This window comes from [Mycobacterium] stephanolepidis (genome assembly GCF_002356335.1).
Classification (GTDB): Bacteria; Actinomycetota; Actinomycetes; order Mycobacteriales; family Mycobacteriaceae; genus Mycobacterium; species Mycobacterium stephanolepidis.
This window is the reverse complement of record NZ_AP018165.1, coordinates 2744667-2802337: the sequence shown is the minus strand read 5'-3', so window position 1 is coordinate 2802337 and position 57671 is coordinate 2744667. Positions and strand designations below refer to the sequence as shown.

Annotated in this window: 56 protein-coding genes (2 of these 56 cut by a window edge); 43 read left to right on the top strand and 13 right to left on the bottom strand. The window is 65.0% G+C overall.

The features are described from left to right. Positions 1-186 carry the 5' end (the start) of a permease gene (locus MSTE_RS13870; RefSeq protein ID WP_096502032.1) on the bottom strand. Its footprint begins 804 nt before the window's first position, so only the first 186 of its 990 coding nucleotides appear in the window; it begins with the start codon at positions 184-186; the stop codon falls past the left edge of the window. Positions 187-243: 57 nt separating this feature from the next. Between MSTE_RS13870 and MSTE_RS13865 the strand changes: the two genes are divergently transcribed. The 5 genes from MSTE_RS13865 to MSTE_RS13845 all read left to right on the top strand — a co-directional run bounded on the left by MSTE_RS13865 (position 244) and on the right by MSTE_RS13845 (position 8786). After that, on the top strand, positions 244-690 hold the full coding sequence (locus MSTE_RS13865) for a nitroreductase family deazaflavin-dependent oxidoreductase (protein WP_096505867.1): 447 nt from the start codon (positions 244-246) through the stop codon (positions 688-690). Between the two features lie 122 nt (positions 691-812). Then, positions 813-4145, top strand: coding sequence for a transglutaminase family protein (locus MSTE_RS13860; RefSeq protein WP_096502030.1), 3333 nt, complete (start codon positions 813-815; stop codon positions 4143-4145). Between the two features lie 90 nt (positions 4146-4235). Further along, complete coding sequence (locus MSTE_RS13855; RefSeq protein ID WP_162291645.1) at positions 4236-6839, top strand: circularly permuted type 2 ATP-grasp protein; 2604 nt, start codon at positions 4236-4238, stop codon at positions 6837-6839. Next, entirely contained in the window at positions 6836-7765 is a 930-nt protein-coding gene (locus MSTE_RS13850) for a transglutaminase family protein (protein ID WP_162291426.1), read from the top strand. The genes MSTE_RS13855 and MSTE_RS13850 overlap by 4 nt, the downstream gene beginning before the upstream one ends. Further along, positions 7758-8786 (top strand): zinc-binding metallopeptidase family protein, encoded by a 1029-nt coding sequence (locus MSTE_RS13845; protein ID WP_096502024.1) that lies wholly within the window; start codon positions 7758-7760, stop codon positions 8784-8786. Before MSTE_RS13850 ends, MSTE_RS13845 begins: the two co-directional genes overlap by 8 nt. Here the strand turns inward: MSTE_RS13845 and MSTE_RS13840 are convergent, their stop codons facing one another. Genes MSTE_RS13840 through MSTE_RS13830 form a run of 3 tightly spaced genes read right to left on the bottom strand, consistent with a single transcriptional unit; the run spans position 8787 to position 10928 of the window. Further along, positions 8787-9035 (bottom strand): F0F1 ATP synthase subunit C, encoded by a 249-nt coding sequence (locus MSTE_RS13840; RefSeq protein WP_046253928.1) that lies wholly within the window; start codon positions 9033-9035, stop codon positions 8787-8789. It abuts the gene before it with no gap. Then, on the bottom strand, positions 9025-10308 hold the full coding sequence (locus MSTE_RS13835) for a glycosyltransferase (RefSeq protein WP_096502022.1): 1284 nt from the start codon (positions 10306-10308) through the stop codon (positions 9025-9027). Before MSTE_RS13835 ends, MSTE_RS13840 begins: the two co-directional genes overlap by 11 nt. Next, positions 10305-10928 (bottom strand): TetR/AcrR family transcriptional regulator, encoded by a 624-nt coding sequence (locus MSTE_RS13830; protein ID WP_096502020.1) that lies wholly within the window; start codon positions 10926-10928, stop codon positions 10305-10307. Before MSTE_RS13830 ends, MSTE_RS13835 begins: the two co-directional genes overlap by 4 nt. Positions 10929-11066: 138 nt before the next feature. Here MSTE_RS13830 and MSTE_RS13825 point away from each other — a divergent pair, with 138 nt between their 5' ends. Both MSTE_RS13825 and MSTE_RS13820 read left to right on the top strand, forming a co-directional pair. Continuing rightward, positions 11067-12215 (top strand): kinase, encoded by a 1149-nt coding sequence (locus MSTE_RS13825; RefSeq protein WP_096502018.1) that lies wholly within the window; start codon positions 11067-11069, stop codon positions 12213-12215. Positions 12216-12391: 176 nt separating this feature from the next. Next, entirely contained in the window at positions 12392-12829 is a 438-nt protein-coding gene (locus MSTE_RS13820; RefSeq protein WP_231896880.1) for an ImmA/IrrE family metallo-endopeptidase, read from the top strand. A 17-nt stretch (positions 12830-12846) separates the two neighbouring features. Here MSTE_RS13820 and MSTE_RS13815 read toward each other — a convergent pair whose 3' ends face one another. Beyond that, positions 12847-13689: a hypothetical protein gene (locus MSTE_RS13815; protein ID WP_096502016.1), complete on the bottom strand. Its 843-nt coding sequence runs from the start codon at positions 13687-13689 to the stop codon at positions 12847-12849. 488 nt (positions 13690-14177) lie between these two features. Between MSTE_RS13815 and MSTE_RS13810 the strand changes: the two genes are divergently transcribed. From MSTE_RS13810 to MSTE_RS13775, 8 genes are all read left to right on the top strand, one after another. Next, entirely contained in the window at positions 14178-15020 is an 843-nt protein-coding gene (locus MSTE_RS13810) for a DUF3097 domain-containing protein (RefSeq protein WP_096505865.1), read from the top strand. A 31-nt stretch (positions 15021-15051) separates the two neighbouring features. Beyond that, a complete protein-coding gene (locus MSTE_RS13805; protein WP_096502014.1) occupies positions 15052-16404 on the top strand; it encodes a replication-associated recombination protein A in 1353 nt (450 codons plus the stop codon). 77 nt (positions 16405-16481) lie between these two features. Further along, positions 16482-16805 (top strand): hypothetical protein, encoded by a 324-nt coding sequence (locus MSTE_RS13800; RefSeq protein ID WP_096502012.1) that lies wholly within the window; start codon positions 16482-16484, stop codon positions 16803-16805. Between the two features lie 195 nt (positions 16806-17000). Next, complete coding sequence (gene alaS, locus MSTE_RS13795; protein ID WP_096502010.1) at positions 17001-19688, top strand: alanine--tRNA ligase; 2688 nt, start codon at positions 17001-17003, stop codon at positions 19686-19688. Positions 19689-19693: 5 nt separating this feature from the next. Next, positions 19694-20194: a Holliday junction resolvase RuvX gene (gene ruvX, locus MSTE_RS13790; RefSeq protein ID WP_096502008.1), complete on the top strand. Its 501-nt coding sequence runs from the start codon at positions 19694-19696 to the stop codon at positions 20192-20194. Beyond that, a complete protein-coding gene (mltG, locus tag MSTE_RS13785) occupies positions 20191-21477 on the top strand; it encodes an endolytic transglycosylase MltG (RefSeq protein ID WP_046253919.1) in 1287 nt (428 codons plus the stop codon). The genes ruvX and mltG overlap by 4 nt, the downstream gene beginning before the upstream one ends. An 18-nt stretch (positions 21478-21495) precedes the next feature. Next, on the top strand, positions 21496-22314 hold the full coding sequence (locus tag MSTE_RS13780; protein WP_096502006.1) for a shikimate dehydrogenase: 819 nt from the start codon (positions 21496-21498) through the stop codon (positions 22312-22314). A 153-nt stretch (positions 22315-22467) separates the two neighbouring features. Beyond that, positions 22468-23481 (top strand): AurF N-oxygenase family protein, encoded by a 1014-nt coding sequence (locus MSTE_RS13775; RefSeq protein WP_096502004.1) that lies wholly within the window; start codon positions 22468-22470, stop codon positions 23479-23481. On the opposite strand, the gene MSTE_RS13770 is transcribed toward MSTE_RS13775, so the two are convergent. Both MSTE_RS13770 and MSTE_RS13765 read right to left on the bottom strand, forming a co-directional pair. Continuing rightward, entirely contained in the window at positions 23464-24183 is a 720-nt protein-coding gene (locus tag MSTE_RS13770; protein WP_096502002.1) for a TetR/AcrR family transcriptional regulator, read from the bottom strand. The two genes, MSTE_RS13775 and MSTE_RS13770, sit on opposite strands and share 18 nt — an antisense overlap. 9 nt (positions 24184-24192) lie before the next feature. Next, complete coding sequence (locus tag MSTE_RS13765) at positions 24193-24981, bottom strand: methyltransferase domain-containing protein (protein ID WP_096502000.1); 789 nt, start codon at positions 24979-24981, stop codon at positions 24193-24195. A gap of 37 nt (positions 24982-25018) precedes the next feature. Here MSTE_RS13765 and MSTE_RS13760 point away from each other — a divergent pair, with 37 nt between their 5' ends. The 5 genes from MSTE_RS13760 to aroQ all read left to right on the top strand — a co-directional run bounded on the left by MSTE_RS13760 (position 25019) and on the right by aroQ (position 28935). Beyond that, positions 25019-25453, top strand: a complete 435-nt coding sequence (locus MSTE_RS13760; RefSeq protein WP_096501998.1) for a prepilin peptidase — start codon at positions 25019-25021, stop codon at positions 25451-25453. 66 nt (positions 25454-25519) lie between these two features. Continuing rightward, a complete protein-coding gene (aroC, locus tag MSTE_RS13755; protein ID WP_096505863.1) occupies positions 25520-26758 on the top strand; it encodes a chorismate synthase in 1239 nt (412 codons plus the stop codon). Next, positions 26755-27402 carry a shikimate kinase gene (locus MSTE_RS13750; RefSeq protein ID WP_096501996.1) on the top strand — a complete coding sequence of 216 codons (648 nt, stop codon included), beginning with the start codon at positions 26755-26757 and terminating at the stop codon, positions 27400-27402. Before aroC ends, MSTE_RS13750 begins: the two co-directional genes overlap by 4 nt. Further along, positions 27395-28504, top strand: coding sequence for a 3-dehydroquinate synthase (gene aroB, locus MSTE_RS13745; RefSeq protein ID WP_096501994.1), 1110 nt, complete (start codon positions 27395-27397; stop codon positions 28502-28504). Before MSTE_RS13750 ends, aroB begins: the two co-directional genes overlap by 8 nt. Next, the gene (aroQ, locus tag MSTE_RS13740) at positions 28501-28935 is read left to right on the top strand and encodes a type II 3-dehydroquinate dehydratase (RefSeq protein WP_096501992.1); all 435 of its coding nucleotides are present in this window, start codon (positions 28501-28503) and stop codon (positions 28933-28935) included. Before aroB ends, aroQ begins: the two co-directional genes overlap by 4 nt. Here aroQ and MSTE_RS13735 read toward each other — a convergent pair. Continuing rightward, complete coding sequence (locus MSTE_RS13735) at positions 28908-29432, bottom strand: B-4DMT family transporter (RefSeq protein ID WP_193442023.1); 525 nt, start codon at positions 29430-29432, stop codon at positions 28908-28910. The two genes, aroQ and MSTE_RS13735, sit on opposite strands and share 28 nt — an antisense overlap. Positions 29433-29464: 32 nt before the next feature. Here MSTE_RS13735 and MSTE_RS13730 point away from each other — a divergent pair, with 32 nt between their 5' ends. The 3 genes from MSTE_RS13730 to nusB are packed head-to-tail and all read left to right on the top strand — an operon-like array spanning position 29465 to position 31643. Next, positions 29465-30565: a M24 family metallopeptidase gene (locus tag MSTE_RS13730; protein ID WP_096501990.1), complete on the top strand. Its 1101-nt coding sequence runs from the start codon at positions 29465-29467 to the stop codon at positions 30563-30565. 36 nt (positions 30566-30601) lie between these two features. Then, complete coding sequence (gene efp / locus MSTE_RS13725; RefSeq protein ID WP_096501988.1) at positions 30602-31165, top strand: elongation factor P; 564 nt, start codon at positions 30602-30604, stop codon at positions 31163-31165. Further along, a complete protein-coding gene (gene nusB / locus MSTE_RS13720; protein ID WP_096501986.1) occupies positions 31158-31643 on the top strand; it encodes a transcription antitermination factor NusB in 486 nt (161 codons plus the stop codon). The genes efp and nusB overlap by 8 nt, the downstream gene beginning before the upstream one ends. 1 nt (position 31644) lies before the next feature. Here the strand turns inward: nusB and MSTE_RS13715 are convergent, their stop codons facing one another. Then, the gene (locus MSTE_RS13715; protein WP_096501984.1) at positions 31645-32073 is read right to left on the bottom strand and encodes a nitroreductase family deazaflavin-dependent oxidoreductase; all 429 of its coding nucleotides are present in this window, start codon (positions 32071-32073) and stop codon (positions 31645-31647) included. Positions 32074-32190: 117 nt separating this feature from the next. On the opposite strand from MSTE_RS13715, the gene MSTE_RS13710 reads away from it, so the two are divergent. Genes MSTE_RS13710 through MSTE_RS13700 form a run of 3 tightly spaced genes read left to right on the top strand, consistent with a single transcriptional unit; the run spans position 32191 to position 34420 of the window. Beyond that, the gene (locus MSTE_RS13710; RefSeq protein ID WP_096501982.1) at positions 32191-33144 is read left to right on the top strand and encodes a DUF4259 domain-containing protein; all 954 of its coding nucleotides are present in this window, start codon (positions 32191-32193) and stop codon (positions 33142-33144) included. After that, a complete protein-coding gene (locus MSTE_RS13705; protein ID WP_096501980.1) occupies positions 33137-33685 on the top strand; it encodes a hypothetical protein in 549 nt (182 codons plus the stop codon). Before MSTE_RS13710 ends, MSTE_RS13705 begins: the two co-directional genes overlap by 8 nt. Positions 33686-33736: 51 nt before the next feature. Beyond that, a complete protein-coding gene (locus tag MSTE_RS13700; RefSeq protein WP_096501978.1) occupies positions 33737-34420 on the top strand; it encodes a class I SAM-dependent methyltransferase in 684 nt (227 codons plus the stop codon). 8 nt (positions 34421-34428) lie between these two features. Here the strand turns inward: MSTE_RS13700 and MSTE_RS13695 are convergent, their stop codons facing one another. Further along, positions 34429-35649 carry a serine hydrolase domain-containing protein gene (locus MSTE_RS13695; RefSeq protein ID WP_096501976.1) on the bottom strand — a complete coding sequence of 407 codons (1221 nt, stop codon included), beginning with the start codon at positions 35647-35649 and terminating at the stop codon, positions 34429-34431. A 141-nt stretch (positions 35650-35790) separates the two neighbouring features. On the opposite strand from MSTE_RS13695, the gene pyrR reads away from it, so the two are divergent. From pyrR to pyrF, 7 genes are read left to right on the top strand one after another with little or no spacing between them, the layout of a single operon-like run. Continuing rightward, positions 35791-36339, top strand: a complete 549-nt coding sequence (gene pyrR / locus MSTE_RS13690) for a bifunctional pyr operon transcriptional regulator/uracil phosphoribosyltransferase PyrR (RefSeq protein ID WP_030093552.1) — start codon at positions 35791-35793, stop codon at positions 36337-36339. After that, positions 36336-37289: an aspartate carbamoyltransferase catalytic subunit gene (locus tag MSTE_RS13685; RefSeq protein WP_096501974.1), complete on the top strand. Its 954-nt coding sequence runs from the start codon at positions 36336-36338 to the stop codon at positions 37287-37289. The genes pyrR and MSTE_RS13685 overlap by 4 nt, the downstream gene beginning before the upstream one ends. After that, positions 37286-38587 (top strand): dihydroorotase, encoded by a 1302-nt coding sequence (locus MSTE_RS13680; protein ID WP_096501972.1) that lies wholly within the window; start codon positions 37286-37288, stop codon positions 38585-38587. Before MSTE_RS13685 ends, MSTE_RS13680 begins: the two co-directional genes overlap by 4 nt. Beyond that, positions 38584-39081, top strand: a complete 498-nt coding sequence (locus MSTE_RS13675; RefSeq protein WP_096501970.1) for a PH-like domain-containing protein — start codon at positions 38584-38586, stop codon at positions 39079-39081. Before MSTE_RS13680 ends, MSTE_RS13675 begins: the two co-directional genes overlap by 4 nt. After that, complete coding sequence (carA, locus tag MSTE_RS13670) at positions 39078-40208, top strand: glutamine-hydrolyzing carbamoyl-phosphate synthase small subunit (protein WP_096505859.1); 1131 nt, start codon at positions 39078-39080, stop codon at positions 40206-40208. The genes MSTE_RS13675 and carA overlap by 4 nt, the downstream gene beginning before the upstream one ends. Continuing rightward, complete coding sequence (carB, locus tag MSTE_RS13665; RefSeq protein WP_096501968.1) at positions 40208-43546, top strand: carbamoyl-phosphate synthase large subunit; 3339 nt, start codon at positions 40208-40210, stop codon at positions 43544-43546. The genes carA and carB overlap by 1 nt, the downstream gene beginning before the upstream one ends. 43 nt (positions 43547-43589) lie before the next feature. Beyond that, the gene (pyrF, locus tag MSTE_RS13660) at positions 43590-44417 is read left to right on the top strand and encodes an orotidine-5'-phosphate decarboxylase (RefSeq protein ID WP_096501966.1); all 828 of its coding nucleotides are present in this window, start codon (positions 43590-43592) and stop codon (positions 44415-44417) included. Here the strand turns inward: pyrF and MSTE_RS13655 are convergent. After that, positions 44399-45718 (bottom strand): acyltransferase family protein, encoded by a 1320-nt coding sequence (locus MSTE_RS13655; protein ID WP_096501964.1) that lies wholly within the window; start codon positions 45716-45718, stop codon positions 44399-44401. The two genes, pyrF and MSTE_RS13655, sit on opposite strands and share 19 nt — an antisense overlap. Positions 45719-46176: 458 nt before the next feature. Here MSTE_RS13655 and mihF point away from each other — a divergent pair, with 458 nt between their 5' ends. The 5 genes from mihF to metK all read left to right on the top strand — a co-directional run bounded on the left by mihF (position 46177) and on the right by metK (position 50050). Further along, positions 46177-46494, top strand: coding sequence for an integration host factor, actinobacterial type (gene mihF, locus MSTE_RS13650; protein WP_030093544.1), 318 nt, complete (start codon positions 46177-46179; stop codon positions 46492-46494). Between the two features lie 10 nt (positions 46495-46504). Then, complete coding sequence (gene gmk / locus MSTE_RS13645) at positions 46505-47074, top strand: guanylate kinase (RefSeq protein WP_096501962.1); 570 nt, start codon at positions 46505-46507, stop codon at positions 47072-47074. A 78-nt stretch (positions 47075-47152) separates the two neighbouring features. Beyond that, a complete protein-coding gene (gene rpoZ, locus MSTE_RS13640; protein ID WP_030093542.1) occupies positions 47153-47461 on the top strand; it encodes a DNA-directed RNA polymerase subunit omega in 309 nt (102 codons plus the stop codon). Positions 47462-47511: 50 nt separating this feature from the next. After that, the gene (coaBC, locus tag MSTE_RS13635; RefSeq protein WP_096501960.1) at positions 47512-48765 is read left to right on the top strand and encodes a bifunctional phosphopantothenoylcysteine decarboxylase/phosphopantothenate--cysteine ligase CoaBC; all 1254 of its coding nucleotides are present in this window, start codon (positions 47512-47514) and stop codon (positions 48763-48765) included. 82 nt (positions 48766-48847) lie between these two features. Beyond that, the gene (gene metK / locus MSTE_RS13630; protein ID WP_096501958.1) at positions 48848-50050 is read left to right on the top strand and encodes a methionine adenosyltransferase; all 1203 of its coding nucleotides are present in this window, start codon (positions 48848-48850) and stop codon (positions 50048-50050) included. Between the two features lie 66 nt (positions 50051-50116). Here metK and MSTE_RS13625 read toward each other — a convergent pair whose 3' ends face one another. Beyond that, positions 50117-50908 carry a phosphatidylethanolamine N-methyltransferase family domain-containing protein gene (locus MSTE_RS13625; protein ID WP_096505857.1) on the bottom strand — a complete coding sequence of 264 codons (792 nt, stop codon included), beginning with the start codon at positions 50906-50908 and terminating at the stop codon, positions 50117-50119. Positions 50909-51117: 209 nt separating this feature from the next. Here MSTE_RS13625 and MSTE_RS13620 point away from each other — a divergent pair, with 209 nt between their 5' ends. From MSTE_RS13620 to MSTE_RS13605, 4 genes are read left to right on the top strand one after another with little or no spacing between them, the layout of a single operon-like run. Beyond that, positions 51118-51960, top strand: coding sequence for a nitrilase-related carbon-nitrogen hydrolase (locus MSTE_RS13620; protein WP_096501956.1), 843 nt, complete (start codon positions 51118-51120; stop codon positions 51958-51960). 10 nt (positions 51961-51970) lie between these two features. Further along, the gene (gene hydA / locus MSTE_RS13615) at positions 51971-53392 is read left to right on the top strand and encodes a dihydropyrimidinase (protein WP_096501954.1); all 1422 of its coding nucleotides are present in this window, start codon (positions 51971-51973) and stop codon (positions 53390-53392) included. 25 nt (positions 53393-53417) lie between these two features. After that, positions 53418-54434, top strand: a complete 1017-nt coding sequence (locus tag MSTE_RS13610) for a TIGR03842 family LLM class F420-dependent oxidoreductase (RefSeq protein ID WP_096501952.1) — start codon at positions 53418-53420, stop codon at positions 54432-54434. Beyond that, positions 54434-55891 (top strand): NCS1 family nucleobase:cation symporter-1, encoded by a 1458-nt coding sequence (locus tag MSTE_RS13605; RefSeq protein ID WP_096501950.1) that lies wholly within the window; start codon positions 54434-54436, stop codon positions 55889-55891. The genes MSTE_RS13610 and MSTE_RS13605 overlap by 1 nt, the downstream gene beginning before the upstream one ends. Here the strand turns inward: MSTE_RS13605 and MSTE_RS13600 are convergent. Beyond that, positions 55869-56807 (bottom strand): alpha/beta hydrolase, encoded by a 939-nt coding sequence (locus tag MSTE_RS13600; RefSeq protein ID WP_096505855.1) that lies wholly within the window; start codon positions 56805-56807, stop codon positions 55869-55871. The two genes, MSTE_RS13605 and MSTE_RS13600, sit on opposite strands and share 23 nt — an antisense overlap. A gap of 57 nt (positions 56808-56864) precedes the next feature. Here MSTE_RS13600 and MSTE_RS13595 point away from each other — a divergent pair, with 57 nt between their 5' ends. Beyond that, on the top strand, positions 56865-57671 hold the start of the coding sequence (locus tag MSTE_RS13595; RefSeq protein WP_096501948.1) for a primosomal protein N'. The gene runs 1209 nt beyond the window's last position; 807 of the gene's 2016 nt are visible here — the first part of the coding sequence; its start codon is at positions 56865-56867; its stop codon lies off the right edge, out of view.

The following is a 57671-nucleotide window of genomic DNA, read 5'->3' as shown; positions in this document are numbered from 1 at the left end:
GAGTGCAAGGAATGGGACGGCCTGGACGAATACCCCACAGAACACCGTTCCGGCGGTCGCCAGCTTCTCGTTGGCGTCGACGATCCCGCGTAACCGGCTGGCAGCCAGGGTCATCAGGATCAGAGCCACCACCAAGACCTCGGTCGAGCCGAGCCAGCGTCGTTCCCGGGAGGCGGCCACCGTCATCCAGTCATCCTGACAGTGCAACCTGAGAACCCGGCGCAGCGGTGGCACTCTGGTGAGGTGACTGATGACACACCCTTCAACGAACAACCTGCCGCGGTGATCAACGAATTCAATGACGGAGTAACTCAGGAATTCCGCGCCAACGGAGGTGAGGTCGGTGGTCAATTCGCCGGCGTACCGATCCTGCTGCTGACCAACACCGGTGCCAAGAGCGGAAAGAAACGTCTGAATCCGTTGGCCTACTTCGACATCGACGGCAAGATTTATATCGTCGGTTCCTTCGGCGGTGCGGACAAGGACCCCGCATGGGTGCATAACCTGCGCGCACATCCGCATGCGCATATCGACATCGGAACCGATGGTTACGGCGTGGTAGCCCATGAGCTTTCACTCAGTGAGCGCGATGAGCTGTATCCGAAGGTTGTTGAGCAGGTTCCCGTGTTCGCGGACTATCAGGCGAAGACCGACCGGGCGATTCCGATCTTTGAACTGCAACGTCGCTAGCCGAGAGCGGTCGCCGATGAGCTATCGGTAGAGCGTTCGCGCGGCCTCTGGGGGCCTGTGGGTTGGTTGTGCGCCGATTCGCAGGCCATGCGGGTGAGGCCAGGTTATGGTGGGATCAGCCGATGGGCATCAAGGTGGCGCTGGAGCATCGGACCAGCTACGCATTCGACAGACTCGTGCAGGTGCATCCGCACGAGATTCGGTTGCGCCCTGCGCCGCACACCCGAACGCCGATCGAGGCGTACTCGTTGCGTATCGCCCCCGACGATCACTTCATCAACTGGCAACAGGACGCCTTCGGAAATTTCCTTGCCCGCGTGGTCTTTCCGAATAGGACCCGTCGACTGTCGATCACCGTGGGACTCATCGCCGACCTGAAGTCGGTCAATCCGTTCGACTTCTTCATCGAGGAGTGGGCCGAACACATCGGTTTCGCCTACCCGCCCGCGTTGGCCGCCGATCTGGAGCCCTATCTCAAGCCGGTGGACGAATCCAATCCGGGCTCGGGGCCCGGTGAGCTGGTCCGCGCGTGGGTGGCCAATTTCACGATGGCGCCCGGCACACGCATCATCGACTACCTCGTCACCATCAATCAGGCGTTGTGCTCGGATGTCGGCTACGCCGTGCGCTTGGAGCCCGGGGTGCAGAGCCCCGACACCACCCTGGCGGTGGGTATCGGTTCCTGCCGCGACACCGCCTGGTTACTGGTTTCGATTCTGCGGCAGAAGGGTCTTGCCGCTCGCTTCGTGTCCGGGTATTTGGTCCAGTTGACGTCGGATATCGTCGCAATCGACGGGCCTTCGGGCCCGGTTGCCGACTTCACCGATCTGCATGCCTGGGCTGAGGTCTACATCCCCGGCGCGGGGTGGGTGGGCCTGGACCCCACATCGGGACTGCTCGCGGGGGAAGGGCACATTCCGCTCTCGGCGACACCGCATCCGTCGACATCGGCCGCAATCTCCGGCGCTACCGACGTGTGCGAGTCCACCCTCGATTTCTCCAACACGGTCACCCGGGTGCATGAGGACCCTCGAGTCACGCTGCCCTATACGCCATCGGCGTGGCAGGCCGTCACCGCGCTGGGTGCGGAGATCGATGCCCGGCTTGATGCCGCTGGGGTGGGATTGACGATGGGCGGCGAGCCGACCTTCGTATCGGTCGATGACCAGGTCGCCGAGGAGTGGAACACCGCGGCCGATGGACCCCAGAAACGGGTCCGTGCCTCCGATCTGGCTGCCCGCTTGAAATCGCTTTGGGCGCCAACCGGTTTGGTGCAGCGCAGTCAGGGAAAGTGGTACCCGGGCGAGCCCTTGCCGCGATGGCAGATCGGCTTGTACTGGCGGCGCGACGGACGGCCGCTGTGGTCTGACCCCGATCTGCTGGCCGATCCGTGGGCCGAGGACCGGCAATGGTCCACGCCGGAAGGTGCCGACCGCGCGTTGTTGCTCGCGCTGGCCGGCGATCTCGGGCTGCCCGAGAGTCAGGTGCGCGCGGCGTACGAGGACCCGCTGACCCGACTGGCGGCGTCGGTTCGGCGCCCGGCGGGAGATCCGGTATCAACGGCCGATGACATAGCGCCGCAGGAAGATTCATCCGATCGGCGGTCGGAGCTGCTGGCAGGTCTGGACGAACAGGTGACCCAGCCGGCCGCCCATCTGCTGCCCCTGCACCGGGGGGAGGACGGCAGCGGTTGGGAAAGCGCCGACTGGCGACTGCGCCGCGGCCGGATCGTGCTGACGGAAGGACGGTCTCCGGCGGGTCTGCGGCTCCCACTGGCAGCCATCTCCTGGCAGCCGGCCCCACATCTGGCCGAGGCGGATCCGATCAGCGCTGCCGCCGAACTCGATGCACAACGATCCGGTACCGCCACCGTCGTGCCCGCGGACGGCGTACCCACCACAGCCATGGTCGCGGAGATACGTGACGGGCTGCTGTACCTGTTCCTGCCGCCCCTGGAGAGCCTCGACGATTTCGTAGATCTCATCGCCCGCGTCGAGGCGGCCGCCACCTGCCCACTGGTGCTCGAAGGGTATGGGCCGCCGCCGGACCCTCGGCTCGAGGTTATGAGCGTGACTCCCGACCCGGGCGTCATCGAGGTCAACGTGACCCCCACCGCGAGCTTCGCCGAGCAGTCCCGTCAGCTGGAAGTGTTGTACGAAGAGGCGCGGAAAGCTCGATTGACCACCGAATCGTTCGACACCGACGGCACCCACACCGGGACCGGAGGGGGTAACCACATCACATTGGGGGGCCGTACCCCGGCGACGTCGCCGTTGTTGCGGCGGCCCGATCTGCTGGTCTCGCTGCTGACTTACTGGCAGCATCACCCGGCGCTGTCGTACCTATTTTCGGGACGATTCGTCGGCACCACATCGCAGGCCCCGCGCGTTGACGAGGGGCGCGAAGAAGCGTTGTACGAGTTGGAGATCGCCTTCGCGGAGATCGAGAGACTGACGACGTCGCCCCACCCCGACCCCGACCGCCCTACGGAGGTCGCACCGTGGCACGTGGACAGGGCGCTGCGGCACCTGCTCACCGACATCACCGGGAACACCCATCGTGCGGAGTTCTGCATCGACAAGCTGTACAGCCCCGACAGTGCGCGGGGGCGTCTGGGCCTATTGGAGCTCCGGGGATTCGAGATGCCTCCGCATTTCCAGATGGCGATGGTCCAGTCCCTGTTGGTGCGCGCGCTGGTCGCCAAGTTCTGGGAACAGCCGCTACGGGCGCCGCTGATCCGACACGGCGCAAACCTTCATGGCCGTTACTTGTTGCCGCACTTCATCATTCACGATATTGCACAGGTTGCATCCGATCTGCGCGCACACGGCATCGCTTTCGAGACCAGCTGGCTCGATCCGTTCACCGAATTCCGGTTCCCACGGATCGGCACCGCGGTGTTCGACGGTATCGAGGTCGAGCTGCGCGGGGCCATCGAACCGTGGCGGGTGCTGGGGGAGGAAGCGACCGCCGGAGGTGCCGCGCGCTACGTGGATTCCTCCATCGAACGTGTGCAGGTCCGGGTCATCGGCGCCGACCGGTCCCGGTATGTCATCACCTGCAACGGTCAGCCCATCCCGCTGCTCTCGACGGAAAACCCGGATGTGCAGGTGGCCGGTGTCCGTTATCGAGCCTGGCAGCCGCCCAGCGCCTTGCACCCGAGTATCACCGTCGATGACCCGCTGCGATTTGAGCTCATCGACACCGCTAACGCCCTGTCTCGCGGCGGCTGTACGTACCACGTATCGCACCCGGGCGGCCGTGCGTACGACGATCCTCCCGTCAATGCGGTGGCGGCCGAAGCACGCCGCGGTCGGCGTTTCGATGCCACCGGTTACACCACCGGTCGTGTCGATTTGTCAGACTTGCGCGAGAAACAAGCCCGCATGTCCACCGATGCGGTCGCGCCCGGCATCCTGGATTTACGCCGTGCGAGGACGGTGGGGCGCAGGTGAGAGAGCTGAACAGGAAGGAAGGTAGCGACGGTGGCAGCACCTGCTTCGGGGGCTCCCGTCGGACCCGGCTTCCCTTTGACCGATAACCCGCTGATCGCGCAGTACCGCAGCGCTCGCGCCCAGGGAGCACTGTTCGAGGTCGGGCGGCGGGGCAGCCAGGCAGGGTACGACGAGTTCTTGGCGCCCGACGGGAACGTCCGCCCGGCCTGGACCGACTTGGCCGACGCCATCGCGCAACGCGGCCGTCCCGGTTTGGACCGTCTGTTGGATCGCGTCCGCACTCTCGTCGACAGCGACGGCATCACCTACATGGATCCCCGGCGCGTCCCGGGATCTGTGCCCGGACCCGATGCGCCCACCCATCCGGTGCCGTGGCGTCTGGATGGGCTTCCGCTCTTGCTCGACCCCGCTGACTGGAACGTGCTGGAGGTTGGCCTCACCCAGCGGGCCACGCTGCTGGACGCCGTTCTCAGCGACCTGTACGGGCCTCAGGAACTGATCAGTTCCGGCGCGTTGCCACCGCAGCTGCTCTTCGCCCATCCCGGTTATGTGCGGGCCGCCCACGGCATGGCCCTGCCCGGTAGGCATCAGCTCTTTCTGCTCGGATGCGATATCGGCCGCACGGGCGTCGGCGACTTCCGGGTGAACGCCGACTGGACACAGGCGCCCTCGGGTGCCGGGTATGCGATGGCGGATCGCCGCGTGGTCGCTCACGCCGCCCCGGATCTCTACGAGAAGGTTGCACCCAGGCCGACCTCGTCGTTCGCGCAGGCGCTGCGCCTGGCACTCATCGATGTCGCTCCCGAATCGGTCGAGGATCCGACGGTGGTGGTGCTCAGTCCGGGCATTCACTCCGAGACATCGTTCGACCAGGCCTACCTCGCGTCGGTGCTGGGTTTTCCGCTGGTCGAGTCCGCAGATCTGGTGGTACGCGACGGCAAGCTCTGGATGCGATCGCTGGGTACCCTGCGCCGCGTGGACGTGGTGCTGCGCCGCGTCGACGCCGGCTACTCCGATCCGCTGGACCTGCGGGCAGACTCGCGCCTGGGAGTCGTCGGCCTGGTCGAGGTGCTGCGTCGGGGCGCGGTCACCGTCGTCAACTCGCTGGGCAGCGGGATACTGGAAAACCCGGGTCTGGCCCGTTTCCTGCCGGAGTTGTCGTACCGCCTGCTTGACGAGCCGCTGGCGTTGTCGGGCGTCCAGACCTGGTGGGGCGGCATCGATGCGGAGCGCTCGCACCTGCTCGCGAACCTGAGCACGCTGTTGGTGAAATCAACGGTGGCGGAAGAGGTTTACACGGGACCGTTGCAGTCCTCGGAGACGCTGGAGACATTGCGGGCACGCATCGAAGCGGCACCCTGGCGCTGGGTCGGTCAGGAACTTCCCGAACTGTCGGTGGCGCCCACTTACCTGCGGTCCGGAGCTCTCACCGCGGCACCGATCGGCATGCGGCTGTTCACCGTCGCGCAGCGCGGCGGGTACGCGCCGATGATCGGTGGTCTCGGTTATGTCGCTGCTTCCGGATACTCGGGATCGACACTCAACAGCCTTGCCGCCAAAGATATCTGGGTTCAGCAGCCGGATCGTGATCAGACCGAGCGGGCACTGACCGTCGCGCCGCTGGATCTGCCCGCCGGACGATCGGTGGGGGCCGACGCGGTCAGCTCGCCGCGCGTGTTGTCCGATCTGTTCTGGCTGGGGCGGTACGGAGAGCGTGCCGAGAACCTGGTCCGGCTGTTGTCCGTCACCCGGGAACGGTTCCACGAGTATCGGTATCGGCAGTTCATGGAGGCCAGCGAATGCGTCCCGGTGCTGCTGAAGGCGCTCGGTGACATCACCGGCACCGACACCGGATCCGAAGACTTGGGAACCCAGTTGTGGTCGCTGACGGTGGACAAGGAGCGCGTCGGTTCCCTGGCCCAATCGGTGGAGCGGCTGGGCCTGGCCGCACGCGCGGTTCGCGATCAGATGTCCAACGACACCTGGATGGTGCTCGGGGGCATGGACCGGGCGATTGCCGCAGCTGCGGCCGAGTTCGACGACAGCACGCGGTCGGGAGGTAACTCCGCCCGCGCCGATGACACAGTGCTCGCCGCCACCCAAACACAGGTATTGGCAGGGTTACTCGCGCTGGCGGGCCTGGCAGCGGAGTCGACAGTGCACGACATCGGCTGGACGATCATGGATATCGGCAAGCGCATCGAGCGTGGCCTCGGACTGACGGCGCTCCTGCGTTCCACGCTGACGACGGTCCGCGGCCGCGCGGCCGAGCAGTCGGTCACTGAATCCACGCTGGTGGCCTGCGAGTCCTCGGTGATGTATCGCCGCCGCACCCGCGGCAAGATCAGCTTGGAGGCGGTCGCCGACCTGCTGCTGTTCGATGCCGTCAACCCGAGGTCGCTTCTGTATCAGGTGGAATCGCTGCGCACCGACCTCAAGTCACTGCCGAGCGCCTCGGGGACCTCGCGTCCCGAGCGGCTGGTGGAGGATCTGGTGACGCAGTTGCGGCGGATCGATCCGGCCGATCTGGATACCGCCGGTGAGGATGGACAGCGCGATACGCTCGCCGAAACCCTGGACAATGTGCATCAGGCACTGCGCGAGTTGTCCACCGTGGTGACGAGGACGCACTTGTCCATGCCGACGGGGATGCAGCCACTGTGGGGACCCGACACGACGCGGAGGTTGCCGTGACCGATGGTCTTCGCCCAAGTGGCTCAGCGGTGATCCGGTATCAGGTGACGCACCGCACCCTGTACCAATACTCCGACGACGTCACAAGCTCCTATGGCCGCGGCTATCTCACGCCACGTGACACCGATTGGCAGCGTTGCGAGTCGAACGAGCTGATCGTCGAACCGGAACCCTCCGACAGTTCCACCGGCAGAGACCTCTACGGGAATCTCAGTTCGTACTTCCACGTCACCACTCCACACCGCGAGCTCAGCGTGACTGCCCGCTCCATCGTCGATGTCAGTACCCCGGCACCGCCCAGCGCGGGGTGGGAGCAGGCATGGGAGCTGGCCCGCCCGGCGTATGCGGAATCGTCGGGGGCGGGTGCGCTTGCCACCGAGTTCGTGCTGGATTTGGTGCCCCCGGAGATCACCGATGACGTACGTGCTTATGCCGCAGTCAGTTTCACGGAGGGACGACCGCTCGGGGAGGCAGTCGTGGACCTGATGGGCCGGATCTATCGCGATTTCCAGTACCGGTCGGGATCGACCACCATTTCCACCAAGGTCAGCGAGGTGCTAGCCGCGGGGGAGGGCGTCTGTCAGGATTTCGCGCGTATGGCGGTCACGGCGCTGCGCACCCAGGGACTCGCCGCGCGTTACGTTTCGGGCTACCTGGCGACGAATCCGCCTCCGGGGCAACCCCGCCTCGTCGGCGCCGACGCCACCCATGCCTGGGCGGCGGTGTGGGTGCCGCCCGATGGATGGGTCGCGTTCGACCCGACGAATGACACCGTCGCCGACGAGCGGTACGTCACCGTGGCGTGGGGCCGCGATTACGCCGACGTGCCGCCCCTGCGCGGCATCATCTACACCGACTCCGAAAGCAGCACGATCAAGGTGTCGGTGGACGTCGCACCCTGTGAGGAGAGCCCCGCGCATGCGTGACTTCATCTGCCCACAGTGCGGTCAGCATCTGGCGTTCGAAAACTCGGTGTGCCTGTCCTGTGGCAGTCACGTCGGGTTTTCGCTTCAGGACAAGGCGCTGTTGGTGATCGCCAACGACGACGGGCCCGGGTTCGTCGACTCCGACGATCACCGCCTGTGTGCAAATCTTCATGTGGCCGAATGCAATTGGTTGGTGTACGGCACGGGAGCGGGCACGCTGTGCGCGTCTTGTGAGCTCACGCGCACCCGGCCCAACGACTCTGACAGCACGGCCCTGCCGGCGTTCGCGGAAGCGGAGAAGGCCAAGCGCCGGCTCATCGCCGAACTCGCAGAACTGCGGCTACCGGTGACGGGGCGTGATGTCGATACCGAGTTCGGGCTGGCCTTCGATCTGCTTTCCAGTGAGCAGGAACCGGTGATGACGGGACATCACAATGGGGTGATCACCCTGGATCTCGCCGAAGGCGATGACGTGCATCGGGAGCAGCTTCGGATTTCGATGGATGAGCCGTATCGCACCCTGCTAGGGCATTTCCGTCACGAGATCGGGCATTACTTCTACTACCGGCTCGTCGGGGTCTCTGTGGACTATGCCGAGAGATTCCGTGCACTGTTCGGCGATGCGGATGCCGACTACCAAGCCGCACTGGATCGTCACTATCAGCAAGGCGTGCCCGAGGGGTGGGAGGCGAATTTCGTCTCCTCCTATGCGACCATGCATCCCGCGGAAGACTGGGCGGAGACCTTCGCGCACTACCTGCATATCCGTGACACGTTGGACACTGCCGCGTCCTTCGCGTTGGCGCCGGCGGGCGGCACCTTCGATCGCCGGGTCTTGGGTCCCAGCGGATTCGACACCATCATCGAGATGTGGCTGCCGCTGGCGTGGTCGCTCAACATGGTCAATCGCTCCATGGGGCGCGATGATCTGTACCCGTTTGTGCTGCCCGGCCCGGTGCTGGAGAAGATGCGTCTGATCCACGAGGTCGTCATGGCAGCGGGGGATGCTGCCGCCGCCTGACTACCCGCCAGGTGTGGCGAACACGAAGAGTGCCATGAACGCCACATTGATGAAAAAAGTGGCCTCCACGAGGCTCACGGTGATGAAAAATGGCGTAAACAAACGATTCTGAGATTCCGGCTGGCGGGCCACCCCGGCAATGAGCTGTGCTCCGGCCATACCGTCACCTATACCGGCGCCGATCGCGCCGCCCGCGAGCGTTATCGCTCCGGCCAGCAGTGCGTTGCCCATGAGTAGATCAGTAGCCATGATGTGCACCTTTCATCGTTGTGGCGTCCAACATCGCAGCGATGATCTTCACCGCTGACCCGACGCCGTCCTCGGCGCTAATCAGTCGCGAGAGGCGTTGGGCTTCTTGGCGATACCGTGATTCAGTGATCGCTTGTGTAATCGATGCCGAGAGCTCGTCGGCTCGTAGCGACACTCGCGGTAGCGGACTGGTGGCTGCACCGGCTTGAGACAATCGGGCGGCCCAGAAGGGTTGGTCCATGATGCCGGGCACTGGCACTGAGGGGACTCCGGCGCGCAGCGCGGCTGCGGCGGTACCGGCGCCGCAGTGGTGGACGACAGCAGCCATCCGCGGAAACAGCCAGGAGTGCGGAACATCGTCGATGGTGAGGACGTCATCGCCCAGACCGGTGAGTCCGGCCCACCCGCGTTGTACGACCGCTCGGACCCCGGCGGCATGTGTCGCGGTGGCAATGATCTCCGATAGTTCTGGCCCCCGTGACGTTGCAGTACTGCCGAAACCGAGAAAGACGGGGGCAGGTCCGTTCTCCAGAAATTCTTCTAGTTCTGTTGAGGGCAGCCAGTTTTCGTCACGGACAGGCCACCAGTAGCCGGTCTGGTACCAGTGCGCGCGCCAATCGCGGGGACGTGCGACGACATGCCGGCTGTATCCGTGCACGATGGGCCAGCTGTTGGCGCGGACCCCGTGATATCGACGCAGCGACGCGGGGGCCAATCCGAGGTGGTGGCGCAGACTGTCGATGAGTGGCGTGTAGATCCGTTCACCCGACAGGGCGAGGCGCCATACCAACCGATTGCCGTACCCGCCGAACGAACGGATGGTGAGCGGTGGGGGTGCAAATTCTGCGGTGGGGCACGCTGGTTGGAGTGAGAGTCCTGCGCTGGGTACGCCCAGGGCCTCGGCAACGTGATACCCCAGCAGAGTGCCCACGGGGCCCTCTGCCAACAGGAGATCGGCGTCGTGCGCGGTGTCGGCCATCGCCTCGCCGACTCCCGCGAGTGCGACGCGCATCTCAGCGAGAGCAGCGCCCGAGGGGCGCATCCGGGCGCCGTCCACGAGTGCCTGACCGTGTTGGGAGTCCCGCGTTGCGGTCTCGGTATCACCGGGCAATGGCCGAAATTCCAGGCCGGCGGCACGCACCAGCTGTGCGTAGGGATGTTGCGCGGCAATGACCACGTGCGCGGACAGGCTGTCGCGCAGCCGAATTCCCAGCCCGGTCAGCGGTGCGACGTCTCCGCGGGTGCCGTACGCGGAGATCACGATTGTCGTCATCGCGCTGCACCGACGGCTTTGGTGAACATGTCGACCAGTTGCTCCCCGTATCCGATCGCGTCGTAATCCGCGTCGCGGCCCAACTCCCACACCGCGCCATCCAGCGCGGCTCGCAGGGCGTTCTTCATGAACCGGGGTGACACCCGCTGGAACTCGCCGGTCGCGATGCCGTCGACGAAGATCGCCTCGGGGTCCATGGCGGCGAACTCGGCGGGCGGTTCTGTGTCGGATGCGGCCTGGTCGAACCGGAGGCCATCGTCGCTGCGGTAGCCGGTGATGATCTCCAAGAGGGCTATCGCGGACACCCGATTGCTCACGATGAACGCGATGTTGGCTCTGATGTAGGTGGCGAGGCGTGCGGTCGCGGTGGACTCTGCGTGTACGGCAGGCACGATCGAGGTGGCCGCCCGGCTAAAGACGTCGACCATCACGGATTCGATGACCTCGGTTTTCGACGTGAAGTGATACAGCACTGCGCTCTTGGCCACCCCGACGTGTTCGGCGATTTTTGCCAGCGACGTCTGCGGGTAACCCGCGGCGGCGAGCACCTCGATGGCGCCGGCCACTATCTGTGCTCGTCGGGCGCGTTCTGTGAACGTCAACGCCTCTTCAGACCGCATGGTCTTAAATTAGACCGATCGGTCAGGACGCGCAAGGGCAATACCCGCCGCGTTGATCGGCAAATGCGTGGATGTGAATACCGGGAGGAATGTGTGCCGCCCCACAGTCTTATAAAGACGAGGTAAGGTGAGGCGGTAATGACGACACTATTGGCAGACCCCGTCGCGCAGGTTATCGCCACAGCCGAGGAGTTGCTCTCCAAGCGTGCAGGGGCAACCGTCACGTTGGCCGAACCCGAAGATCTCGGTGGCAGCGGGCCTGCGATCGTCCTTCGGGTGCGCGCGGTGCAGAACCCTTTCGCGTTGCCCAAGTCCATGGTGATCAAGCAGGTCCCCGAAGGGGGATCCGAGGCCGCCGTGCTCCGCGAGGTTGTGTCGTATCAGTTCGCAAACTCCTTGACGGCCAAGCATCGGCCCGGCCCCGAGCTGGTTGCCTACTCCATTGCCGAACGACTCATCGTGCTTACCGATCTGGGTTCCGCGCCGACCATGTCGGAGCTACTGGCGGAGCGTAATCGTGCTGCGATCAACCACGCGCTGATGGCGTGGGCGCAAGCCCTGGGGCGGATGCACGTAGCCACCGTAGGCCGAGAAGGCGACTTTGCTGCACTGCTCAGGCGCGTCGATGTGAAGAAGACCGATGTCGACCCGTCGCAGCAGCGTATCGGCGGGGCTGAAACCATCGACCCACTGCAGCAGATCCTGAGAAGCGAGTACGCCCTCGAGGTGCCGCCGACTCTGATTTCTCGGCTACAGCAAACAGCAGAACTTTTCGGAAAGGGCGGCGTTCGCGCCTTCAGCCCCTCCGAAGTCGCCCCCGACAATATCCTCGTCACCGAACATGGTGTCCGGATTCTTGACTACGAATGGGGCGGATTCCGCGACATCGTGCTGGACATCGCCCACGCACTCACCGTCTACCCGGAGTTCCTCGGGGCCGCCGAACGCGAGGAAGTCGCCGAGCTCGACGATGCGATGACCGAAGCGTGGCGCTCCGACGTGGCGTCGATCGCTCCCGGGTTGGCCGACGACGAGACACTCGCGCGACGCGTCCTGGATGCGCGACTGATGTGGGTGTGGCTCGCCACGCACGAGTACTTCACCATCGACGTCGATCTCGACGACGAGACTGTGGCATTCGGGAATCCCGCGCCCAGCCATTCCGCGCTGCTGGGGCGATGGACCGCGCTACATGCGGCTGCTGAGCGCGTTGGCGACTCCGTTGTCGCCGGTCACGCCACCGACGTGATCGCGGCGCTGCGCGGCGAATCTTTCATGGAGGACTGAGTTCTCAGAGTCTCTGTCTGGACGTAGCGGACATGCCATGTCTTGCTGGGTGCGTCGAGGATTGTTATTTTCTGCGGATGCATAGTCGGCGGGGTTTAGGCAGATCCCGTTTCGGTGTGCTTGCACGCCGGTCGAGAAACGCAGAGATCAGAACCGCCGTCGATGGAGTGTTCGCTGTGGCACCGGCAGGCACATCCTCGCTGATGACGCTCGTCGAGATGTGGGGCCTGCAGCGCGGCAGGCCAATTGCGATCGAGGACGGGCGGTTGCCCGTCGGGGTTTTTGGGCAGTGGTTGTCTTTCCCGGACCGGGATGTGTTGAAGGTCCGATCAGAGGAGTTGTCGCGAGAGCGGACTATTGCTCATGAACTCGGCCATATGGTCCTCGGTCACCGTGGGCAGGCGATCACCGAGTACGCGACAGCGCACATGGAGGCTGCCTCGGTAGGTCTGGTGGCCTTCATGCTGCAGCGATCGTGTGACGAAACCCGAGCGTGGCCCGATGAGGAAATCGATGCAGAATGTTTCGCGGGCCTGGTCTTACGCCGTCTGGAACGAGCGGGTGCGGCCGCGGAGCCGTCGTCTCGGCGGCGCATTGACGACATGTTCTGCTGAATGGTTCTGGCGCTCGGCTATTGAACTGGGTTCCTCGGGATAAATGCGTCGGCGAGGACCTGGATCCACTCAGTGTTCGTCAGCTGTGGTGGCGAGTGAAGCCATGCGGTGCTCATGCCTATTGGCGATTGTCCCTGGATCCAATCAATAACTGCCTGAATATGTTTCGTGTGATTTTCTGGTGGCGAAGAGGCCTCACGCGGCAGATCGCGGTACTGCGCGAGCAGGCTTAGGCCATCCTGAATTTGGTCAATCCATTCCGGTGGCACCGCCGTTAGGCCCGCCCCGAACTGCCGCGGCGGAGCCAGCCCCGGGAACAGTTCGATCAATGCATCACGTAAGGGCTGAAGTCGGCGCAGCGTGTGGCGCGTCTGGCGGCGCAGTGCCGCTGGAGGCCACGTCAGGGCCGAAATGGCAAGTACCGCACCTGTCGTGATGGCGCTTGTTTGCACGGTTAGCCCACACCATGCCGGAGGTGAATACCCATTCCACTGGAACAGCTCGGCGCAGATTCCGCGAGTTACGACCGCAATCGCGACAGCACCGCCGGCCGCTCCAAGCAAGCCCAGTCCTTGGCCGGCCGGCGTGTGGTCCATCCGCCGCATCGCGAGCAGGGCGAGGTGGGCTAACACGGCGGCGGCAAAGATGTGGCCGATAAGAGTGGCCGCTAATAGGCTGGGTGAGTCGCGGCGTGGCTCAGTCAGGTAGGTGAAGAAGTCACTCCCGCCCGGTGTTGATACCGTCGAAACGGTCAACGCTGCAACGGCTACGAACGTAATCGTCGCTCCCGCAACGAGTCTCTGGATCTTCTTGCGCCGAACCGTGCGATCGGCCCGACCGCATGCCTCAAAGACAAGCACCCATGCGCTCGCCGATGCTACGACGCCGATCCCTCCCGCGGCGTGAAAGGCTTGTACTTCCGGCGATAACGCCGCCCATATTGGCTCGATGTCACAAAGCGCCCACGGCCATATGGACACTGCAAAAATCGCGCTTGCCGCTAACGCAAGCGATGGTCTACCTGTCCACCATCGCCACCCGCGGTACAGAACAGCTGGTGCGGCAAAGGCAAGGACCAGAAGCTCAACCGCTTGGCAGTGATCCCAAAACCAACGCATAGCCATCTCGTGCACTATGAATCAGCAAATGAAGTATGTCCACCGAAAGTTGCCTTCGAACGGTGTACGCTGCGCGACTTGCCGGTGCTCTCCACCGTGCGCCCGCCGGTCGAAGAACGCCGATTCGGTGGTGGCCACCTGCACCCACACTCACGCGGTCCCGGTCACGGTCTAATCACACGGGCGCGTCGTAACGCGATGTGATCTCGACGCATTCCTACGATCGCCGGGTGGCTGATCGCTATGGCACCGACATCTTGTCCAACAACCCGCATGCTCCCCGGCGTCCGCAATCCACCGAGGTAGCGGCGATAAAGGGCTTGGTCGTGGAGGATGCCCAGACGGGTTTTGTGGGCGCGGTGGTGCGCATCGAGTACGGGCGGATGGACCTCGAAGACCGGCACGGCCGTGTTCGTGGCTTTCCGGTCGGTCCGGGATACCTCATCGACGGTAAGCCGGTCATCCTCAAGGAGCCGTTGCGGCACACCCCGACCGCAGCGACCCGGAGCGCATCGGGATCGGTTGCCGTCCACGGGCTCAAGGCGCGCACAGCGTTGGCCAGTCGGATCTACGTCGAGGGCCGTCACGACGCCGAACTCGTCGAGCAGGTGTGGGGTCACGACCTGCGCGTCGAAGGTGTGGTCGTCGAGTACCTCGGCGGGGTGGATGACTTGGCCGCCATCGTGAAGGAATTCCAGCCGGGACCGGGCCGTCGCCTCGGAGTTCTGGTCGACCACCTCGTGAAGGGGTCGAAGGAGTCACGTATCGCCGAAACGGTGCAAAAGGGTCCCTATGGCGAGCACACCCTGGTGGTGGGGCATCCGTTCGTCGACATCTGGCAAGCGGTCAAGCCCGCTCGGATCGGCCTGCATGCCTGGCCCACCGTGCCGCGGGACATCGAGTGGAAGCACGGCATCTGCCAGGCGCTTGGCTGGCCGCACGGCAGCCAGACCGAGATCGCCGAGGCCTGGCGCCGGATCCGCGGCAAGGTGCGCACCTGGACCGACCTGGAGCCGGCCCTGATCGGCCGTGTTGAGGAGCTCATCGATTTCGTCACCCAACCGGCGGGCTGAACCCGTCGGTCCGACGTGGTAAGCCTGAGACGTGTCAGACAGCCTGTTCGACGTGCCCGGGGGCGCTTTCGAGTCCACCCCCGCGGATGCCGGGGTGCCGCCCAACGCGCCCCTGGCCGTCCGGATGCGTCCTGCCACGCTCGATGAAGTGGTGGGGCAGGGGCACCTGCTCAAACAGGGTTCGCCGTTGCGCCGTCTCGTGGACGGCTCGGGTGCGGCCTCGGTCATCCTGTACGGACCTCCGGGCACGGGGAAAACCACTCTCGCATCCTTGATTTCGGGTGCCACCGGGCGCCGATTCGAGGCGCTGTCCGCGTTGTCCGCCGGAGTCAAAGAAGTGCGGGCCGTCATCGATGATGCGCGCCGCGCAGCTGTCCATGGCCGCCAGACGGTGCTCTTCATCGACGAGGTGCACCGGTTCTCCAAGACCCAGCAGGACGCCCTGCTTGCGGCCGTGGAGAACCGAGTGGTGCTGTTGGTCGCTGCTACCACCGAGAATCCCTCCTTTTCCGTGGTGGCGCCGCTGCTCTCGCGCTCGCTGATCCTTCAGCTGCAGCCATTGGGCGACAACGATATTCGGGAAGTACTCACGCGTGCTATCGCCGACGAGCGCGGGCTCGGCGGTGCGGTGGCCGTGGATCCCGAGGCGCTGAGCCTGCTGGCGCAGCTCGCCGCAGGCGACGCACGACGCGCGCTGACTGCCCTGGAGGTCGCCGCGGAGACCGCGGGAGGGGCCGGAGGCACCATGACCGTCGAGGTGGTGGAGCAGTCGGTGGACCGCGCTGCCGTGCGCTACGACCGTGACGGTGATCAGCATTACGACGTGGTCAGTGCCTTCATCAAATCGATCCGCGGGTCCGATGTGGATGCCGCGCTGCATTATCTGGCGCGGATGCTGATCGCGGGGGAGGACCCGCGCTTCATCGCCCGGCGACTGATGATCCTGGCCAGTGAGGATGTCGGGATGGCCGATCCCAGCGCATTGCCGGTGGCGGTGGCGGCGGCCCAGACGGTGCAACTGATCGGGATGCCGGAGGCGCAGCTGACGCTCACTCACGCCACCATCCACCTCGCGACCGCGCCCAAGTCGGGGGCGGTGCCGGCGGCACTGGGGGCGGCGATGGGCGACATTCGCGCGGGCAAGGCCGGGCTGGTGCCGCCGCATCTGCGTGACGGCCATTACAGCGGGGCGGCCAAACTCGGCAATGCCGTCGGCTACGTGTACCCGCATAACGACCGCGACGGGGTGGTGGCACAGCAGTACCCGCCCGATGAGCTGGTCGGAGCCGACTACTACCAGCCCACCGATCACGGCACCGAGCGCGAGATCGGATCGCGGCTGGACAAGCTGCGCGCCATCATTCGGCGTGGGCTGAAGCGCTGAGTCGTGATCGAGTGTGCGGATCCTGTCGGTCCTGGCTAGAAAATCGACACAAATCGCACACTCGGCATACTGAGGGCATGGCGTTACGTATGCGTGTGGCCGTGGGCGGACTACTGGCATCGCTCGCCGTGATGACAGCGCCCGGCGCGGCGTGGGCAGATCCGGAACCCGATCCGGGACCCGAGCCGATCCTCGAAGATCCAGGCCCGCCGCCACCTGCACCGGTTGATCCGTGGGTGGAGCAGTACGGCCGCGATGTGGGCGCGGGAGCCGCCGGTAATGCCGCCGAGGCCGGGGCCGGCATCCTGTTGAGCCCGTTCCTGGGGCCGTTCACCGGGCTGGCAACCGCGCCGATCGGCGGAGCCGTCGACAGCTCGATCCGCGACGCCCCGTACGGCTAGCGCCGGACCGCAATTGCTGCGAGGCAAACCGGAGCCCGTCTGTCCATGTGGAGGGACTGTTCACGGTTAGCTCGGTGAATTGTGACGGAGCAGATACCTGGTGGCGGTGCCCGGTGACCTTGGCGTATACCGGCGGTAGGTGGACACACCGGTAGGGTGGTCCGGTCACATTCCCCAGCTACACGCAAGGACGACATGCAGACACACGAGATCCGGAAGCGATTCCTGGACCACTTCGTGAAGGCCGGTCACACCGAGGTACCGAGCGCTTCGGTGATCCTCGACGACCCCAACCTGCTGTTCGTCAACGCCGGCATGGTCCAGTTCGTGCCCTTCTTCTTGGGGCAGCGCACGCCGCCGTACAACACGGCCACCAGTGTCCAGAAGTGCATTCGCACCCCGGACATCGATGAGGTGGGCATCACCACCCGGCACAACACGTTCTTCCAGATGGCCGGGAATTTCTCCTTCGGCGACTACTTCAAGAGCGAGGCGATACGGCTTGCCTGGACGCTGCTGACCAATCCGCTCTCCGAAGGTGGTTACGGCTTCGACCCGGAGAAGCTGTGGGCCACCGTCTATCTCGACGACGACGAGGCCATCGGACTGTGGCAGGACATCGCCGGGCTTCCGCTGGACCGGATCCAGCGCCGCGGCATGGCCGACAACTACTGGTCCATGGGCATCCCCGGTCCCTGCGGTCCCTGCTCGGAGATCTACTACGACCGCGGCCCCGAATACGGCATCGAAGGTGGCCCGGAGGCCAACGAGGACCGCTACATCGAGATCTGGAATCTCGTGTTCATGCAGAACGAGCGTGGCGAGGGGACCTCCAAGACCGACTTCGAGATACTCGGCCCGCTGCCGCGCCAGAACATCGATACCGGCATGGGTGTTGAGCGCATCGCATGTCTGCTGCAGGGTGTCGACAACGTCTACGAAACCGACCTGGTGCGCCCCGTCATCGACTGTGTGGCAGCAGTTGCCCCGCGCGGGTACGGGCAGGGCAGCCACGAGGACGACGTGCGCTATCGCGTCATCGGCGACCACGCCCGCACGGCGGGGATCATCATCGGCGACGGGGTAAGCCCCGGCAACGAGGGCCGCGGCTATGTGCTGCGCCGCCTGCTGCGCCGGATCATCCGCTCCACCAAGTTGCTTGGCGTCGAAAAGCCCATGATGGGCGAGCTGATGGCCGTGGTGCGTGACGAGATGGGCCCGTCGTACCCCGAGTTGGTGACCGACTTCGAACGCATCAGCAGAATCGCCGTCGCCGAGGAGACCGCCTTCAACCGGACCCTGGCCTCCGGTTCGAAGCTGTTCGAGGATGCCGCGGACAAGACGAAGACGGCCGGAAAGGCCACGCTCTCGGGTAGCGATGCGTTCACCCTGCACGACACCTATGGATTCCCCATCGAGCTCACCCTCGAAATGGCGGCCGAGGCCGGGCTTTCGGTGGACGAGAACGGCTTCCGTGAGCTGATGAACGAGCAGCGGCAGCGCGCCAAGGCCGACGCCGCAGCACGCAAGCATGCTCACGCGGACCTCACGGCGTACCGCGAGCTTGTTGACGCGGGACCCACGGAATTCACCGGCTTCGACGAATTAGATTCGCAAGCAACGATTCTGGGCATCTTTGTCGACGGTGCCCGGGTGCCGGTTGCCTCAGTGGGCACCGAAGCGGAAATCGTATTGGACCGCACCCCGCTCTACGCAGAATCGGGCGGCCAGATCGCCGATATCGGATCCATTCGCGGCGACGGGACCAACGCGACATCGCAGGCAAAGGTCTCCGATGTCCAGAAGATCGCCAAAACCCTGTTCGTGCACAAGGTCACGGTGGAATCCGGTGAGTTCGTCGAGGGTGATCAGGTGGTGGCCTCGGTGGATCCGCAGTGGCGCCACGGCGCCACCCAGGGCCACTCGGGTACGCACATGGTGCACGCCGCACTGCGGCAAGTGCTGGGGCCCAACGCCGTTCAGGCAGGTTCGCTCAACCGGCCCGGATACCTGCGTTTCGACTTCAGCTGGCAGGGCGCGCTCTCGGAGGCGCAGCGGCAAGAGGTTGAGGACGTCGCCAACAAGGCGGTCGAGGCCAACTACCCCGTCAACACCTTCATCACCGATTTGGACAAGGCCAAGGCCATGGGCGCGATGGCGCTGTTCGGTGAGAACTACGGAGACAACGTGCGCGTCGTCGACATCGGCGGCCCGTTCTCGCTCGAGTTGTGCGGTGGCACCCACGTCGCGAACTCCTCCCAAATCGGACCCGTGACGCTGCTGGGAGAGGCTTCGGTGGGCTCGGGTGTGCGCCGCGTGGAGGCCTACGTCGGCCTGGACGCATTCCGGTACCTCTCGAAGGAACGTGCCTTGATGGCCGCGCTGTCCTCGAGCCTGAAGGTGCCCTCTGACGAGGTTGCCGCCCGGGTCGCCACTCTGGTGGAGCGGCTCAAGGTCGCCGAAAAGGAGTTGGAACAAACACGTTTGGCCTCAGTGAAGGCCTCCATTTCGACATTGGTGGACAACGCGGAACGCCTGAGCACGTCGGCCGGCACCGTCACCGTGGTGGCGCACCGGCTGCCCGATGGCACCGGCGCCGGTGATCTGCGCAGCCTGATCGGAGACATTCGGGGTCGGCTCGGCAGTGACCCCGCCGTGGTCGCGCTGATCGCAGCGGGCGAGGGCTCGGTGCCCTTCGTGGTGTCGGTCAACCAGGCCGCTCAAGATGCGGGGCTGCGCGCCAACGACCTCGTGGGTGCCATCGGATCGGCCGTGGACGGTCGAGGCGGCGGTAAGTCCGACACGGCACAGGGTTCCGGTAAGGACCCCTCCGGCATTGACGCGGCACTGCGGGCGCTGCGTGAACAGATCCGCCAGGCCTGAACCGAGTGCCCGATAGCGAAGCTCCTGTCCCTGATCGTCCAGGCCCCGACGATCCGGGCCGAGGCCGTCGTCTCGGCGTGGACGTAGGCACCGTCAGAATCGGGGTCGCATCGTGCGACCCCGACGGAATTCTTGCCACCCCGGTCGAAACGGTTGCGCGGGATAACAAGGAAGACAGTGATTTTCGCCGCATCGTGGAATTGGTCGAGGAGCTGGGCGTGGTAGAGGTCGTTGTCGGCCTGCCGCGCAACCTGCGTGAAGGTACGGGGGCCTCGGCGCGCGATGCCGCCGGGTTCGCCCGCGAGCTGAGTGAGCGAATCGCGCCCGTGCCGGTGCGCTTAGTAGACGAGCGTTTCACTACTACTACCGCCCAGCGTTCCCTGCGTGAGGCAGGAGTACGGTCTCGTCAGCAGCGCGGCATCATCGACCAGGCGGCAGCGGTGGCCATTCTGCAGGATTGGCTTGAGCAGCGTCGCCGGTGCGGCAGTGAAGGGGGCACGCGTTGAGCGACTGGCGCGATTGGGACGATCGCCAGGAGCCCGACGACGACTGGGGCGGCGGTCGCCGGGCCGTCCCGGTGGCGGTGGGTCCGCGTCCTCGCGAGACCCGTCGCGAACGGGCGCGCCGCAGGGCGGCGGCGCGGCGTCGCCGCAACGCCGGACTGGCGGGCCTGGCGCTGGTTGTCATCATCACCGTCGCTGCCGTTGTCGGCGGAGCCAAGCTGTGGGACAGCCTCTTCGGTGCCGACGCTCCCGTCACCGACTACTCGGGCTCCGGGGTCAAGGACTTCGTGTTCGAGGTGCATCGCGGCGACACCACCAAGGTCATCGGACAGCGGCTGAAGGACGAGGGAGTGGTGGCCACTCCGAGCGCGTTCACCGATGCGGCGCAGGGCAATCAGGCCATCGCCGCGATCCAGCCCGGCTTCTACAAGCTGCGCACCAAGATTCCCGGCAAGGACGCCGTCGCGCGTCTGGCCGAACAAGACAACCGTGTCGGTCTGCTCGTCATCCCCGAGGGCCGTCAGCTCGACGACGTCTCCGCGGTGGCCAATGGCGCGGTCACCGAGGGCATCTTCACCCTCATCGCGCGTGCTTCGTGTGTGGACCTGGACGGGGACAAGCATTGCGTGGCCGCTTCGGACTTACGGCAGGCCGCCACGACGGCTTCGCAGGCCGAGCTGTCGGTCCCGCAGTGGGCGTCCAACGGCGTCAATGCCGTGCGCGACGACCATCGCCGCCTCGAGGGACTGATCGCCGCCGGGCGATGGGACTTCGACCCGATGGCCGAGCCGGAGCAGATTCTGGCCTCCCTCATCCGCGAGAGCAGCGACCAGTACCAGCAGCTGGGATTACTGCAGGCCGATGCGGCCGGATTGTCGCCCTATGAAGTGCTGGTGGTGGCCTCGCTGCTGCAGCGGGAGGCCAAACCTCGCGACTTCGCGAAGGTGGCGCGGGTGGTCTACAACCGGCTGGCCAAGCATCAGAAGCTGGAATTCGACTCCACGGTGAACTACCCGTTGGACCGCCAAGAAGTCGCGACCACCGATGACGACCGCGAGCGCAAGACACTCTGGAATACCTATGTGTCGCAGGGGCTCCCGGCCACCCCGATCTCTTCGCCGAGCCCCGAGGCACTTCAGGCGGCCGAGCATCCGGAGCCGGGGGACTGGCTGTACTTCGTCACGATCGACGCCGAGGGCACCACGTTGTTCACGGCCGACTACAACGAGCATTTGGCCAACATCGAGCTGGCCAAGAAGAACGGCATTCTGGACAGTGCGCGATGAGCCTCCCGGGCGACGAGCATGAGCGCGGCTGAGGTTCGCCGCGCCGCGGTGCTCGGCTCACCGATTGGGCATTCGCGCTCACCCGATCTACACCTGGCGGCCTATCGCGCGCTGGGGCTGACCGGCTGGACCTATGAACGCATCGAGTGCACGGCCGAGCAGCTGCCCGATGTGGTGGGCGGCGCCGGGCCCGATTGGGTGGGTTTCTCGGTGACGATGCCCGGCAAGTTCGCCGCCTTGGAGTCGGCGTCGAGTTGCACCGAGCGTGCGCGGTTGATCGGTGCGGCCAACACCCTGGTGCGCACGGATGACGGTTGGCATGCCGACAACACCGACGTCGATGGGGTATCCGGAGCGCTGCGCGGTGCGGGAATCGAACCCTCGGAGCGGGCGGCGGTGATCGTCGGCGCCGGCGGTACCGCGCGGCCGGCCATCGTGGCGCTGGCGGCAATGGGTATCCAGTCCCTGACGGTGGTGGCCCGCGACGCGGCTCGGGCACGCGGAGCTCTCGAGCTGGCGCGGCGAGTGGGTCTGCAGACCTCGGTGATTGATTTCGAGGACGCGGCACTGTCCTCGGTGTGCGCATCATCCGGCGTGCTGGTGAGCACTGTGCCCGCGGACGCGGCGGCACCCTATTCGGACTCCCTGGCCGCGGCCCCGGCGATTCTCGACGTTATCTATCACCCGTGGCCCACCGAGCTGGCGGCCGCGGCACGCGATCGGGGAGCAGCGGTGGTCGGCGGTTTGGAGATGCTGCTCAACCAGGCATTCACTCAGGTAGAGCTGTTCACCGGGCAGCCCGCACCACGTGCGGCGATGGCCGCCGCTCTGCGCTGAGCGCCCGATAATCCGGCGTTGGCAGTCGGGCAGATTCACACTCACGAGTAGATGCGACCTGCGGGAATCAAATTTATGGGACTTTTGGTCCCATCAGATGTTGCATGGGATGCCGCGTCCCAGTAAATTGGTGGGTAATTCGAGGAGGAAGCAATGCCGCTTTACACCGTCCCCGGGCCGAGTGATTTCGACGCGGAGTACCTGCAGACCCTGCACACGTTGTCCGAAGGCTCGGTGCGTCTGCACTTCGATCCCTTCACGGACATCGACTGGGATGCGCCCGATTACCAGATCGACCGCAACGACCCCCGCTGGGTGCTGCACCCGGAGCTGGACACGCTCGGCGCCACTCAGTGGTACCGGGACCTTCCTCTCGACCGCCAAATCGAGATCGGCCGCTGGCGGCTGGCCAACAGCGTCAAGGTCGGGCTCGCCTTCGAGAGCATCCTGATTCGCGGCATGATGCAGTACCTCATGAAGCTGCCGAACGGCTCGCCGGAGTTCCGCTACTGCCTCCACGAGATGACCGAGGAGTGCAACCACATCCAGATGTTCCAGGAGCTCGTCAACCGCATCGGTGACGACGTCCCGGGCATGCGCAAGTGGTTCCGCAGGCTGTCGCCGATCATCGGCGTGGCGGGCGGCTGGGCGCATGTGGTGCTCTTCATCGGCATCCTCGGCGGCGAGGAGCCCATCGACCACTACCAGAAATCGCTGATCCGCAAGGACGTCGACCTGCCCCCGGCCGTTCGACGCACGATGGAAATCCACGTGGCCGAAGAGGCGCGACACATCTCCTTCGCGGGTGAATTCCTGCGCGTACATATGCCGCTGATGAGCGCGCGCAAACGCGCGCTGTGCACCCTGCTGTTCCCGGTCGTCATGAAGTTGCTGGCGAACGAGATCATGATTCCGCCGCGGACCTTCGCCGCCGAGTTCGGTATCCCGCGTGCGGTTTTCAAGCAGGCCTTCTGGCGCAGCGAGCATGCGCGTCACACGCTGGCCGAGTACTTCGGAGACATGCGCAAGCTCACCGAGGACATCGGAATGCGGCCGTGGTGGGTGCGCCCGTTGTGGAAGGTGCTGCACATCGACGGCCGTCCGTCGCGGTACCGCAGCGAGCCCGACCGCTCGCCCGTGGGGGCGCCGCTAGCGGTTGGCGCCTGACAGTTCGGCGATAGCCGCCATCAGTTCGGTCTGCGGGTCCAAGGACACGCCCATCGAACGACCGGCCCCGTCCAGCACGTACCAGACGTAGTTCGCGAGGTCTTCGATGATCTCGGTGCGGTTGCGCGCTGGTTCCTCTTCCCGCAGCCACCGCGATAGTGATCCCTCGACCATGGTCACCACCGCGTAGGTGACTGACTCGAATACGCAGTAATCGATCCCGAGCTGCTCGGTGATCGGAATCAAGACGCCGCGAACACGCTGTTCCACGCGGAGTTTGACCGTGCTGATCGCGTCGACGGCGGGGTACTCATCGGTGGCCCCGGAACGCATGAATTCATAGCGGTGTGGGTAGTTGGTCATCCAATCGAGGACGGCCCGGATGGTTCTGGTGACGATGTCGATGATCGAACCTCTGCTGACGTCCAGTTGTGACGTGATCGTGGCGTCGAAGTCCTGCAATAGGTAGGAGCGGATTCGGCGATCGAGGTCCTCGCGTCCCTCGAACTGCCGGTACACCACAGACTTGGCCAGCTCGGCCCGTTTGGCGATCGACTGCACGGGAATCTCGGTGCCGGGCGGCGTTTCATCGAGCAGCGCGACGGCAGACTCCACGATGCGGGTCTGGCGGGCGGAGTTGTGCCGTTCCCAACGTGCCTCATGCCCGGTGAGTGAGCGTTCCTTGGCATTGGTATCCGGCACCGCCCGATTCTATCGACCCACGTCCGGCTTGGATGCCACACAGAAGATTCGGCGGAATCCGAATGGGGTCACCTCGCCGGAGCGCGGATAAGCCCGGCGCAGCAGTGCGGCGTACTCAGACTCGAACTCGGCGAATTCGTCGGCAGGCAGTGCCGACACGACGGGCCTCAGCCCGGTGCCATGAACCCAGCGCAGCACCGGATCCTCGCCCGTCAACAGGTGCATATATGTCGTTTCCCAGGCGTCCGGAACCAGACCGGCGGAAATGGCCAGGCGCGCATAACCTTCGGCTTCGTCCGTGCTCTCGATTCCGCGCAGCACACCGGACAATCGCGATACCCAGCGTGGCGATTCGGCCACCTGGCGCATCAGCGCATGCGAGGGCGCGCCGAAGTTGCCCGGAACCTGAAAGGCCAGATATCCACCCGGATTGAGCTGCCCGGCCCACGTGGCGATGAGCTCGCGGTGCTGTGGAAGCCATTGCAAGGCCGCATTGGTGAACAGTACGTCTACGCCGTCGGCTCGAAAGTCCGCGATATCGCCTTGCTCCAGACGCAGATTGGCGGGCAGATCGGCGGGTGCGGTGGCCAGCAGCTCGGCGGAGGAATCCAGTCCCAGCACCGAAGCATCGGGCCACCGGCGGGCCAAATCGACGGTCAATGCTCCACTGGCGCAACCCAAGTCAACGACAGTGCGTGGACCCGAGGCGGGTATTCGAGATAGCAATTCGTAGAACGGGCGACTGCGTTCGTCTCCGAATCGGCTGTATTCCTGCGGGCTCCACAATGTCTTCGTCACTGCTCCGAATCTAGCCGCGCGGCGCTACATTCCCCACATGATGTACGGGGCGGGTGTGCTGTGCTGGATGGCGGCGCTGTCATATTTCGACATCAGGTACCGCAGGCTGCCGAACTGGCTCACGCTGCCCGCGGCCGCCGGGATCGTCGTGGTGGCGATGTTCGACCGCAATCCATCGATGTTGGCCGGTGCGGCGGCGTTGACGGTCGTGTACCTGGCCGCGCACCTGCTCTCGGCGCGCGCGATGGGGGCCGGGGACGTGAAGCTCGCCTTCGGCACCGGGGGATTGTCGGGGGTGTTCGGGTTGGACTCGTGGTTTCTGGCGGCGATCGGTGCGCCGCTGTTGACCGGCCTGATCGGTGTGTCGCTCATGGCGTGCGGGCGCCGGGGAGTATCGGTTCCGCATGGACCGTCGATGTGTCTGGCCACGGCGTTAGCGACCGGGCTGACGGTCCTCTCACCGGGCATCTGACAAAGAACCATCCACTGTCCCGATCGATTTGGAAGACCGACCTGCTCGCATGGGACAATGGTGCACGTGTTGCGCTGGATCACGGCAGGTGAATCGCATGGACGCGCGTTGGTCGCGGTCCTGGAAGGCATGGTCGCCGGTGTCGAACTGACATCGGAGGACATCGGTAGGCAGCTGGCGCGTCGGCGCCTGGGCTACGGCCGGGGTGCGCGGATGGCTTTCGAGGCCGATCAGGTCACCGTGCTCGGTGGCGTGCGCCACGGACTGACCTTGGGCGGTCCGGTTGCCATCGAGGTCGGCAACACCGAATGGCCCAAGTGGGAAACCGTGATGTCTCCGGACCCCGTGGACCCCGCCGAGCTGGAGAACATCGCGCGCAACGCGCCGCTGACCCGGCCCCGGCCCGGGCACGCCGACTACGCGGGCATGCTCAAATATGGATTCGATGACGCCCGCCCGGTCCTCGAGCGGGCCAGTGCGCGCGAGACCGCGGCGCGCGTGGCCGTGGGCACCCTTGCCAAGGCCTTCTTGAAGCAGGCCCTGGGAGTAGATGTCATCTCGCACGTCATCTCCATCGGTGACTCCGAGCCCTACGAAGGCCCGGTTCCGAGCGCCGCCGACCTGGACGCCATCGACGCCAGCCCGGTGCGGGCGTTCGGCGAGCAGGCTCAGTCGTCGATGATCAGTGAGATCGAGGCCGCCAAGAAGGACGGCGACACCCTCGGTGGAGTGGTCGAGGTGGTGATCGCCGGTTTGCCCGTCGGACTCGGCTCGTTCATCAGTGGGAACGACCGGCTGGACAGCCAATTGGCGGCGGCGATCATGGGTATCCAGGCGATCAAGGGTGTGGAGATCGGTGACGGTTTCACCACCGCGCGTCGACGCGGCAGCGCCGCACACGACGAGATTTACCCCGGCCCCGACGGCATCCTGCGCTCCACCAATCGTGCCGGGGGACTGGAAGGTGGCATGACCAACGGTCAACCGCTGCGGGTGCGGGCGGCGATGAAGCCCATCTCCACCGTCCCGCGGGCGTTGGCGACGGTGGACATGTCCACCGGCGACGAGGCTGTCGCAATTCACCAGCGTTCCGACGTGTGCGCGGTCCCGGCCGCTGGGGTGGTCGCCGAGGCGATGGTTGCGCTGGTGGTGGCCCGCGCCGCACTGGAGAAGTTCGGTGGAGACTCGCTGTCCGAGACGAAGACGAACGTCGGTGCGTACCTGGACGCGGTGGCGCAGCGGGAGCCACGCCGAGAATCCTCCGATGAGCAGCTTGCGCGAAGATCGGCTAACACAGCGGGATGAGCCCCAAAGCCGTCCTTGTCGGACTGCCCGGATCGGGTAAGTCCACCATCGGCCGTCGGCTGGCAAAAGCGTTGAACGTCAACATCTATGACACCGACATCGGCATCGAGGCGCAGGCCGGCCGCACCATCGCCGACATCTTCGCCACCGACGGGGAGCCGGAATTCCGACGCATCGAAGAATCGGTGATTCGGCAGGCTCTTGATCAGCAGGATGGGGTGGTCTCACTCGGTGGTGGCGCCGTGCTCACTCCAGGAGTTCGGGAAGCGCTCACCGGGCACACCGTCGTGTACCTGGAAATCAGTGCCGCGGAAGGAATTCGGCGCACCGGAGGCAGTGTGGTGCGTCCGCTGCTGGCCGGGCCTGACCGCGCCGAGAAGTATCACGCCCTCATCTCGCAGCGAGTTCCGCTGTACCGAGAGGTCGCCACGATCAAGGTCAACACCGACAGGCGAAATCCCGGCGCGGTGGTCCGGACCATCGTGTCCCGGTTGGAGAGCCCCGAATCGGGCACCCCAGGTTCGTCACGGCGGCGACGTCCCCGTCGGCGCCCCCGATCGCGGCGCCGTACGTCCGGTGCTCCCGCGGCAACCAAGACCGATACCCCCGGAACCGAAACTAAAGGAAGAGCCGACAATGACTAGCGCCGAGCCGACGACGATCACCGTCGAGGTGAACCCGCCCTACCCGGTTATCGTGGGAACGGGTCTGCTGGGCGAGTTGGTGGACGCGCTCAAGGGCTCCGACAAGGTGGCGATACTGCATCAGCCCACCCTCGCGGTGACCGCCGAGGAGATTCGGAAAACCCTGGCCGACAACGGAATCGACGCGCATCGGGTCGAGATTCCCGACGCCGAGGCCGGCAAGGACCTGGCCGTGCTCGGATTCATCTGGGAAGTACTGGGCCGCATCGGCATCGGCCGCAAAGACGCCGTCGTCAGTCTGGGGGGAGGGGCCGCCACCGACACCGCGGGCTTCGCCGCCGCCACGTGGTTGCGTGGCGTGAAGGTGGTGCACGTACCCACCACGCTGCTCGCGATGGTCGATGCCGCGGTCGGCGGCAAAACGGGCATCAACACCGAGGCGGGTAAGAACCTCGTTGGCGCATTCCACCAGCCTGGGGCGGTGCTGGTGGACCTGGCGACGCTCGACTCGTTGCCGCGCAACGAAATCGTCGCAGGTATGGCCGAAGTCGTGAAGGCAGGATTCATCGCCGACCCGGTCATCCTCGAGCTCATCGAGGCCGACCCGGAGGCCGCGATCGATCCGTCCAAGCCGGTGCTGCGCGAGCTCATCGAACGCTCCATCGCGGTCAAGGCCAAGGTGGTGGCCGCGGACGAGAAGGAAGCCGAGCTGCGCGAGATTCTCAACTACGGCCACACCCTCGGGCACGCCATCGAGCGACGCGAGCGGTACCGGTGGCGCCACGGTGCCGCCGTGTCGGTCGGTCTGGTGTTCGCGGCCGAACTGGGGCGCTTGGCCGGACGTCTGGACGATGAGACCGCTGATCGCCATGCACGGGTGCTCTCGGCGCTCGGGCTGCCGACTCGTTATGACGCCGACGCGCTGGGGCAGCTCGTCGAATCGATGCAGGGCGATAAGAAGACCCGCTCGGGCATACTGCGATTCGTGGTGCTTGACGGATTGGCCAAGCCGGGTCGGCTGGAAGGCCCCGACCCGTCACTGCTGGCCGCCGCATACTCGGTGGTGGCAGGTCCGACGACTGGCGAGGGAGTGATGTTGTGACGATCCAGGTTCTCAACGGCCCCAATCTGGGCCGTCTCGGTAAACGGGAGGCCGCCGTCTACGGCAGCGTCACCTACGAGGAGCTGGTGTCACTCATCCAGGCCGAAGCGGGCTCGCTGGGTGTGGATGTCCAGGTGCGGCAGACCGACAGCGAAGCCGAATTGCTCGGCTGGATTCACGATGCCGCCGACGCCAAGGATCCGGTGATCCTGAATGCTGGCGCGTTCACCCACACGTCGGTTGCGCTACGCGATGCCTGTGCCGAATTGGCGGCCGGGCTGATCGAGGTGCACATCTCGAATGTGTATGCGCGCGAAGAGTTCCGGCACAAGTCGTACCTCAGTGCGTTGGCCACCGGGGTGATCGTCGGGCTCGGCGTGCAGGGATACCTGCTGGCGCTGCGCTACTTCGTGACGTCCACTTCGTCCTGAACCGCCTGGAACACGTCGGTATCCGACTGCTGCAGCGCGGCGTGCTCCTTTTCCTTGCGGTCCACCAGCAGTCGGCCCGCGAATACGCCGACCATGGCGGGCGCGAACACCAGCAGTGCCACGAATGCCGCGGTGGTGGTGAGCTCGGCCAGGATGCCCGCCGCATAGATTCCCTCGTTGAACCGACTGATCAGCCAGATCACCAGGCCGCTGACCGCCCCGGCGAAGATGCCACCCAGCAGCCACCACATCGCTAGATCTTCACGACGGTCCGGATCGGGGTTGCGTCGGGCATCGCCGCGGCCGTCGGTGATCGCCCAGGCCACCACCGCCGCGACGAACACCAGAACCAGCGTGATGTTGATGAGGGTGCCGTGGGTCTCCCAGACGCTGATGGCCAGGCCCTGTATCACGCGAATCAGCACCATAAAGACGGCGAAGACGGCGCCACGGGTAAGCCATTGCGCGGTCATGGAACGTGTTCCAGCTTCGGGCATGGGCCCAGCGTATCGCGGTAGCGTCGACACCTATGACGACCGTCCTCAGCCATATCGATCGCCGGGAACGACTGCGTGAGGGACTGCGCGCCGACGGACTCGATGCGCTTTTGATCACCGACCTGGTCAACATTCGCTATCTGACGGGTTTCACGGGGTCCGCCGCCGCGTTATGGGTGGCCGCGGGCGACGGAGCGGATGAGAAGGCGACCGTGCTGTGCACCGATGGCCGCTACCGCACCCAGGCCGCCGCGCAGGTTCCGGATCTGCGGGCTCTGATCGACCGCGGGTACGGCGCGGCGCTGATCGCATCGGCCGCCGCCGGGCGCGCGGGATTCGAAAGCCACGTGGTCACCGTCGACGGATTCGACAAACTGAGCGCGGCGGCCGGGGACGTCGAGCTGATCCGGTCGCCGAATCGGGTGGAGAAGCTCCGGGAAGTGAAGGACGAATCCGAGGTACGGATACTCGAAAGGGCTTGTGCCACAGCGGATACCGCATTGTCCGCATTGATCGACACCGGTGGGATCCGGCCCGGGCGCACCGAGCGTGACGTGGCGCGCGACCTGGAGAACCTCATGTGTGAACACGGGGCCGACGGCACGTCGTTCGAGACCATCGTCGCGGCCGGTCCACACTCGGCGATACCGCACCACCGGCCCACCGACGCGGTACTGGCCGCCGGCGACTTCGTGAAGATCGACTTCGGGGCACTGGTCGCCGGATATCACTCGGACATGACCAGGACCCTGGTGCTGGGGTCGGTGTCGCCATGGCAGCAGGAGATCTACGAACTGGTGCTGGTCGCGCAGGCGGCGGGACGGGAGGCGCTTGCGCCCGGAGCATCGCTGAAGGGCGTGGATGCCGCGGCCCGCGATGTCATCGCCGCCGCTGGATACGGACAGAACTTCGGCCACGGCCTCGGGCACGGCGTGGGCTTGCAGATCCACGAAGCACCGGGTATCGGTGCCGGCGCCACCGGTACACTGCTTGCTGGCTCGGCGGTGACAGTCGAGCCAGGGGTCTACCTGCCCGACCGGGGCGGAGTCCGGATCGAGGACACGCTCGTGGTGCGGCCCGACGGGCCGGAGCTGTTGACCCGGTTCCCCAAGGAACTCACCGTCATTAATTGAGTAGTACTGAACAGTTACGCAAGGAGATAGACGACTGTGGCTTCAACCGCCGATTTCAAGAACGGCCTGGTGCTCAACATCGATGGTCAGCTGTGGCAGATCACCGAGTTCCAGCACGTGAAGCCCGGTAAGGGACCGGCATTCGTGCGCACCAAGCTGAAGAACGTGTTGTCGGGCAAGGTCGTCGACAAGACCTTCAACGCGGGCGTGAAGGTCGAGACCGCGACAGTCGACCGCCGCGACACCACCTATCTGTACCGCGACGGTGACTCGTTCGTATTCATGGACAGCCAGGACTACGAGCAGCACCACCTCACTCCGGAGCTGGTCGGCGACGCGCACCGGTTCCTGCTGGAGAGCATGACCGTGCAGGTCGCGTTCAACGAGGGAGCGGCGCTGTACATCGAGCTGCCGGTTTCGGTCGAACTCGTGGTGACCCACACCGAGCCAGGTCTGCAGGGTGACCGTTCCAGCGCGGGCACCAAGCCGGCGACGATGGAAACCGGCGCCGAGATCCAGGTGCCGCTGTTCATCAACACCGGTGACCGCCTCAAGGTCGACACGCGCGACGCCAGCTACCTCGGCCGCGTGAATGGCTGATAGCGGTTCGACCGGCCGCGCCTCTGCCAAGGGAGGCCGCCGCAAGGCGCGCAAGCGGGCAGTGGACCTGCTGTTCGAGGCCGAGGCGCGGGATATGACGGCGGCCGCGGTGGCCGATGAGCGTCGCGGATTGGCGGAGACGAAGGCGGATGTGGAGCCGCTGAACCCGTACACGGTGACGGTCGCGCACGGTGTCACCGAGCACGCCACACACATCGACGAGCTGATCTCCTCGCATCTGCAGGGCTGGACGCTGGCCAGGCTGCCCGCGGTGGACCGCGCGATCATGCGCGTCGCGGTGTGGGAGCTGCTCCACGCCGAGGATGTGCCCGAGGTGGTGGCCGTCGACGAAGCGGTCGAGCTGGCCAAACAGCTATCCACCGATGAGTCACCGGCATTCGTGAACGGTGTGCTGGGTCAGCTCATGCTGGTGACCCCGCACATCCGGGGCGGCTCGGCTTCCAGCTCCGCGGAATAACTCAGTCGAGCCGTATCTCGAACACGGGGATCACCCGGTCCGTCAGGGTTTCGTACTCGGCGAATCCGGGTGCGCGCTGTTTGACGATGTCGAACACCCGATCGCGCTCGGCGCGGGGGAGTTCGACGGCCGTGGCGTGTGCTTTCGGGTTGGCGCCGATCTCCACGGCGACATCGGGGTTGGCTCGCAGGTTCGCCACCCAGGCGGGATTCTTCGGTCTGCCCGCCGACGAACCGACGATGTAGGCCTTGCCATCGATATCGAAGTAGGCCAACGGGTTCACGCGTTCGGCTCCCGATTTGGCGCCGGTGCTCGTCAAAAGCATGAGTGGAAAACCCTCGAATTGGCCGCCGACCTTGCCGCCGTTGGCACGGAACTCGGCGATGTTGGCCTCGTTGAATGACTGCTCGCTGCCCGATGGTTCGGTCATGGTCGCCTCGATTCTCTCGGTGATGTCGCGAGCCTATCGGCCGGTCCTGGGTGCCATGCGGGTAGCAACATGACTAGCAGGCATCTACCCAGGATCAAATACATTGAGATGCGCTAGGTGCGGTGTTCTGTCACTATTAGCTGCGTGGGAGCCTGGGGTGCTGGACCGTTTGACAACGATGATGCCGCCGACTTCTTGGGCGATCTCAGGCAGAGTGATGATATCGAGCTTCAACTGGCGCGATGCTTGCGCATGGCGAATGCTGACTACCTAGAGGCGCCGGAGGGGTCAACGGTGGTCGCTGCCGCTGCCGTGATTGCCCTGCGATGTTCGGGCGAGGTCGATTCGCTCGCGGCGCGGTGGTCGGAAGCGGTGGCCGACATTGTCGTAAAGCAAACTCAAGCATATGCGCTTGCGGTCCTGGCGCGCGGCGCGATCGCGCGGGTGCAGGCTCCGGACAGTGAGCTCGCCGATTTGTGGACAGATGCGGATCCAGCTGAGTGGGTGGCCGAGGTGACAGCCATCGAGCGTTCACTGCGTGGTGTCGAGGGGGATGGGTACCAGGACTGGGCGCCCTATCCGGACCTCACCAACGCCGCGACGGTCGGACTCCGGGATCCGAGGGTGGCGCTCGATGCGCTGCGGGCGGTGGTCGACATATCGGAGGTGTCTGCCTTCGTTCTGGATCGTGAACCGGCTGAGCAGTCGGAAGGTCTGTGGCAGGAGGTGGCGCTGAGTGACGGCCGCCGGCTTGTGATGTGGCATGGCGAGGACAAGTCCGGACTACTCGGATCATCGGAGTTCACCTCGTCGATCCGTGTCATCCCGCTGAGCGCCATCACCGACCGTCAACTGAAGACGACATATCAACAGCTGGGTGCGGAGCGCTCGCTGCTCGCCGTCGAGCTGTGGCTCTCGACGGTGACTCCGGAAAAGAGTCGTGCGGTCTCGATTTCGGAAACCGAGTGGGAAGTGCAGGATTTCTACTTCGCCAAGTCGATCGTGGACGGCGGCCTCGCCCAGATGGAACGGCTTCTTCAATTCGGGCGGGCGGTGGCACAACATGTTTGACAGAGATGTCGATTGGGCGGCAATCCCGCATTTTGGCGCCGCGATCGGAGTTTTCACGCCGCATGCCTGGATGGCGATCGATCAACTAGGCCGGGTGGTCGACGTAGCGCAGGTGGGTACCTTCCTGCTGAACCGAGGTTGCGAGCACGGGGCATGGGGTGAGAAGTGGTGGTACGAGGTTGCGCTGGTCGACAGTGGGCGGCTGATTCTGTGGTTCGTCAGGGAAGGGCACTGCGCGGGACATGAGGAGCGGCCCCCACATCCCACGGTGTCGGTGACCCTGCGCACCATCCCGCTGTCCGAAATCACCGATAAGTCCTTGAAGGTCGACTACGACGTCGCGCCGGATGGTGCTGTGACCATGACGACGGTTGACCTGACGCTGTACACCTCGACCACCACGCGTACCGTCAAGGCTTCGCTGGAGGAATACCGGCACAGCATCGAGAACTTCCAGTTCTCAAAGTACTCCAGTCATGGTGTGGCGCAGATGAATCGACTTATCGATTTCGCGCATGCGTTGTCTCGGGAGATCCACTGATTAAATGTCAGGTGCATTGACACATCCCTCCGGATTCGGCATCCTGGGTCCATGACCGAGAACTTGCAAGACATGTTCGAATCCTCGTATCGCGGTGAGGCGCCCGAGCAGCTCGCGGCTCGGCCGCCGTGGAGCATCGGGCAGCCGCAGCCCGAAATCCTGACGCTCATCGAGCAGGGCAAGGTGCACGGCGACGTACTGGATGCCGGGTGCGGGGAGGCTGCGACCGCCCTATACCTCGCCGAGCGAGGCCATGCCGCCGTCGGCCTGGACGCCGCGCCCACGGCAATCCAGTTGGCCAAGGGTTACGCGGCCGAGCGCGGCCTGACCAATGTCACCTTCGACGTCGCCGACATCTCGAACTTCACGGGGTACGACGGGCGCTTCGGGACGATCATCGACTCGACGCTGTTCCATTCGATGCCCGTCGCCTTGCGTGAGGGATATCAGCAGTCGATCGTGCGTGCCGCGGCGCCGGGCGCCACGTACATCGTGCTGGTTTTCGACAAGGCGGGCTTCCCCCCGGATATCGACGGGCCCTATCCCGTCACCGAACCCGAGCTGCGCGCGATCGTGTCCAAATTCTGGACCATCGACGACATCAGCCCGGCGCGGCTGTATGCCAACGGGGAGGGATTCAAGGACGGCGCGGCGCAGAGCTTCGCCGAAGTCCGCGAAGAGCCCAACGGCCGAGTCTCGATGGCGGGCTGGCTGCTACAGGCGCACCTGGACTGAGCCGCTGCTCACAGCGCGGCGTAGACGGCCTGCGCGAACTGAATGTGCAACAGCTGCAGGCGCAGGGTCGATGTGCTCGCCAACGCGGCTTTCGGGTCCAGGTCGGGCATCCGCCACTGTGGCAGGAACATGAGGATCGCGTCGGCCTTCGGGTCGGCGTGCCACCACGTTCCGAACGCGCCGGGCCAGCCGAAGGTGCCGGCGCCGCCGGGGCCGAACAATGCGGCCGCGTTCGGATCCAAGACGACCGATAAGCCCAGGCCGAAGCCGCGCCCGCTCCAGTACGGCAGGCCGAATGCCGGCAGCTCCCGCTGAGCGGGTGTGAGCCGGTTGGTGCGCAAGGCAGCCGTCGACTCCGGGGAGAGAATGCGCACTCCATCGGCCTCGCCGCCGCCCAGAAGTGCCCGCGCAAAGGTCAGGTAGTCGCCCGCGGTACTCGCCAGCGCACCGCCGCCACGGCACAGCTCTGGGGCCGACGTGGGCATCGAGGTGAGATAGCCGCGGTCGGCCGCCACGACCTGGTCGTGATCGTCGAGACCATAGAGACGTGCCAATCGGCCGGCCTTGTGTTCGGGAACGAAGAAGTCGGTATCCGACATCCGCAGCGGATCCAGGATCCGTTGACGCAGCAGCTCGTTGAGCGGCAGCCCGGCCGCGCGCGCGATCAGTAATCCGAGCACGTCGGTGGAATGGCTGTAGTGGAAACGCTCTCCCGGTGGGTACACCAGCGGCAGCGCGGCGATGGCCGCTATCCATGCGTCGGGCTCACCGAACACCGCCGTGTGCAATGGCTGGTAGGCCTTTGCGATCGGTCCGGTCGCGATGAAGTCGTAGGTCAGCCCACTGCGGTGGGTCAGCAGATCCTCCACCGTGATGGTGCGGGGTGCCCGGAACGTGTCATCCAATGGGCCGCCCGGATCTTTGAGCACCCGCATCTCGGCGAACTCCGGTAGCCAGGTGGTGATCGGGTCGCTCAGCCGGATCGTGCCGTCGTCGACGAGGGCCATGGCTGCCGCGCTGATAACGGGCTTGGTCATGGATGCGATGCGAAAAATAGTGTTCTCGGCCATGGAAAGGCCCGCCTCGACATCGCGGTAGCCGGTGGCGCCCAGATGTTTGAGCTGCCCGCCCTGCCACACCAGCGTCACCGCTCCGGCCAGGATGCGGTCATTGACCGCCGCACGGATCGGAGCGAGGGCGGCGTCGAAGGCGGAGTCGGGCTGGGGCATAACTCCATCCTGTCAGCCGAGGCCGATGGACGCCCGGATGCTAAGCTGCCTGGCGATAAGTGACATCCTTTAACGATCCGTCCAGTGAGGCGGAGAAGGAGGTCTCGCGTAAGCGTGGGCGCATTACCAGAGGGACGCGAACTGTTGTCCGCCGCAGATGTCGGCAGGACCATCTCGCGTATCGCGCATCAAATCATCGAGAAGACCGCTCTTTCCGATTCCAGTGACGCGCCCCGCGTCGTACTGGTCGGCATTCCGACACGCGGCGCCACACTGGCGAAACGATTGGCCGCCCACATCACCGAGTTCTCCGGTGTCGAGGTGCCCGCCGGATTCCTGGACATCACGCTCTACCGCGACGACTTGCGCAACAAACCCCACCGCCCGCTTGAGCGCACCTCCATTCCCGAAGGCGGGGTCGACGGTGCCCTGGTGGTGCTCGTGGACGACGTGTTGTTCTCGGGCCGCACCGTGCGCTCGGCGCTCGACGCGCTGCGGGATCTGGGCCGGCCGCGTGCGGTGCAGCTGGCGGTCCTGGTTGATCGCGGGCATCGTGAGCTGCCGCTGCGCGCCGACTACGTGGGCAAGAACGTGCCGACCGCCCGCTCCGAAGATGTCAAGGTGCTGCTGGCCGAACACGATGGCTGCGACGCCGTGGTCATCAACAGCGCGCAGGGAGAGGCCTCGTGAAGCATCTGCTGTCGGCGGCCGACCTGACCCGCGACGAGGCCACCGCCATCCTCGACGATGCCGACCGGTTTCTGCAGGCCCTGGCGGGGCGCGAGGTCAAGAAGCTGCCCACCCTGCGTGGGCGCACCATCATCACGATGTTCTATGAGAACTCCACGCGGACAAGGGTTTCCTTTGAAGTGGCAGGGAAGTGGATGAGTGCCGACGTGATCAACGTCAGTGCATCCGGTTCCTCGGTGGCCAAGGGTGAGTCGCTGCGCGACACCGCCCTGACCTTGCGCGCGATCGGCGCCGACGCGTTGATCGTCCGCCACCCGGCCTCCGGAGTCGCCGCACAGCTCGCGCAGTGGACCGCCGAGGGCGAGGGCGGTCCCGCGGTGATCAATGCAGGCGACGGCACCCACGAACATCCGACTCAGGCACTGCTTGACGCACTCACCATTCGGCAGCGGTTGGGCGGTCTTGAAGGTCGCCGCATCGTGATCGTCGGGGACATCCTGCACAGTCGAGTCGCTCGATCGAACGCTCTGCTGCTCAACACGTTCGGTGCCGAGGTGGTGCTGGTAGCTCCGCCTACGCTGTTGCCCGTTGGTGTCGAGACGTGGCCGGTGACGGTCAGTCACGACTTGGATGCCGAGCTACCGGGCGCCGATGCGGTGCTGATGCTGCGGGTGCAGGCCGAACGCATGACCGGTGGCTTCTTCCCGTCGGCGCGCGAGTACTCGGTGCTTTACGGATTGTCCGAGGCCCGGCAGCGGCTGCTCGCCGAACACGCGGTGGTGCTGCATCCGGGCCCGATGCTGCGCGGTATGGAAATCGCGTCTTCCGTGGCTGATTCCTCGCAATCAGCTGTTCTGCAACAGGTATCGAATGGAGTGCATATCCGCATGGCCGTGCTGTTCCACCTGCTGGTCGGCTCCTCCGATAGCTCAGAGGCGGTGCCCGCATGAGTGTCCTGATCAAGGGCGTACTGCTGTACGGGGAGGGCGAGCAGGTCGACGTTCTCATCGAAGACGGCCAGATGACCCGCATCGAGGCCGGTATCGGAGCGGGTATCGAGACGGAGGTCGACACCGCCATCGAGGCGCCGGGCCAGGTGCTGCTGCCCGGATTCGTGGACCTGCACACGCATCTGCGTGAACCGGGGCGTGAAGACACCGAGACCATCGATTCGGGCTCGGCGGCAGCGGCTTTGGGTGGGTACACCGCCGTCTTCGCGATGGCCAACACGAACCCGGTGGCGGACAGCCCCGTGGTGACCGACCACGTATGGCAGCGCGGCCAGCAGGTCGGATTGGTCGACGTACATCCGGTGGGTGCCGTCACGGTCGGGCTGGAAGGTAAGCAGCTCACCGAGATGGCGATGATGGCGCGGGGCGCGGGCCGGGTACGGATGTTCTCCGATGACGGCAAATGCGTGCACGACCCGCTGATCATGCGGCGCGCTCTCGAATACGCCAAGGGCTTGGGTGTGCTCATCGCCCAACATGCCGAAGAACCACGGCTCACCGTCGGATCGGTGGCGCATGAAGGGGCCAACGCGGCCAAGTTGGGCCTGACCGGTTGGCCCCGTGCCGCTGAGGAATCCATCGTCGCCCGGGATGCGATCTTGTCCCGTGACAGCGGTGCTCCGGTGCATATCTGTCACGCGTCCACCGCCGGCACCGTCGAGCTGCTCAAATGGGCTAAGGGACAAGGCATTTCCATCACCGCCGAAGTGACGCCGCACCATCTGCTGCTCGATGACGGCCGGCTGGCCTCCTATGACGGCGTGTATCGGGTAAATCCGCCGCTGCGCGAGTCGACCGACGCCCATGCATTGCGTCAGGCCCTCGCCGACGGGGTGATCGACTGTGTGGCAACCGATCATGCACCCCACGCCGATCACGAGAAATGCTGCGAGTTCGCGGCGGCCCGCCCCGGCATGCTCGGGTTGGAGACCGCGCTGTCGGTAGTCGTGGAGACCATGGTGAAAACGGGATTGTTGAACTGGCGCGATATCGCCAAGGTGATGAGTGAGCGGCCGGCGCAGATCGTCGGTCTACCCGATCAGGGGCGTCCGTTGGCCGTCGGTGAGCCCGCCAACCTGACGATCGTTGACCCGGATGCCACCTGGACCGTCAGCGGCGACGGATTGGCCAGCAAGTCGGCCAACACCCCGTTCGAATCGATGACATTGCCTGCCACCGTGACCGCGACGCTGCTGCGCGGTCGCATCACCGCACGGGACGGCAAGGTGATCCAGTGAACCACGGCGACTTCATCGGTGCGCTCATCATGGCGGGCGCCTCGCTCACCTTGACCGTGCTGCTTGCCCGGCTGATGTGGCGCGGCTGGCGCGCACGCGGGCAACGTCAGATGGACACCGTGGGAGAACTGCCCGTGGTGCCCACCGAGCGCGGCGACATCGTCATCGAACCCGCGGACGGCCTCTATGTAGGCAGCACTATCGCGCCGGACTGGCAGGACCGAATCGCGGTGGGCGACTTGGGTTACCGCGCGAATGCCACCTTGACCAGGTACACCGGCGGGGTCCTGCTGGAGCGCAGCGGAACCGCAGACATCTGGATCCCCGCAGACGTCATCACCGAGATCCGCACGGCCAAGGCGTTGGCGGGCAAGGTACTTACCCACGACGGAATTCTTGCGATTCGGTGGCGGCTGCCCTCGGGCACCGAAATCGACACCGGATTTTTGGCACGACCGCGAAGCGAATATAAAGAATGGAAGCAGGCGTCATGAGTGACAAGGCGGTGCTCGTTCTCGAAGACGGGCGGGTGTTCACCGGTAAGCCGTTCGGTGCGGTGGGTGAAACTCTCGGCGAGGCGGTGTTCTGCACGGCCATGTCGGGTTACCAAGAAACCCTGACCGACCCGAGCTATCACCGGCAGATCGTGGTGGCGACAGCGCCGCAGATCGGCAATACCGGATGGAACGACGAGGACGACGAGAGTCGCGGCGGCAAGATCTGGGTCGCCGGATACGCGGTGCGCGACCCCTCGAACCGGGTCTCGAATTGGCGTGCCACCGGATCCCTGGACGATGCCCTCAAGGGGCAGCACATCGTCGGCATCGCCGGAATCGACACCCGGGCCGTCGTCCGTCACCTACGTACCCGCGGGTCGATGAAGGCGGGCATCTTCAGTGGGACAGTTGCCGACGCGCCCACCGACTTCCTGCTCTCGCGCGTCAACGGCCAGCCCTCGATGCTGGGTGCGGACCTGGCGGGAGAGGTGAGCACCGACGACACCTACATCGTGGAACCCGATGGCGCGCACCGCTTCACCGTGGCGGCTCTGGATCTGGGGATCAAGACCAACACCCCGCGTAACTTCACGCAACGCGGTATCCGCGTTCAGGTAGTGCCCTCGTCCATCAGCCCGGACGAGCTGCTCGCACTGGCGCCCGACGGCGTGTTCCTGTCCAACGGGCCGGGCGACCCGGCCACCGCGGATCACGTGGTGGCCGTGACGCAGGCGGTGCTGCAACGGAAAATCCCGCTGTTCGGCATCTGCTTCGGCAATCAGCTGCTGGGCCGGGCATTGGGCCGCTCCACCTACAAGATGACCTTCGGGCATCGCGGTATCAACATCCCGGTCATCGATCACGCGACCGGCCGGGTCGCGATCACCGCGCAGAACCACGGCTTCGCCCTCGAAGGTGAGGCGGGTGAGCAGTTCGATACACCGTTCGGGCGCGCCGAGGTCAGCCATACCTGCGCCAACGATGGCACGGTGGAAGGGATCCGGCTTTTGGACGGATCGGCCTTCTCGGTGCAGTACCACCCGGAGGCGGCGGCGGGACCTCATGACGCCGAGTACCTCTTTGACCAGTTCGTCACGGCACTTGAGAATCGGGGTAACCGCTGATGCCACGTCGCACAGACCTCAACCACATCCTGGTCATCGGTTCCGGCCCCATCGTGATCGGCCAGGCCTGTGAGTTCGACTATTCGGGCACCCAGGCCTGCCGTGTGCTGCGGTCGGAGGGGCTGCAGGTCAGCCTCGTCAACTCGAACCCGGCGACGATCATGACCGACCCGGAGTACGCCGACAACACCTATGTCGAGCCGATCACGGCGGAGTTCGTCGAGAAAGTCCTTGCCGCACAGGCGGAGAAGGGCAACAAGATCGATGCTCTGCTGCCGACGCTGGGCGGCCAGACCGCGTTGAACACCGCGGTCGCCCTCTACGAGAACGGTGCACTTGACCGTTACAACGTGGAGCTCATCGGCGCGAACTTCGAGGCCATTCAGCGCGGTGAAGACCGGCAGCGGTTCAAGGACATCGTCGCCAAGGTCGGCGGCGAGTCGGCGAAGTCCCGCGTCTGTTTCACCATGGACGAGGTCCGCGATACCGTCGCCGACCTCGGATTGCCGGTTGTGGTGCGCCCATCCTTCACGATGGGCGGCTTGGGCTCGGGCATGGCGTACACACCCGATGACGTTGAGCGGATGGCGGGCGAGGGACTCTCGGCGTCCCCGTCGGCGAATGTGCTGATCGAGGAATCCATCTACGGGTGGAAGGAATTCGAGCTCGAGCTGATGCGCGACAGCCGCGACAACGTGGTGGTGGTGTGCTCGATCGAGAACGTCGACCCGATGGGTGTGCACACCGGCGACTCGGTGACGGTGGCTCCCGCGATGACGCTGACCGACCGTGAGTATCAGAAGATGCGCGATCTGGGTATCGCGATCCTGCGCGAGGTCGGCGTGGACACCGGTGGCTGCAACATTCAGTTCGCCATCAACCCCCGCGACGGTCGCCTCATCGTCATCGAGATGAACCCGCGCGTATCGCGCTCCAGCGCGTTGGCCTCCAAGGCAACCGGATTCCCCATCGCCAAGATCGCGGCCAAGCTGGCGATCGGGTACACGCTCGATGAGATCGTCAACGACATCACCAAGGAGACCCCGGCCTGTTTCGAGCCGACTCTGGACTATGTCGTCGTCAAGGCGCCCCGATTCGCCTTCGAGAAGTTCCCCGGCGCCGACGCCACCTTGACCACCACCATGAAATCGGTGGGTGAGGCGATGTCTCTGGGGCGCAACTTCGCCGAGGCACTCGGGAAGGTCATGCGCTCGTTGGAGACCTCCGCGGCGGGCTTCTGGACCGACAACGCGAGCCCCATCGAGGATCTGGACACGTTCCTGCAGGAGCTGCGGGTGCCGCGTGACGGGCGGCTCTACGGAATCGAGCATGCGCTGGGTGCCGGTGTCCCGGTCGAGCAGGTAGCCGAGATCACCGGTGTCGACCCGTGGTTCGTTGAAGAGATCGCGCAGATTCACCAGCTCGGTACCGAGCTGCGTGAGGCGCCGATCCTTGACGAGGAACTGCTGCGCAGGGCCAAGCACTACGGGCTCTCAGATCGTCAGATCGCGGCACTGCGACCGGAATTGGCGGGGGAGGACGGGGTGCGCTCGTTGCGCCACCGGATGGGAATCCGGCCGGTGTATAAGACGGTCGACACCTGCGCCGCCGAATTCGAGGCCAAGACCCCGTACCACTATTCGAGCTACGAGTTGGATCCGGCTGCGGAATCGGAGGTGGCCCCGCAGACCGAGCGACCCAAGGTGCTCATCCTCGGGTCGGGCCCCAACCGCATCGGCCAGGGCATCGAGTTCGACTACAGCTGCGTGCACGCGGCAACCACGTTGTCGCAGGCCGGATTCGAGACCATCATGGTCAACTGCAACCCGGAAACGGTGTCCACCGACTATGACACCGCCGACCGCCTGTACTTCGAACCGCTGACCTTCGAAGATGTGCTGGAGGTGTTCCACGCCGAAAGTGAATCCGGCCGTGGTGGACCGGGTGTTGTCGGTGTGATCGTGCAACTCGGCGGACAGACCCCGCTGGGGCTGGCGAAGCGTTTGGCCGATGCCGGCGTGCCGGTGGTGGGCACCAGCCCGGCGGCCATCGATCGCGCCGAGGACCGCGGCGTGTTCGGGGATCTGCTGGTATCGGCCGGTCTGCCGGCGCCACGATTCGGCACCGCCACAACCTTCGAGCAGGCCAGGCAGATCGCCTCCGACATCGGTTACCCGGTGCTGGTGCGACCGTCCTACGTCCTGGGTGGACGGGGCATGGAGATCGTCTACGACGAGGACACCCTGCACGGCTACATCACGCGGGCCACCCAGCTCTCACCCGAACACCCCGTGCTCGTCGACCGCTTCCTCGAGGACGCCATCGAGATCGATGTCGACGCGTTGTGCGACGGCACCGAGGTTTACCTCGGCGGCGTCATGGAGCACATCGAGGAGGCCGGTATTCACTCCGGCGACTCGGCATGCGCGCTACCGCCGGTAACCCTGGGCCGCAGCGATATCGAAAAGGTTCGCAACGCGACCGAGGCGATCGCGCATGGAATCGGAGTGGTCGGCCTGCTGAACGTGCAGTACGCGCTCAAGGACGATGTGCTGTACGTCCTGGAGGCGAACCCACGTGCCAGCCGTACGGTTCCGTTCGTGTCGAAGGCCACCGCGGTGCCGTTGGCCAAGGCGTGCTCCCGGATCATGTTGGGCGCCACCATTGCCGGTCTGCGCGAGGAAGGACTGCTGCCCGCCGACGGCGACGGCGCCACCCTGCCGCCGGGTGCTCCGGTAGCGGTCAAGGAGGCCGTGCTGCCGTTCCATCGTTTTCGCAAGGCGGATGGCAGCCAAGTGGATTCCCTGCTCGGGCCGGAGATGAAGTCCACCGGCGAGGTCATGGGCATCGACGCCGATTTCGGTAGCGCGTTCGCCAAGAGCCAGACCGCCGCGTACGGATCGTTGCCCAAGGAGGGCACGATCTTCGTCTCGGTGGCCAACCGTGACAAGCGCTCCCTGGTGTTCCCGGTGAAGCGGCTGGCCGATCTCGGGTTCAAGGTGCTGGCGACCGAAGGTACGGCAGAAATGCTGCGCCGTAACGGAATACCGTGCGAAGAGGTGCGTAAGCACTACCAGGGTGCCGAGGATGGATTGCCCCCTCGGTCTTCGGTCGACGTGATCAAGGCCGGCGAGGTCGCGATGGTCATCAACACCCCGTACGGGAACTCCGGCCCCCGTGTCGACGGATACGAGATCCGTTCGGCCGCGGTGTCGATGAACATCCCGTGCATCACCACGGTGCAGGGTGCTTCGGCCGCCGTGCAGGGGATCGAGGCCGGTATCCGTGGGGATATCGGCGTGCGGTCGCTGCAGGAACTCCACGCGGGCTTGCGATGAGGCCCCCGCACGCGGGAGGTACCCCCAGCTTGCGCGAAGAGCGGTGGGGCCGGTGACGTTCGGTGCACGGCTGCAGGCGGCCACCGCATCTCGTGGCCCGCTGTGTGTGGGTATCGATCCGCATCCTGAGCTGCTGCGCGCCTGGGGGCTGGACGCCGATGCGTCGGGTCTGGCCCGGTTCAGCGATATCTGTGTGGAGGCCTTCGCCGAGGTGGCGATCGTCAAGCCGCAGGTGGCGTTCTTTGAAACCTATGGTGCCGCAGGGTATTCGGTGCTCGAACGGACCATCGCGGGGCTACGCGAGGCTGGTGTGCTGTTGCTGGCCGACGCCAAGCGCGGGGATATCGGATCGACGATGGCCGCGTATGCACAGGCTTGGCTGGGCGATTCACCGTTGAGCTCCGATGCGGTCACCGCCTCGCCGTATCTGGGCTTCGGATCATTGTCTCCACTACTGGACCTGGCGCGTGAACGTGATCGTGGTGTCTTCGTCCTTGCCGCCACCTCCAATCCCGAGGCGCCTCCGGTGCAGCGGGCACGCGCCGGGGAGCTGACGGTCGCGCAGGCGATGGTGGATCGGGTGGCCGCGCTGAACGCCGAGGGGACCGGTCCGGGATCTGTGGGTGTCGTCGTCGGGGTCACCGTCACCGATCCGCCGGATCTATCGTCGATCGGCGGCCCCGTACTTGTTCCGGGGCTCGGGGCACAGGGCGGTAAGCCCGAGGATCTGCGTGGCTTGGGTGGGGCTCCGGGATCGCTACTGCTTCCGGCCGTCTCGCGTGAGGTGCTGCGCGAGGGGCCCGACGTCGCGGCGCTGCGCGCGGCCGTGTCGAGGCTGCGGGACAGCGTCGCCTATCTGCGTGCCGAATGAACAGGCGATAATCGATCCTCTGGACTATTCGCGTTGCTGTGCATCGGATTTCGGCAAAGTGCACGCGCAGCCACCAGCGGTACCAGTGACGCCACGACAACCCAGCGTCCGATGGGTGTGAACCCACCCCAGAGCGGATTGATCACGTAGATCCGGGTGTAGACGAGCGTGAGGATCGCGCCTGTCAGCACCAGGACGCCGACCGCGATATCGCGCTCTGTGCTCATCGGGGTCACCGGACGGTCCCACCATGGCAGCGCACGACGTTCGGTGGCGCGCAGCGGGATGAAGAACACGGCCACGATGGCGCAGACAATCGCCAGTCGCAGCACGTTCCCCGGCCAGTACCAGGCGTCGCGGGGGCTGACCAATCCGATGCGAAGGGCCAGGTATACCCCATAGGACAGCAGGAACGTGACCACCCAATGCCATAGATAGATCGTCAAGCTGCCGCTGTTGCAGACCTGCAGGAATCTCCAGGTTCGCGCCCCCTGCAGCCAGCGGTTGATGGCGGGAGCGAAGGCGATGACGAGCATGCATTCGACAATGGCGCTGACCGCGAGCAGCAGAGTGGGCGGCATATTGGCGATCAGCCCGGACGGATAGGGCCCCAGGATGGCCAATGCGACGGTGACGCCCAATGCGACGGCCGCGGCCGCCACGGCCACCCGGCGGGGGACCAGGGCGCGCTGATAGGCGATGCCCAACGCGGCGGGGACCAGCCACATGAAGATCATGTTGATCCAACCCGTCATCACCCAGGTGTCGGTGACCACGCTGATGGTGTCTACCAGGGCTGTGATCAGGCACATCGCCGCGATGAACCAGCCCAGCCGGCTTCCGGTGCGGATGCGCGCCAGCCACGGCATGAACGCAAGCGTCAGCAGATAGGCACCGACGTACCAGAGCAGCTCGATATGTCGCATCTCGAGATACAGGAGTTGTCTGGAATTGCCCATGGTGATGCGCAGCAAGGTGGTCACCAGTGCGACGAAGACGAGGAAGTAGAACACCGGGCGGAAGAGCCGCGTCGTCCGGCTCATCAGAAACTGCCCCCAAGACCTACCGGATTCCCAGGAGTGGAGATTTGCTGCTGCACCTGCAAAAAAGAACAGCGGCATCAACGGGATCAGCCAGAATAGCCAATGCACGTTGTAATTCGCGGACATGGCGGGTTTGCCCTTGACGATGGTGGGGCTACCCGCGAGGACGTGATAGGCCACCACAGTGGCCAGTGACACGAGCCTCACGGCATCCAATACCCGATCACGCTCACGTGATGGGTGCGTGGAATCACCCATATGGCGCACCCTACCCAGCAACTGCTGCGCCTTGCTAAGCAACTTCCCGGGGTGCCTGGTCGTCGGCATTCTCACCTGCGCCTCTTCAACTGAACGTTGATGGGTCGCGACACGCGCAACACGAGATTCACACAAGATTTTCAGTTTGCCCTCATGGCAATCACGGTTTGCTTGTCTCCGGTTCAGGTACAGGAATCGGCGGTGTTGTCAACTCTGAATGAAAAATATTGTGCAACAACGATATTCAATCGCGACCTGCAGAAATGCCGGGTCGGAACGCATGGAAGCGATGGTTGCTCGGCGGGATCGCCTGCGGCCCCTCTAGCAGGCGATTTTCACCGAGATGAGGGGGGTGGGGTTCACATATGTCGGTTGGCGTGGGTACGGTCGCTGTCGCTGGCTGGTTGTTTTCCAGCCGATCAGAAAAACCGAAGAGTTTCGTATGAGACGGAGGAATCGTGGCCCTTCCACAGTTGACTGACGAGCAGCGTGCCGCCGCGTTGGCGAAGGCGGCTGCCGCCCGCCGCGCCCGGGCCGAGCTCAAGGAGAAGCTCAAGAAAGGCGGCACCAATCTCAAGCAGGTGCTCAAGGACGCCGAGACCGATGAGGTCCTCGGCAAGATGAAGGTTTCCGCACTGCTGGAAGCCCTGCCCAAGGTTGGCAAGGTCAAGGCGCAGGAGATCATGACCGAGCTGGAGATCGCCCCGACCCGCCGTCTGCGTGGCCTCGGCGACCGTCAGCGCAAGGCACTGCTGGAGCGGTTCGACTTCTCCTGATCTTCTCCAGATGACAGCTTCGACGAGGGGCCGGGTAGTAGTCCTATCCGGCCCCTCAGCCGTCGGTAAGTCCACCGTGGTGCATCGGCTACGCGATGACGTGGATGGTCTGTTCTTCAGCGTCTCCGCCACCACCAGGGCCCCGAGGCCCGGTGAGGTGGACGGCGTGGACTACCACTTCGTCACCACCGGGGAGTTCCAGCGGCTCATTGACACCGGTGCGCTGCTGGAATGGGCCGACATTCACGGCGGCCTGCAGCGTTCAGGAACCCCCGCGGCGCCTGTTCACGAGGCGATGGAGGCTGGTCGGCCGACCCTCATCGAGGTCGATCTGGCCGGTGCCCGCGCCATCAAGGCGGTACTTCCGCAGGCGCTGACCGTCTTCCTCTCGCCACCGAGCTGGGACGCGCTGGTGCAGCGGCTTACCGGCCGCGGCACCGAATCGGAGGCCGTGATCGCCCGGCGATTGGAAACTGCCGAGGTCGAAATGGCGGCTCAAAGCGACTTTGATGTCGTCGTCGTGAATGACCAGTTGGAAAATGCCTGCGCACAGTTGGTATCGTTATTGGTCGGACGTTAACCGGCGGCGCATCGACAAAGACTGCGAATACCGCGCCCGCCATATTCAGCGCCATATACCTATCCAGGAGATTTCTTAGTGAGCACCTCCCAGACTGACGTCATCGTCGAACCGGGCACCGAAAGCTACGACGCCGCGCTCGACACGCCGCTGGGTATCACCAACCCGCCGATCGACGAGCTGCTGGCGCGGGCATCGAGCAAGTACGCGCTCGTGATCTACGCAGCCAAGCGTGCACGCCAGATCAACGACTACTACAACCAGCTGGGCGACGGCATCCTCGAATACGTGGGGCCGCTGGTCGAGCCGGGTCTGCAGGAGAAGCCGCTGTCGATCGCGCTGCGCGAGATCCACGGCGACCTGCTTGAGCACACCGAAGGCGAGTAGAAGCTGCGATGAGCGGCTCGCGCGAAGAGCATCGGGCCTGAGGTCCGGCTGTGTCGCGGATCATCGTCGGAGTGGGCGGGGGAATCGCCGCGTACAAGGCCTGCACTGTGGTGCGCCAGCTCGCGGAAGCCGGGCACAGCGTTCGGGTCATACCTACCGAGTCGGCGCTGCAGTTCGTGGGTGCCGCCACCTTTGAGGCGCTCTCGGGTGAGCCGGCGCGAACCGGGGTGTTCGACGATGTTCCGCAGGTCCCACATGTGCGGCTGGGACAGGACGCAGACCTTGTCGTAGTCGCTCCCGCCACCGCCGACCTGCTGGCCCGCGCGGCCACCGGCCGCGCCGACGATCTGCTGACCGCAACCCTGCTGACCGCGCGTTGTCCAGTCCTGTTCGCACCCGCGATGCACACGGAGATGTGGCTGCACCCGGCGACGCAGCAGAATGTCGCGACATTGCGAAGCCATGGCGCGGTTGTCGTAGAGCCCGCTTCGGGACGCCTTACCGGCGCTGACACCGGCCCGGGCCGGCTTCCCGAGGCCGAGGAAATCACCACGCTGGCGCAGCTGCTGTTGGCGCGGGCCGATGCTCTCCCGCACGATCTGGCGGGAGTGCGCGTCCTGGTCACCGCAGGCGGCACCCGCGAGCCCCTGGATCCCGTGCGGTTCATCGGAAACCGCAGTTCCGGTAAGCAGGGATACGCGATCGCCCGGGTGGCCGCACAACGCGGCGCCGAGGTCACGCTCATCGCGGGTCATACCGTCGGGTTGCCCGACCCGGCCGGAGTCGACGTGGTGCACATCAGCTCCGCCGCCCAATTACAGGATGCGGTGACCAAACACGCGCCCGCGGCGGAGGTGTTGATCATGGCGGCCGCTGTCGCCGATTTCCGGCCCGCGCACGTTGCGACCAGCAAGATCAAAAAGAGCCACGGCGCCGACGGTGAGAATCCCGTCGATGCGCCCATCGAGTTACTGCGTAATGCTGACGTGTTGGCGGGGGTGGTCCGTGCGCGCTCGGACGGGCAGCTGCCCAGGATGCGGGCCATCGTCGGGTTTGCGGCCGAAACCGGTGACGCCAATGGGGACGTACTGTTCCACGCCCGCGCCAAGTTGAAGCGCAAGGGCTGTGATCTGTTGGTAGTCAACGCCGTTGGCGAGGGGCGAGCCTTTGAGGTGGATAGCAACGATGGATGGCTGCTGTCCGCTCAATCTGATGGTGAGATCGCCGAAGTCGTGTTGGAGCACGGCACCAAAGTTCTGATGGCAAGCCGTATTGTGGATGCCGTCGCCGGACTTTGTCAGTGAACCTGACAACCCGGCATGGCCCCGATATCGAATCGTCGGCCATAATGATTAGGACACGTAACGATCTGAAAGGGGCTGCGCGGTGAGCTCAGCGGGACGGCTTTTCACCAGTGAATCGGTGACCGAAGGGCACCCGGACAAGATCTGTGATGCCATCAGCGACTCGATTCTCGACGCGCTGCTCGCCCAGGACCCCAAGTCCCGGGTCGCGGTGGAGACGCTGGTGACCACCGGTCAGGTCCACGTCGCCGGTGAGGTGACCACCTCCGCATACGCCGATATCCCCAAGATCGTGCGCGATCGCGTGCTGGAGATCGGCTACGACTCGTCGTCCAAGGGCTTCGACGGGCACTCCTGCGGTGTGAACATCGCCATCGGTGCTCAGTCGCCCGATATCGCTCAGGGCGTCGACACCGCTCACGAGGCCCGTGTGGAGGGTGCCGCGGATCCACTGGACGCCCAGGGCGCCGGAGACCAGGGGCTGATGTTCGGGTACGCCATCAACGACACTCCCGAGCTCATGCCGCTGCCCATCGCACTGGCGCACCGCCTCGCGCGGCGTCTGACCGAGGTTCGCAAGGACGGCCTGCTGCCGTACCTGCGTCCCGACGGCAAGACCCAGGTCACCATCGAGTACGACGGCGACAAGGCCGTCCGCCTGGACACCGTCGTGCTCTCCACGCAGCATGCTGCCGATATCGACCTGGAAAACCTGCTGACCCCGGATATCCGCGAGAAGGTCGTCAATACCGTCCTGGACGAGCTTGAGCAGGAATCGCTGGATATCTCCGACTACCGGCTGCTGGTGAACCCGACCGGAAAGTTCGTGCTGGGTGGTCCGATGGGTGACGCCGGCCTGACCGGCCGCAAGATCATCGTCGACACCTACGGCGGCTGGGCTCGCCACGGCGGCGGTGCGTTCTCCGGTAAGGACCCGTCAAAGGTGGACCGTTCGGCGGCATACGCCATGCGCTGGGTCGCCAAGAACGTGGTGGCTGCCGGGCTGGCGGATCGCGTCGAGGTGCAGGTTGCCTACGCCATCGGCAAGGCCGCCCCGGTAGGCCTGTTCGTCGACACCTTTGGCACCAACAAGGTCGACCAGGCCAAGATCCAGAAGGCCATCAACGAGGTGTTCGATCTGCGTCCGGGCGCGATCATCCGCGATCTGGACCTGTTGCGACCGATCTACGCGCAGACTGCCGCGTACGGCCACTTCGGCCGCACCGACATCGACCTGCCGTGGGAGCGGACCGACCGCGTCGATGCGCTTAAGGCCGCCATCTAGCTTTTCCACAGCAGCGCCGGGTGTGAACAGTACTGCTCACACCCGGCGCTTTTGTCGCTGTGGCACTCACATGAGGTAGGGGATCAGCGCTCGTCGGTCGGTCGGATAGTCGACGAATTTCTCCCGGTACCAGCGGTGGGTGGCCAATGCGCGGGGGATCAGATTGCCGGCGGTGATCAACAGGATGACGACGCCGGGCAGGGCCCAGGTGAGTAAGGCGAAGCCGGACCAGGCGATCAGCTCGCCCAGATATGCCGGACTGGTGACGAATCGGAAGCCACCGCCGAACGGGATGCGGTACTCGGCGCCGCCGGGATTCTTCTTGTCACGCAGGTTTCGCACGATCGACTCCGAACTGATCAGCAGCGTGAAGCCGCACAGGTAGACAGCCACGCCGAGTAGGAATCGTGGGTCGTGCAGCCAGGCTCGGTTGTACTGCCCGAAGAAGTCGTGGCTGAAGAGGGTTCCGTTGAGGTATCCGTGCATCGACGTGACGAGCATGCCCATGGCCACCACCGAGACGTTGAACGTACTGCGCTTGCCGGGTACCTGACGGATCGCGAGCGGGAAGTACCAGCCGCGGTTGGCGTAGTGCAGCAGCCATATTCCGGCGAGAACCAATGACGTGGGCTCGAAACAAGCGGGTCCGGTCAGATAGCAGACGAGAAACACTGCGGTCGCCGGAATCTCCATCAGCCACCAACCGAGTTTCGGATTCAGATTGAGGCCGAGTTTCGTCGTCGAGAATCGTCCGTACGAACTCTGTGCGAAAAGACCTCCGATGATCACGAATGCCGCGAAACAGAAGGCCGCCGTCAGCACGGTGTCGTACGTGGTGTTGCCGGTGTACCAGTGCATGGCCATTCCCTCGGTGAGCGGGCGGCATAGCCCGGATGCGTGCCGCAGAACTGTAACGTGTTCTACCACGCGCGCTTCGCGCCCGGCGAAAGCGACCAACCGCCGGGCGTGTGTGCCGGTGTTGTGCGGATTGGCGCGCGCGCCGGGCGCGGTGCGCATAGAGTCTGCCAATGACGGTGTCTGATGCTCTTCGCGCGAGCGGCTCATCGATGATCAGAGCCGCACTGACGCAAGCGACTTGGACTGGCGACAAGGAATCGATGCTCGCCAAGCACGAGCGTTTTGTCGCTGAGGCGGCGTCCGGTGGCGCCCAGGTGATCTGCTTCCAGGAACTCTTCTACGGCCCCTACTTCGGGATCGTGCAGGACAAGAAGTACTACGAATACGCCGAGTCGGTGCCCGGTCCGGTCACCGAGCGGTTCGCGGCCCTCGCCAAGGAACACCACATGGTCATGGTGCTACCGGTGTACGAGGAGGAGCGTCCGGGAGTTCTCTACAACACCGCGGCGGTCATCGACGCCGATGGCACCTACCTGGGAAAATACCGTAAGCATCACATTCCTCACCTTGATCGGTTTTGGGAGAAGTTCTACTTCAGGCCCGGAAATCTCGGGTACCCGGTCTTCGACACCGCGGTCGGAAAGATCGGCGTCTACATCTGTTACGACCGGCATTTCCCGGAGGGCTGGCGTAATTACGGGCTCGCGGGAGCAGAGCTGGTCTTCAATCCTTCGGCCACCAAACCTGGTCTTTCCAATAGGCTTTGGGAACTGGAGCAGCCCGCGGCGGCGGCAGCCAATCAATACTTCGTTGGCGCCAACAACCGGATAGGAACCGAGAACGGCGAATTCGGGGATCAGGCCGTGACCTTCTACGGTAGTTCTTACTTCGTCGACCCGCGCGGCAACTATGTCGGTGAGATCGCTTCACAGAGTGCCGAAGAGATCGTGATACGGGACCTGGACCTGTCCGTGGTCCGTGAGGTGCGGGGGGACTGGCAGTTCTATCGGGACCGCAGACCGGACACCTACGACCCGATCGTCGCTCCGTAGGAGGGCGACGATGGCAACGATCCTGATCCGGGGCGGCACCGTGGTAACGGCGACGGGCCGTGGTGCCGCAGATGTTCTGGTTGACGACGAGAAGATCGCGGCGGTCCTACTGCCCGGCAGCACTCTGCTCGGTGTGGATCTGGCCGGCGCCGTCGACACCGTGGTCGAAGCCGCAGGCAAGTACGTGATTCCCGGTGGTATCGATGCCCACACTCATATGTCGATACCCTTCGGTGGCACCACGGCGTCGGATGACTTCGAGACCGGGACGCGCGCCGCGGCCTGGGGCGGCACTACCACCATCATCGATTTCGCCGTGCAGAAGTACGGTGAGCGGCTTGAAGATTCGCTGCAAACCTGGCACGAGATGGCGGCAGGCCAGTGTGCCGTGGACTATTCCTTTCATCAGATTGTGGGCGACGTCAACGATGCCTCGCTGGCGGCGCTGCGGCGATTGGCCGACGAGGGCATCACCAGCTACAAGATGTTCATGGCGTATCCGGGGGTCTTTTACAGTGATGACGCGCAGATACTTCGCGCCATGCAGGTGGGCGCCGATACCGGGCTGATGACCATGATGCATGCCGAGAATGGCCCTGCCATAGACGTTTTGGTGGCTCAATTACTTGCTGCCGGCAAGACGGATCCGTACTACCACGGTATCGCCAGGGCCTGGCAGCTGGAGGAGGAAGCCACGCACCGCGCGATCATGCTGTCCAATCTGACCGGTGCGCCCCTGTACGTCGTACACGTCTCGGCGAAACAGGCCGTCGCGCAGTTGGCCGCCGCGCGTGATGCCGGCCAAAACGTGTACGGGGAGACCTGCCCGCAGTATTTGTACCTGTCTTTAGAGGACAACCTGGGAGCGCCGGGGTTTGAGGGAGCCAAGTGGGTTTGTTCGACCCCGCTGCGGTCCAAGCGCGAACACCACCAGGACGAGATGTGGCGTGCGTTGCGCACCAACGACATCCAGATGGTCTCGACGGATCATTGTCCGTTCTGCATGAAGGGGCAGAAGGACATGGGCATGGGTGATTTCTCGAAGATTCCCAACGGGATCGGCTCGATTGAGCACCGGATGGATCTGCTGTACCAGGGCGTCGTGGACGGTCGGATCACTCTGGAGCGGTGGGTCGAGATCACCTCGACGACTCCGGCACGAATGTTCGGGCTGTACGGGCGCAAGGGAGTGATCGCGCCGGGTGCCGACGCGGACATCGTTGTCTACGATCCCCGCGGGCACACCTCGATCGGGTTGGGTAAGACCCATCACATGAACATGGACCACTCGGCGTGGGAGGGATATGAGATCGACGGGCACGTCGACACCGTGCTCTCCCGCGGGAAGGTAATCGTCGACGGCGACGAATATCTGGGCAGCAAGGGAGACGGCGCTTTCATGCGCCGCGACCTGTGTCAATACCTCATCTGAGGTCGGTCGATAGAGAGGGTCTGCGATGGACTTCGGGGTTGTCTTGCAATGTGATCCACCGGCGGCGCGGACCGTACAGCTGGCGAAACTCGCCGAGGCGCATGGCTTCACCCATCTGTGGACCTTCGATTCACACCTGTTGTGGCAGGAGCCCTACGTGCTCTACAGCCAGATCCTGCATGAAACCACGCGGATTGTGGTGGGACCCATGGTCACCAACCCGGCGACGCGGGACTGGACCGTCACCGCGTCACTGTACGCCACCCTCAACGACATGTATGGAAACCGCACGATCTGCGGTATCGGCCGTGGCGATTCGGCGGTGCGGGTGACCGGCGGCGCGCCCACGACGTTGACCACACTGCGCGAATCAATCCACGTCATCAGGGAGCTCGCAAACTCGCGGCCTGTCGAATACCACGGTGCCACCATGCAATTCCCGTGGAGTCGAGGATCTGAACTTGAGGTGTGGGTCGCGGCATACGGCCCCAAGGCGCTCGCCCTGGCTGGTGAGGTAGCCGACGGGTTCATCCTGCAGCTGGCCGATATCGACATCGCACGGTGGATGATCGGTGCGGTGCGTGATGCCGCCGCGGCGGCCGGACGTGATCCCGCGGAGGTGCGGATCTGCGTAGCCGCACCCATGTATGTGGGATCGGACTGGACGCATATGCGCGACCAATGCCGGTGGTTCGGCGGAATGGTAGGCAACCACGTTGCCGACATCGTGTCCAGGTACGGATCCAACGGACAAGTGCCACAGTCTCTTACCGACTACATCAGCGGACGGCAGGGGTACGACTACAACCAGCACGGACGGGCCGGTAATACTCATGCGGAGTTCGTGAGCGATGACATCGTCGATCGCTTCTGCGTGCTCGGTACCGCGGCGGATCACATCTCAAAGTTGTTGGAGCTCAAGGCGCTCGGGGTGGACCAATTCGCCGGATATCTGCAGCACGACAACAAGGAGGAGACGCTGCGGGTGTACGGAGAGACGATCATTCCCGCTCTGTCGCAACACATCACGGCGAAGAGCTGATGACCACAACAGAGGGAGAGCTCACGCCGGTGTCGGCGGTCGGCAGGCTGAGTAACGAAGACCTGGCGCCCACGACGGCCGGACAGGCCACCTGGCGGACCTGGGACATCTTCTGCCTCTGGATGACCTCGGCGCACAGTCTTGGCAGCTACGGATTCGCCGTGGGTATGCTCGCGTTGGGGCTGACGGGCTGGCAGACCATGCTCGCGCTGTTCACCGGGGTACTGGTGCTCTGGGGCGGAAGCAACCTGATCGGGATCGCCGGCCAGCGGCTGGGGGTGCCCTTCCCGGTTTTCGCGCGCGCCACCTTCGGGGTTTTCGGCGCCAACGTGCCTGCACTACTACGCGGGCTGGTAGCCATCTTCTGGTACGGAATCCAGACCTATCTGGCATCCACCGCGGTCATCGTGCTGCTATTGCGGCTGGATCCCGGGCTACGGTCCTGGACCGAGCCGACGTTCCTGGGTTTGCATGCACTGGGATGGGCCGCGTTCCTGACGCTGTGGACCGTGCAGCTGCTGATCCTCAACTACGGCATGGAGATCGTTCGGAAGGCATCCGATGTGGCCGGTCCGGTCGTCTGGATCGGGATGATCGCGCTGGCGATTTGGATGCTGGCCAGTGTGGGTTGGAGCATCGACTTCGGTGCGCGGGTGGGCCCGCCGCTGGCGCCCGGGCCCACGGTGCTCGCATTCATCGGCGTCGCATTCCTGATGGTCGCGTTCATGGCAGGCCCCCTGGTCAACTACGCGGACTTCGCACGCTTTGCCCCGAGTAGACGGGCGATTCTGCGGGGGAACGCACTGGGCATCCCGCTGAACGAGACCGCCTTCGTGGTGATCTCGATCGTCATATCGCTTGCCGCGCTGAAGAAGTACGGCAGTGCGATGACTGATCCCGTGGAGTTGCTCGCCAATATCGACTCCGATGCCATTGTTGTGGTCGCGGCGATTCTCTTCGCCATCGCCACCGTCGGCATCAACGTGGTACTCAACTTCGTGTCCCCGTCCTACGACATCTCCAATGTCGCACCGAAATACATCTCGTTTCGCACCGGGGGCATCATCACGGCGATCCTGTCGGTCGCGGTGCTTCCCTGGAAGATCTGGGGGAACGAGGCCGCCATCGTGTACTTCCTCGGCGGGGTCGGTGCGCTCATGGGTCCGGTGTTCGGAATCCTCGTAGTGGACTACTACCTGCTACGTCGTCAGCGCACCAACACCGCCGACCTGTACTCCGAGTCCACCGAGGGCGCCTACTACTACACCCGCGGGTTCAACCCCGCGGCCCTGATCGCACTGGGAGTTTCCGGCGCGGCGGCGGTCGCCATCGCGCTCGTGCCCTCGGCGCAAAGCCTGACGGCACTTTCGTGGCCGGCTGGAGCGCTCTTGGGGGGCGTGCTGATGTATGGGTTGAGTGTGGGATCGGGCCGGGCTAGCCGTGCAACGCCTTCCTGAGGGCGGCCAGGGAACGATCGCGCTCTTCGGTGGCGGCGGGCACGATATCGGCGTAGCCCAGGTAGCCGTGGATTAGGGTGGACGCGTTGTGCAGCTCCACCGGCACCCCGGCGCCGCTGAGCAGCTCGGCGTACGTGGCGCCGTCGTCGCGCAGCGGATCGAATTGCGCGGTCCCGATGAACGCCGGGGCCAGCCCCTCGAAGCTCTCGGCGCGGGCCGGGACCAGCGTGGGGCCCGCGGTGGCGGGATTGGTGTCCCCGAGATACCACTTACTCAGCCCGGCGACCGCCTTGACATCCAGGACGGGTGCCTCGGCATTCTCGATCATCGACGGCAGCGTCACGTCGAACGTGGTGGCCGGGTACCACAGCACCTGGAAGGCCAGCGGAATGCCGTTATCGCGGGCCAGTTGAGCCAGCACCGCGGACAGGTTTCCGCCGGCGGAATCGCCACCGACGGCAAGGCGATCCGGATCGCCGCCGAACTCCGCGGCGTGCTGGTGCACCCATTGCAGCGCGGCCCAGCAGTCTTCGACCGCCGCCGGGTAGGGATGCTCCGGTGCCAGTCGATAGTCAACCGACACCACCACGGCGTCGGCCTGAACTGCCGCGGCGCGGCCGACCGCGTCGTGGGTATCGAGGTCGCCGATCACCCACCCGCCCCCGTGGATCAGCACAAACACCGGGTGCACTCCGTCCGCGGACGGAGAGTAGATACGTATCGGTATCTCACCTGCGGGGCCCGGGATGGTGCGGTCCTCTACCTTGGCCACCTCGATCCATGGCGGGCGCGCGGTGGCGATCGCGCGATACGCGTCCCGGGAAGCCTGCGGCCCGTCCGGCGAAACGAGCTGAATCGGAACAGCTTCCAGGATCTTGAGGATGATCGGGTCGATGCCGGTTTCGGTGGCGGTCATGCCGTCACTGTAACGGGTGCTGACCTGCGAGTCGGGGGCGTCTGCTAGAACCACCAGGTGACTGCGACGCGGGTGGTGGCCGAGCACGAGCCGGTTGCTCGAGTGCTGCCGCTGCTCACGGTGCCGCATCTGGATCGTGAGTTCGACTATTTGGTGTCCGCCGAGCAATCCGACGACGCCCAGCCCGGAGTGCGGGTGCGGGTGCGGTTCCATGGTCGGCTGGTAGACGCGATCCTGCTGGAACGCCGTTCCGAAAGCGATCACGCGGGCAAGCTCGGGTGGCTGGATCGCGTCGTATCACCGACGCGGGTGCTGACGCCGGATGTGCGCAGGCTCGTTGACGCGGTGGCGGCCCGATACGCGGGAACCCGTGCCGACGTGCTGCGCCTCGCCCTGCCGCCACGTCATGCGCGGGCCGAGAAGGAAACGCGCCCGGCGGCAGCCGATGACTTCGAACCGCCGGTGGTCGACGGTTCGGGCTGGGCTCGTTACCAGCGTGGCGAGGGATTTCTCGAGGCACTCTCGCAGGGCCGGGCCGCACGCGCGGTGTGGCAGGCACTGCCCGGCGAGGCCTGGTGCACTCGCATCGCCGAGGCCGCAGTGGCGGCTCACGGCACCGGCAGGGGGGTGCTCGCAGTCGTCCCGGATCAGCGCGATATCGATGCATTGTCCGCTGAGTGTGTGAAACATATTGGGGCACGGCATGTTATTGCACTCTCGGCGGAACTCGGACCCGCGGAGCGGTACCGGCGCTGGCTGGCGGTACTGCGTGGAGATGCGACCGTGGTGATCGGTACCAGAGCCGCGGTGTTCGCCCCGGTGGCCAATTTGGGTCTGGTGATGGTGTGGGACGACGGCGACGAC

What these genes read in the sequence shown, in the direction of transcription:
- MSTE_RS13775 (WP_096502004.1), top strand. Translation starts at nt 22,468, where the DNA reads ATGCCGCTTTACACCGTCCCCGGGCCGAGTGATTTCGACGCGGAGTAC.
- MSTE_RS13705 (WP_096501980.1), top strand. Translation starts at nt 33,137, where the DNA reads ATGTTTGACAGAGATGTCGATTGGGCGGCAATCCCGCATTTTGGCGCC.
- MSTE_RS13655 (WP_096501964.1), bottom strand. Translation starts at nt 45,718, where the DNA reads ATGGGTGATTCCACGCACCCATCACGTGAGCGTGATCGGGTATTGGAT.
- alaS (WP_096502010.1), top strand. Translation starts at nt 17,001, where the DNA reads ATGCAGACACACGAGATCCGGAAGCGATTCCTGGACCACTTCGTGAAG.
- MSTE_RS13610 (WP_096501952.1), top strand. Translation starts at nt 53,418, where the DNA reads ATGGACTTCGGGGTTGTCTTGCAATGTGATCCACCGGCGGCGCGGACC.
- MSTE_RS13800 (WP_096502012.1), top strand. Translation starts at nt 16,482, where the DNA reads ATGGCGTTACGTATGCGTGTGGCCGTGGGCGGACTACTGGCATCGCTC.
- MSTE_RS13620 (WP_096501956.1), top strand. Translation starts at nt 51,118, where the DNA reads ATGATCAGAGCCGCACTGACGCAAGCGACTTGGACTGGCGACAAGGAA.
- MSTE_RS13825 (WP_096502018.1), top strand. Translation starts at nt 11,067, where the DNA reads ATGACGACACTATTGGCAGACCCCGTCGCGCAGGTTATCGCCACAGCC.
- MSTE_RS13735 (WP_193442023.1), bottom strand. Translation starts at nt 29,432, where the DNA reads ATGCCCGAAGCTGGAACACGTTCCATGACCGCGCAATGGCTTACCCGT.
- hydA (WP_096501954.1), top strand. Translation starts at nt 51,971, where the DNA reads ATGGCAACGATCCTGATCCGGGGCGGCACCGTGGTAACGGCGACGGGC.
- MSTE_RS13780 (WP_096502006.1), top strand. Translation starts at nt 21,496, where the DNA reads ATGAGCGCGGCTGAGGTTCGCCGCGCCGCGGTGCTCGGCTCACCGATT.
- gmk (WP_096501962.1), top strand. Translation starts at nt 46,505, where the DNA reads ATGACAGCTTCGACGAGGGGCCGGGTAGTAGTCCTATCCGGCCCCTCA.
- MSTE_RS13600 (WP_096505855.1), bottom strand. Translation starts at nt 56,807, where the DNA reads ATGACCGCCACCGAAACCGGCATCGACCCGATCATCCTCAAGATCCTG.
- MSTE_RS13700 (WP_096501978.1), top strand. Translation starts at nt 33,737, where the DNA reads ATGACCGAGAACTTGCAAGACATGTTCGAATCCTCGTATCGCGGTGAG.
- MSTE_RS13845 (WP_096502024.1), top strand. Translation starts at nt 7,758, where the DNA reads ATGCGTGACTTCATCTGCCCACAGTGCGGTCAGCATCTGGCGTTCGAA.
- nusB (WP_096501986.1), top strand. Translation starts at nt 31,158, where the DNA reads ATGGCTGATAGCGGTTCGACCGGCCGCGCCTCTGCCAAGGGAGGCCGC.
- MSTE_RS13860 (WP_096502030.1), top strand. Translation starts at nt 813, where the DNA reads ATGGGCATCAAGGTGGCGCTGGAGCATCGGACCAGCTACGCATTCGAC.
- MSTE_RS13625 (WP_096505857.1), bottom strand. Translation starts at nt 50,908, where the DNA reads ATGCACTGGTACACCGGCAACACCACGTACGACACCGTGCTGACGGCG.
- MSTE_RS13835 (WP_096502022.1), bottom strand. Translation starts at nt 10,308, where the DNA reads ATGACGACAATCGTGATCTCCGCGTACGGCACCCGCGGAGACGTCGCA.
- MSTE_RS13695 (WP_096501976.1), bottom strand. Translation starts at nt 35,649, where the DNA reads ATGCCCCAGCCCGACTCCGCCTTCGACGCCGCCCTCGCTCCGATCCGT.
- MSTE_RS13730 (WP_096501990.1), top strand. Translation starts at nt 29,465, where the DNA reads ATGACGACCGTCCTCAGCCATATCGATCGCCGGGAACGACTGCGTGAG.
- MSTE_RS13605 (WP_096501950.1), top strand. Translation starts at nt 54,434, where the DNA reads ATGACCACAACAGAGGGAGAGCTCACGCCGGTGTCGGCGGTCGGCAGG.
- MSTE_RS13760 (WP_096501998.1), top strand. Translation starts at nt 25,019, where the DNA reads ATGATGTACGGGGCGGGTGTGCTGTGCTGGATGGCGGCGCTGTCATAT.
- MSTE_RS13715 (WP_096501984.1), bottom strand. Translation starts at nt 32,073, where the DNA reads ATGACCGAACCATCGGGCAGCGAGCAGTCATTCAACGAGGCCAACATC.
- MSTE_RS13680 (WP_096501972.1), top strand. Translation starts at nt 37,286, where the DNA reads ATGAGTGTCCTGATCAAGGGCGTACTGCTGTACGGGGAGGGCGAGCAG.
- carB (WP_096501968.1), top strand. Translation starts at nt 40,208, where the DNA reads ATGCCACGTCGCACAGACCTCAACCACATCCTGGTCATCGGTTCCGGC.
- aroB (WP_096501994.1), top strand. Translation starts at nt 27,395, where the DNA reads ATGACTAGCGCCGAGCCGACGACGATCACCGTCGAGGTGAACCCGCCC.
- MSTE_RS13750 (WP_096501996.1), top strand. Translation starts at nt 26,755, where the DNA reads ATGAGCCCCAAAGCCGTCCTTGTCGGACTGCCCGGATCGGGTAAGTCC.
- MSTE_RS13830 (WP_096502020.1), bottom strand. Translation starts at nt 10,928, where the DNA reads ATGCGGTCTGAAGAGGCGTTGACGTTCACAGAACGCGCCCGACGAGCA.
- carA (WP_096505859.1), top strand. Translation starts at nt 39,078, where the DNA reads ATGAGTGACAAGGCGGTGCTCGTTCTCGAAGACGGGCGGGTGTTCACC.
- MSTE_RS13840 (WP_046253928.1), bottom strand. Translation starts at nt 9,035, where the DNA reads ATGGCTACTGATCTACTCATGGGCAACGCACTGCTGGCCGGAGCGATA.